The organism is Pontivivens nitratireducens, assembly GCF_014235845.1.
GTDB classification, from domain to species: domain Bacteria; phylum Pseudomonadota; class Alphaproteobacteria; order Rhodobacterales; family Rhodobacteraceae; genus Pontivivens; species Pontivivens nitratireducens.
Genome location: NZ_JACJUQ010000006.1, coordinates 57,151 through 114,584 on the forward strand (window position 1 = coordinate 57,151; position 57,434 = coordinate 114,584).

The window sequence follows — 57,434 nt, forward strand, 5'->3', positions numbered from 1 at the left end:
TGCCGGGTCGCGGTGCTAGTGGCGGAAGTGGCGCATTCCGGTGAACACCATCGAGAGGCCCGCCTCGTCTGCGGCGGCGATGACTTCCTCGTCCCGCATAGACCCGCCCGGCTGAATGACGGAGGTGGCCCCGGCCTCGGCCGCGGCAAGCAGGCCGTCCGCGAACGGGAAGAACGCGTCGGAGGCCACGACGGACCCCTGCGTCAACGGGGCGGACAGACCCAGTGCCTCGGCCATATCGACGCTCTTGCGTGCGGCGGTACGCGAGGAATCGACGCGGCTCATCTGCCCCGCGCCGATGCCGACGGTTGCGCCGTCCCTGGCATAGACGATGGCGTTGGATTTCACGTGCTTTGCCACCCGCCACGCGAACAGCATGTCGGCTAGCTCCGCCTGCGATGGCTGGCGCCTGGTCACGACCTTCAGGTCGTTCATGTCCAGTCGGCCATTGTCACGGTCCTGCACCAGCCAGCCGCCGGCGACCTGTTTCCAGGTGCGGCCTGCCGTGGCGGGATCGGGCAGACCGTCGATCAGAAGCAGGCGAAGGTTCTTTTTCGCGGCGAAGATGCGTTGGGCGTCGTCATCCGCGCCCGGTGCGATGACGACCTCGGTGAAGATGTTGCTGATCGCCTCCGCCGTGGGGCCGTCCAGCGGCTGGTTCAGCGCGACGATCCCGCCGAAGGCGGAGGTGCGGTCGCAATCGTAGGCGCGCGCGTAAGCCTCGGCCATGGTATCGCCGGTCGCGACGCCGCATGGATTGGCGTGCTTGATGATCGCGACGGTGGGTCTGTCGGCGTCGAACTCGGCCACCAGCTCCACCGCGGCATCGGTATCGTTGATGTTGTTGTAGCTCAGTTCCTTGCCCTGAAGCTGTCGTGCGCTGGCCACGCCGGGGCGCGGATCGCCGGTGACGTAGAACGCCGCGGACTGGTGCGGGTTTTCGCCGTAGCGCAAGGTCTGACGCAATGTGCCGCCGGTGCTGCGCCGTTCCGGAACGGCATCACCGATCGCGTCGGCCATCCACGCCGACACAGCCGTATCGTAGGCGGCGGTGCGCGCATAGGCCCGCGCTGCCATCGCCTGACGGAACGCGCGTGAGGTCGCGCCGCCGTTCGCCTCCAGCTCCGCGACCAGATCCTCATAGGTCTCACTGTCGACGATCACGGTCACGTCGCCGTGGTTCTTGGCCGCTGCGCGGATCATCGCGGGGCCGCCGATGTCGATATTCTCGATGCAGGTGTCATAGTCGCCGCCTGCCGTCACCGTTGCCTCGAACGGGTAGAGGTTGACGACCAGCAGGTCGATGGCGGCGATGTCGTGCTGCTCCATCGCGGCGACATGCGCGGGGTTGGCGCGTTGCGCCAGCAGGCCGCCATGCACACCGGGGTGCAGCGTCTTGACCCGACCGTCCATCATTTCGGGAAAGGAGGTCAGTTCCGATACGTCCCGCACCGCCAGCCCCGCATCGCGCAGCGCCGCCGCCGTGCCCCCGGTCGATACCAGTTCGACCCCCATCGCGGCGAGGGCCTGGCCAAGGCCCAGAAGCCCGGTCTTGTCGGAAACGGAGAGCAATGCGCGCCGGATCGGGGCGAGATCTGTGGTCATGAAAAGCAGCCTCTTACTGGTCGGTCTCGTAATCGCGGACGGCGTGCCTGCGGTCCCCCGCGCGGCCCACAACCCAATTGATGCGGCTCGCATAATCCATCGCGGCGACGGAGACCACGATTTGTTGCGTCAGGCGCGGGTTCAAACGCCGCTGATCCAGATATGTCGAAGGTTCCAGCGCCAGATCTCCACCCGACTGGCGAAAGATCCAGACCTCGCCCGAGCGTAGGGACAGGCTGACGGCATCACCCCCCAGATCCAGCGAGGCCTCGACCTCAGGATGTAGATGAAACCGGGCGCACCATGTGACCACACCGGATTCGCGCATCCGGGCGAACCGGGCCTGTCCCCTGCTGGATTGGGCGCTCAACGTATCCTCGCCGCGCAGTTCGGCCCCGTCGGGGGTCATGAACAGGCGGCGCTCGTGGAACAGGCCATGGCTGGCGGTGTAGCCGTCATGGCTGGCCAGCGCCCAATGCCCGCTGGCATCCACCGCCCGTTCCAGTGCCACCTGTTTCGGCCCATCGACCAATGCTTCGGTATCGGGTCGGCCAAAGACGTGCATCGGCACGAACCGCGCCATGGAGGCACCCGCGACCTCAACCGTGGAATGGGCGTGGGTTTCGCGGGCATGATGCCGCCAGTCCGCCCCGAACGCATCGCCCGCCCCCTGGTTCACGATCACCGGGCGCCGGCCCGCCGACATTTCGAAGGCGAGGGTGCCCGCATGTGCCCGCAGACCGGCATCCCCCTCGGGCGGGGGGGCGGCATCCATGATGACCGTGGTGCGTCCCGCGGACAGGCGGGTATATCCCATCATCGTCTTGCCACGGGTGGCGGAGCGGTTGCCGCTGTCGGCCAGCGCCTGATCGAGCTGACCGTCCCCGCCACGCCCGCCACCGTTGAAGCGGGCCAGCGCCCCGTCGCCCAGCTGCAATCCGCGCAGGGTCGGTGCGATCAGGGCGATGGCGTTCTGCTGCGCCGCATCGGTGGGCTGCCCCGCATCGCGCTGGGCATGATCCGCCCAGACCAACAGGGTAAACAGCTTGAGCAATTCCTCGGGGTTGCGACTGCGCACCGCGCCGTCCTCACCCAGCGCTTCGCAGGATTTGGCCAGACCGCGGCGTGCGCCCTTCAGCAACCCTTCGGCCCCCTCCAGCGACAGCGCGGCATAGAGCAGACCGGTCAGCGCCTCCACCCGTGGCAAGCCCTGCGCCGCGTCGGGCCAGGCGTGGGCCAGATAGTTGGTCTGTCGACCGAGGCTCTTGAAGAACTTGTGGGACACCCGGCTTTCACGTCCCTTCAGAACGAAGGGCGCGTGGCTGATCCACCGGATCAGGCGCCGCCCGGCCAGATCGGGATACCAGCCCGGCCCGCGTGCCGCGCCGTAGCGATCAATCCATTGCCACAGCCAGTCCTGCGCCAGACTGCGCGCCGCCGGATCGCCAGCCGCCGCCAGATCGTCCAGCCACTCGAACCCGTGCAGGGCGAAGGTGAACGCATCGGAGGGTTGCTCGATATCCCAGATCGAGGTGCGCGGGGCCTCCACCAACTCACCGTTGAACAGAAAGTTGCCCGATTGAAGTTGCCGCGCCCGGGCCACCGTGCCGATGGCGCGGGGTTCGGGTTGGGTCGTGATCGCCGTAACCTTGCCCCCCAGCGCGGAACGCCACGCCTGAATACGGTTGTCGGCGCTGCGCGCGCGGCTGCTGAAGTTTGATTTGGCCATGCCGGTCGGGAACTCTCGCTTTTCGCGACTTTATCCACAGGGGGAGGGGGATGTCATGCCTTCTTGCGCAGGCGCGCGATATAGAAGCCGTCCATACCGCCCTGTTCGGCCCAGAAATCGGGGCGCAGGCGCAGCGCGCCGTCCACGGCCCATTCGGCATCGCCGCCCAGAGCCTCGGCGTCGATCGGGTCCAGCGTCCAGTCGGGATGGGTTTCCAGGAAGCGCGCGACCGGCACCTCCCCCTCGGATGGCAGCAGAGAGCAGGTGCAAAACACCAGACGCCCCCCCGGCTTGACCCACTGGGCGGCGCGTTCGAGCAGTTCACGCTGCAACTGCACCAGCGACTTGTTTTCCTCACCCGTCTTGACGAAGGGCAGGTCGGGGTGGCGGCGCAGGGTGCCGGTGGCGGTACAGGGCGCGTCCAGCAGGATCGCGTCGAACGGTGCGTCGGGTGTCCACTTCAGTGCATCCGCGCGCACGATCTGGGCCTTCAGCCGGGTCCGGTCGAGGTTCTGGCGCACCCGCTCCAACCGTTTCGAGGAGATATCCAGCGCCACGACATCCGCACCGACGGCGGCCAGTTGCAAGGTTTTGCCCCCCGGTGCGGCGCAGAGGTCCAGCACCCGTTCGCCGGGTTTCGCATCCAGAACGCGGGCGGGCAGGGCGGCGGCGGCGTCCTGCACCCAGAACGCGCCTTCGTCATAACCGGGCAGGGCACTGACCTGACCGGGGCGATACCGGCGCAGGGTGCCGGTCGGGGCCATCTCCCCCTCCAACCCCTCGGGCAGATCGCCGCGCAGGGTCAGGTCCAGCGGCGCACCGCCTGCGTGAACCCGCTCCATCGCGTCCACCGTATCCTCACCGTAAGCGCGGACCAGCGGCGTGCGCAGCCAGTGCGGCAGACGCTGTGGGTCCATCTGCGCCCAGATGTCGAACCCCTCGCGGCTGATATTGCGCGCGACCGCATTGACCAGACCGCTGAGCCGCGCGGTCTTCGGATCGGTGCGAGCGGCGCGCACGGCGGCGTCCACGGCGGCGTGGGGCGCGACCTCGTCGATCAGCATTTCCGCCGCCGCGATGCGCAGGGCCTGCATGGCGCGGGCCGGGGGCTTACGCGTCAGGAACTGTTCCAAAACGGTGTCGATCGGCTCCAGATTGCGCAGCACCATCGCGGCGAGGCTCTGCGCCCGCGCCCGCGCCGGTGGGGGCAGGTCGTCGGGCAAACGGTCCACCAGATCGCCCAGCATGATGCCGTCGGACAGGACCCCGATCAACAATTCCGCCGCCGCCAGCCGCGCGGGAAGGCCCGGCGCGCTCACCGGTTGCGCCGAATGTTGGGAACGGAGCTGGCCCGCACCTGCGGTCCGCTCATCTGGGGGGAGCCTGCCATCTTCATCAATGCCTCGATCCGGTTGTTCACATCTGGGTGCGTCGAAAACAGATTGTCGGTCCCGCGTCCAGTCAGAGGGTTCACGATAAACATGTGCGCGGTTGCGGGATTGCTCTCGGCGCTGGCCATTTCACGGACCTGCGCGCCGCCCGCGATCTTGCGCAGGGCATTGGCCAGCCCCATGGGATCTCGGGCGATTTCCGCCCCCATCCGGTCGGCGGAATATTCCCGCGTGCGGCTGATCAGCATCTGGATCATCATCGCGGCCAGGGGTGCCAGCAGCACCGCCGCGATCATGCCGATCCCGCTCAACGCCCCACGCTCCCGGTTGCCACCGCCAAAGAACAGCCCGAACTGCGCCAGCATCGAGATCGCCCCCCCGATGGTGGCCGCGATGGTCATGATCAACGTGTCGTGGTTCTTGATATGCGCCAGCTCATGCGCGATGACGCCGCGCACCTCATCGGGGGACAGGCTGCGCAACAGACCCGCCGTCACCGCCACCGCCGCGTTTTCCGGGTTGCGCCCGGTGGCAAAGGCATTCGGCTGCGCCTCGTTGATCAGATAGATCTTGGGCATCGGCAGATCGGCGTTGCGCGACAATTCCTGCACCATCTGGAACACTTCGGGGATCGAGGCGCGGGTGACAGGCTGCGCGCCGTGCATCCTCAGCATCGCCTTGTCGGAATTCCACCATGCGAATGCGTTGGTCGCGACGGCGAAACCCAGCGCGATCAGCATCCCCAACTGCCCGCCGATCAGATAGCCCACACCCATGAACAGGGCCGTCAGCCCCGCCAGCAGCAGACCCGTCTTGAAGTAGTTCATCGCCGTGACCCCTTGCGTCCGAAACTCGGTGGAACATATGCAGTATAGGCACCTCCCGATAGGAGATGTAGGCCCGATAGGAGATGTAGGAATGACCGACGATCCCGAAAAGACCGCCCGCCTGCGCGCCGCCGCGACCCGCGCCCTGGCCGAGGCCGAGGACCGCAAGCGGGCCACGCCGCCGCTGGATCTGCCCGAGGAACTGGGTGGCCGCGACGGGCCCGAGCCGATCCGCTTCGGTGATTGGGAGAAGAAGGGCATCACCTGCGACTTTTGAACCAATGAAACCGACCGCCGGGAGGGCACCATGAAACTCGACAACTCGAAACTGTTCGTCACGAAATCCTATATCGACGGGGCGTGGACCGATGCGGATGGCGGTGCCACCTTCGACGTGACCAACCCGGTGGATGACAGCGTGATCGCGCAGGTTGCCGATCTGGGCCGGACCGAGGTCGCCCGCGCCATCGACGCCGCGGATGCCGCACAGGCCGACTGGGCCGCGAAACTCGCCTCGGAACGCTACTCGATCCTGATGGAATGGTATCGCCTGATCATGGAAAATCAGGAGGATCTGGCCAGGATCATCACCGCCGAGATGGGCAAACCGCTCAAGGAAGCGCGCGGTGAGGTCGCTTACGGCGCGTCCTTCATCCAGTGGTTCGCTGAGGAGGCGAAGCGCATCTACGGCGACACCATCCCGCCGCATCAGGCGGACAAGCGTATCGTGGTCATCAAGCAGCCCGTGGGCGTCGTCGGCTCGATCACGCCGTGGAACTTCCCGCTCGCGATGATCACGCGCAAGCTGGCCCCCGGTCTGGCCGCAGGCTGCACGGTTGTCGCCCGGCCCGCCGAACTGACCCCGCTGACCGCGCTGGCCCTGGCCGAACTGGCCGAACAGGCAGGCTTTCCCAAGGGCGTGTTCAATGTCGTCACCGGGTCCGACAGCTCCGCCATCGGCAAGGAGCTGTGCGAGAACGACAAGGTGCGCAAGATTACCTTCACCGGCTCCACCCGCGTCGGCTCGATCCTGATGGAACAATGCGCCGGCACTATCAAGAAGATGAGCCTTGAGCTGGGCGGCAACGCCCCGTTCCTCGTATTCGACGACGCCGATATCGACGCCGCGATCGAAGGCGCGATGATCTGCAAGTTCCGCAACGCTGGCCAGACCTGCGTCTGCGCGAACCGCATCTATGTGCAGTCGGGCGTCTATGATGAATTCTCGCGCAAGCTGGCCGAACGGGTCGCGGCGATGAAGGTCGGCGACGGCATGCAGGAGGGCACGGATATCGGCCCCCTGATCTCGACCGATGCGGTAAAGAAGGTGCAGACCCACCTGGATGACGCCGTGTCCAAGGGCGCGACAATCATCGAGGGCGGCACGAAAAGCGACAAGGGCGGTACCTTCTTCACCCCCACCGTCGTCACCGGCATGTCGCAGGACATGCAGATCGCGGATGAGGAAACCTTCGGCCCGGTGGCCCCCCTGTTCAAGTTCGAGACGGAGGAAGAGGGCATCGCCCTGGCCAACGACACGGTCTTCGGTCTCGCCGCCTATTACTATACTCGCGACATCGGTCGGGTCTGGCGTGTGGGTGAGGCGCTGGAATACGGCATCGTCGGCCTGAACACCGGCCTGATCTCGACGGAGGTCGCGCCCTTCGGTGGCGTCAAGCAATCCGGCCTCGGCCGCGAGGGCTCGAAATACGGCATCGAGGAATATCTGGAGATCAAGTACATGTGCATGGGCGGCATCTGATCCGTTCACTTTCCTCAAATATCCCCGCCGGAGGCATCGGACCACAAGGGTCGGAACCTCCAGCGGGGATATCGCGGCGAATCCGAAATGGACGCCCCGCGCGCCAGCCTTTAGGCAACGCCCATGACCCTGATCCTTGGCATAGAATCGAGCTGTGACGATACAGCGGCCGCCGTCGTCGGCGCGGATCGCGTGATCCTGTCCAATCGGGTGTTCTCGCAAACCGATCTGCATGCCGATTTCGGCGGCATCGTGCCCGAGATTGCCGCCCGTGCCCATGCCGAACGGCTCGACATCGTGGCGGAGGCAGCGCTGGCAGAGGCGGACGTGACGCTGTCCGACATCGACTTGATTGCCGTCACCGCCGGCCCCGGCCTGATCGGCGGTGTATTGTCGGGCGTGATGTTCGCCAAGGGGCTGGCCGACGGATCGGGCAAGCCGCTGATCGGTGTCAATCACCTGGCCGGACATGCCCTGACACCGCGCCTAACGGACGGGGTGCCGTTTCCCTATCTGATGTTGCTGGTCTCGGGCGGGCATTGCCAGTTCCTCGCCGTGACCGGCCCTGACGATTTCACCCGCATGGGCAGCACCATCGACGATGCCCCCGGTGAGGCATTTGACAAGACGGCCAAGCTGCTGGGCCTGCCGCAGCCCGGCGGCCCGTTGGTGGAGGCGGAGGCCGCCAACGGCGATCCGCGCCGGTTCGCCTTCCCCCGGCCACTGCTGGATCGACCGGGTTGCGACATGAGCTTTTCAGGACTGAAAACCGCTCTGCGCCGCGCCCGCGACATGATCGTCGAGGAAAGGGGCGGTATCACCCGACAGGACCGGGCCGATCTGTGCGCCAGCTTTCAACAGGCCGTGGCGGATGTGCTGGCCAGAAAGACCGCGCGCGCGCTGGCGGCCTTCACCGAACTGCACGGTGCCAGCACCATCGCCGTGGCGGGCGGTGTCGCGGCCAATGCCACGATCCGCGCCGGATTGCAGCGTGCGGCGGATGAGGCGGGCTTTACCTTCATCGCGCCGCCCTTGAAACTGTGCACGGATAATGGCGCCATGATCGCCTGGGCCGGGTGGGAGAGGTTCGACGCCGGTCTGACCGAGGACACCCTGACCGCCCGCCCGCGCTGGCCGCTCGACAAAACCGCCGTACCGATGCTCGGTTCCGGCAAGAAAGGCGCGAAAGCCTGAGAGGAAACACCATGTTCTATGCGATCTTTGCCCATGACAAACCCGGCGCGCTGGAAACGCGCAAGGCCAACCGCGATGCGCACCTCGCCTATATCGCCCAGACAGGGGTTGTGGCACAGGCGGGCCCCTTGCTCGACGCGCAGGGTGATATGGCCGGTTCCCTGGTGATTCTGGACGTTGCCGATATGGATGCGGCGCATGCATGGGCCGATGCCGATCCCTATGCCCGCGCGGGTCTGTTCGCCTCGGTCGATATTCACCCGTGGAAGCGGGTCATTGGGGGCTGACATGGCATATTGGCTGTTCAAATCCGAGCCGAACACATGGGGCTGGGACGATCAGGTCGCCAAGGGCGACGAAGGTGAGGAATGGGACGGTGTGCGCAACTATCAGGCGCGCAACAACATGCGCGCCATGAAGATCGGCGACAGGGGCTTCTTCTACCACTCGATTGATCAGAAGCGTGTCGTCGGCGTGGTCGAGGTCATCGCCGAGGCACATCCCGACAGCAAGGCCGACGACGACCGGTGGGAATGCGTGGACATCAAGGCGATCGCCCCCTTCCCGCGGCCCGTCACGCTTCAGGATTGCAAGGACGATCCGCGGCTGTCCGACATGATCCTCGTGAACAATTCCCGCCTGTCCGTGCAACCCGTCACGGAGGAGGAATGGCGGATCGTTTGCGATCTGGGCGGTTACAAGGATTAAGCGGCGAGGGTCAGGTTAGCAGACGGTTCATCGCGCCGCTGATTGGTCAGAGACCTGCGCGGTCAGGAAGCGCCTGAGCGATTGGCGCAACCTCGCCCTTCTGACTGGGATGAACGGCGCGGGTGCGAACGGGGAAATGTCCGTCTGATGTGGAAGGTGTCGGTTCAGGTCCTGTGGCGCATAGACCCATCGGACAGTACGACACTGTCCATGGGAATGTCCCACGGCATCGGAAAGATCGTGGGGATCACGCAATCCGCAAACCCGACGCCGATCACCCTCGGCGCGGGGTTGAGGTCGCACAGCGTCCGGTCGTAATAGCCGCCACCATTGCCCAGCCTGAAGCATCCCCCGTCGACCCCCAACAGGGGTGAGATCACGACATCCGGCGCCGCCTCCACCCCGTGAGCAGGCACCGGAATACCCCAGATACCACGTGCCATCGCGCAGCCCGGCGACCAGGCCCGGAATACCAGCGGCGCGTCCTTCGCGATTACGACGGGAAGCAGAACCGTCGCACCTGCCTCATGCGCCGCCACCATCCAGTCGCGCAGATCGGGTTCGCCTCGAATGGGCCAGTAGGCGGCGATCCTCATCCCCGGATGCGGCGTCACGATCGTATCGAGGGCGGTGCGCAGATCGCGCGTCACGGCGTCACGATCCGGGCTGCTCACGGCGCGCCGTGCCTGCATCAGACGGGTGCGTTCGGCTTTGCGAAAGCAGGCAACATCGCGCATCGTGCCCGGATCAACCGGTTTTCCCCCGACCAGAAGATGGGCCATGCAGGGGGCCGAACCGCCGGTATCGTCATCCTGCATCCTCGCCTCCTTCGGTTCCACGTGGCCTGTACGAATCACGATACCGCTGGTGTGAAGCTTGTCCAGAACGGCGCGCGGCCCCGTCTCTCGCGGTTGCCTTGGTCAAGGAAAGCCCGCAGGCGCAAGGTCTGCCACCCGCGCGGGGCGATAGGGCCAGCGCCCCCGAAACGGCACGCACATATCCAGAGCGGTATGTTAAACGAATCCAAGGAATGATAAGCAGAACGCCTGCTCGAACGGAGCGGTGGGGTCGGCATCTGATCGGCGTGGGGCGTGAGGCATCTGGGTGCGGCGCAACTTGCCATTTTCGGATGCCGGAATGGGACGGCGCATGCCCGCAAGTCTCTCACCTCAAGGCATATTAGGGAGGATATCATGAAAATCACTGGAAAGTTCGCGGTGCTGCTCGGTTGCGTGGCCTCAATCGCCATCAGCCAGCCCGCCTTCGCAGAGATCGAGGAAACGAACCTGCGCCTGGCGCATGTCGTGAACGAAAACGATGGCTTTCACGCGGCGGCCACGCGGTTTCAGGAGCTTGTCGCGGAACGGTCGGACGGCAAGATCAGCGTCGAGGTGTTTCCGAACGCCACGCTGGGTGACGAGCGCACATTGCTCGAAGGGATGCAGATCGGCACGGTTGACATGGGCGTGATCACGAATGGCCCGGTCTCGAACTTCCTTGAGGATATGGCGGTGTTCGAAATGCCGTTCCTGTTCCCCTCGGCCGCGAAAGCCTACGAGGTTCTGGACGGGCCCATCGGACAGGAGCTTCTCGATCGTCTTTCCGAGGTGAACCTGAAGGGTCTGGCCTATGCGGAGCGTGGTTTTCGCAATCTGACCAACTCCGAACGTCCCATCAACTCGCCCGCCGATGTGCAGGGCCTCAAGGTGCGGGTCATGGAAAATCCGGTCTATATCGACACGTTCCGTGAGCTGGGCGCCGACGCAATCCCGATGGCCTGGACCGAAGCGTTGACGGCCATGCAGCAGGGCACCATTGACGGTCAGGAAAATCCGGTTGGCGTCGTGCACTCGTTCCAGTTGAACGAAACGCAGACGAACATGACCATGACGCGGCACTCCTACGCCCCGGCGATCTTCGTGATGAGCCTTCCTGTCTGGAACAACCTTTCCGAAGAAGCGCAGGAGATCGTTCTTCAGTCTGCTCAGGAAGCAGCCGAGTACGAACGCCAGCTCAACGCCGAGCAGGAGAGCCAGCAACTCGAAGAGCTGCGCGCCTCCGGTATGAACGTGATCGACGACGCGGATCTGTCGGCCTTCTCCGAGGCTGTCGCCCCGGTCTATGTGAAGTATGGTGAGCGGTTCGGCGATTACCTGCCCCGCATTCAGGAGGCGCTCAGATAACATGCTCAAGCTGCTCGGGTGGGTGGATCGGATTGTCGGTGCGATTCTGGGGCCGGTTGTGGTCGCGGGCATGGTCGCGCTGACATTCGTCATATCGCTTCAGATCGTATCGCGTGTGTTCTTCACCTCGGTCACATGGACCGAGGAGGTCGCACGTTTCCTGCTGATCTGGATTACCTTCCTTGGGGCCACCCTGGCGTTTCAACAGGGCAGGCACATCGCGGTGCAACTGGCGCGCGACAGCCTGCCCGCCAACCTGCGCCGAATTGTGATCGGCGCAGGAATTCTGGTTTCGATTGCCTTTCTCGCCACCCTGACCTGGATCGGCTGGCGGTATATGGACCTTCAGAGCTTTCAGCGGTCTCCTTCGCTGCGAATTCCGATGAACAACATCTACCTCGTGATGCCGGTGGCGAGCGGATTGATGGCGGCGATGTCGTGTATCGATCTGGTCAGATTATTGTCCGGCGACACGACGATACGGGATCGAATGCGGGATGTTGTTGAATGAGCCTTGTCCTCGTCCTGCTCTTCGTCCTGTTCCTTCTGATGGGATTGCCGGTCGCGATCGTGATCGGCGCCTCGACCATGGCCGCGCTCAATCTGGGCGATGTGCCCCTGATGGTCGTGCCACAACAGATGTTTGCAGGCATCAACAGCTTTGCGCTGGTCGCGGTGCCGATGTTCGTTCTGGCCGGCGATATCCTCGCTCAGGGTGAGATTTCCAAGCGCCTGATCGCCTTCGCTGACAGCCTGCTTGGTTTTATCAAGGGTGGGCTGTCTGTCGTCTCGGTGCTGGCGGGGGTGTTTTTTGCCGCTATTTCCGGTTCGGGCGCCGCGACCACCGCAGCGGTCGGGGCGAGCCTCGTCCCCGAGCTGAAGCGCAAGGGCTATGACCCGGCCTCCGCCGCATCGCTGATCGCCGCTGCCGGTACCATCGGCGTGGTGATCCCGCCTTCGGTGCCCATGATCATCTACGCGGTGATCGCGCAGGAATCGGTCAAGAGCCTCTTTCTGGCCGGTTTCATCCCCGGTGTCGCAATGGGTCTTGGCCTGATGATCGTGGCCGTGATCCAGGGTTACAGGCGAGCCTATCCACGCGGCACCAGTCTTTCCCTGAAAACCATCGTTCGCACCTTTTTTGCCGCCAGCTGGGGCCTGATGGCGCCCCTGATCATCCTTGGCGGGATCTTCTCGGGCGTTTTCACGCCAAGCGAGGCGGCCGTGGTTGCCGTGAATTACGCGATCCTCGTTTCGCTGTTCATTTACCGGGATCTGACCCTGCGCGGGCTATATCGGATCATCCTGCGGGCGGGCGTTACGACGGCTGTCATACTCTTTGTCATCGCCGCCTCCTCTGTGTTGAGCTGGACATTGGCAAGCTGGCAGGTGCCCAACGCGATTGCCGCGCTTGCGCTGTCTCTCACCGACAATGTGTTCCTGCTGCTGCTGGTGGTTATGGCCCTGATCCTGATTACAGGCGTGTTTCTGGAAACGGCGAGTGCATTGATCATCCTGACACCGATGCTGCTGCCGCTTGCGGCGCAGCTGGGCATCGGGACTGTGCATTTCGGAATTATTATCGTGGTGGGCCTGGCGATCGGGATGGTGACGCCCCCCGTCGCAATCAACCTGTTCGTCGCCTCGTCCACGACGGATCAGCCGGTTGAGCGGATTGCCCGTGCGGTCGTGCCCTACCTGGCCGTGCTGATCGTCGTCTATCTTATGATCGCCTACATCCCGGTGATTTTTGCAAGCTAGCCTGCGATGGGGATGTCAGCGAAGAACAGCTCATCGGGGTATTGAAAGAACATCTGGCGGGGCCTGCGGGTCAGCTCAAGACTTGAGGTTTGCGTTCCACTTCGCTAATAATCTAACAAATGTTAGATTATTAGCGAAGAGCATAGATGACCGGACCCCTTCAGCACCTGAAAATAATCGAACTCGGTCATGTGATTGCCGCACCGCTTTCGACGGCCTTGCTCTCCGACTTCGGCGCAGATGTCATCAAGATCGAGTCGCCCAACCGCACAGACATGATGCGCGAACTTGGACCCAAGGCGGAGGACGGCGTCGGCGTCTGGTGGAAGACGCTGGGCCGTAACAAGAAAATCCTGAGCCTGAACTGGAAGTCGGATGAGGGGCGGGACGTCCTGCGCAGGTTGGTTGAAGAATCAGACGTGCTTGTCGAGAATTTCCGCCCGGGTGTTCTTGAGCGTGCAGGAATCGGACCGGACGTTCTGCATGAGTGGAACCCGGATCTGATGATCCTGCGCGTATCGGGTTACGGGCAGGACGGTCCGATGCGCGACGTACCGGCATTCGGACGCGCGGCAGAGGCCATGAGCGGTCTGGCACATTTGACTGGTTTCACCGACGGGCCGCCGATGCATCCGGGGTTTCCCGCTGCTGACAGCACGACAGGGCTCATGGGCGCGCTGGGCATCATGATCGCGCTTTTTGCCAGGGAGAAGGGGATTGCGCGCGGTCAGGTCGTCGATCTGGCGGTGTTCGAGGCGCTGTTGCGGTTGATGGATTATCCTGTTCCTGCGCTGACGGGGGCAAAGCATTCACCCCGGCGGAACGGTCTGCGACAGCCAATGGACTTCGCGCCCGGGGGCATGTTCCGTACCTCCGACGGGGTATGGCTGACCGTTTCCGCAGGCAGCGCGGAAACAGCGCAACGCTTGCTGAGGGCAGTTGGCGGGGATGATCTGGCCGATGATCCGCGTTTCGCGACCCTGGCGGAGATGTCGCAGCATATGACGGTCGTCTTCGACGCCATCAACGATTTCGTGACGCAGCACACTCTCGCGGAAGTGAAAGCCGAATTCGCCCGTCACGACGCGGTCGCCTCACAAGTGCTGAGCGTTGAGGAGATTACGACCAACGAGCAAATACGCCATCGCGGTGATATCGTGGCGGTCCCGGGCGAGCAGACGCAGGTGATCGGGCCGATTCCGCATTTGAGCGCCACCCCCGGTGAGCTTCGTTGGCTGGGACGCGAACCGGGCGCGGACAGCCGCAGCATTCTGCGTGATCTTGGTTTTGATGACGCCCACATAACCGCTCTGCATGAGGCGGGGCTGGTGGGCCTTAACGTGAAGGATGACATGCCGTGACGTTTCGAATGACAGATGAGCAAAAGGAAATTCGCGAACAGATCCTGCGGATTTGTGCGCAATTCGACGATGATTACTGGCTGGAAAAGGACCGCAACGGCGGTTTCCCCCATGATCTGCACAAGGCCATGGCCGACGGCGGCTGGCTGGGGATTGCGATGCCCGAAGCGGTGGGCGGTGCCGGTCTGGGCATTACCGAAGCGACCATCATGATGCAGGCGATCGCGGAGTCCGGGGGCGGCGCCAGCGGGGCTTCGGCCATTCACATGAATATATTCGGCCTCAACCCGGTGGTGAAATTCGGAACCGATGAGCAGCGCGCGCGCATGTTGAGCCCCCTGATCGCCGGTGATGAAAAGGCGTGCTTCGCCGTGACGGAGCCCACGACGGGCCTGGACACGACAAAGCTGAAAACCCTGGCGGTTCGGCAGGGGGACAAATATGTCGTGCACGGACAGAAGGTCTGGATCTCGACCGCGCAGGTGGCGCACAAGATGTTGCTTCTGGCGCGAACGACCCGGATCGAGGACGTGACCAACCCGACCGAGGGGTTGAGCCTGTTTTATACGGATCTGGATCGGACGTATGTGGATGTGCGTGAGATCGAGAAAATGGGGCGCAAGGCAGTCGATTCCAATGAAATGTTCATCGACGGTCTGCCGATCCCGGCCAGTGATCTGATTGGCGAGGAGGGCCAGGGCTTTCGGCAAATTCTGCACGGCCTGAACCCGGAACGTATCCTCGTGGCAGGGGAATGTATCGGCATTGCACGCAACGCTTTGACCCGCGCGTCGCAATATGCGAAAGAGCGCGTGGTTTTCAACCGCCCGATCGGTCAGAATCAGGGCGTTCAGCATCCGCTGGCGCAGGCTTGGGCGCGGGTGGAGGCGGCCAATTTGATGGTGATGCACGCCGCCGCCCTTTACGATGCGGGTGAGGCGTGCGGTGTGGAGGCGAACGCGGCCAAACTTCTGGCAGCCGATGCCGCGGTGGAGGCGACGGAAGCTGCGCAGATCGCTTTTGGGGGATTCGGTTACGCCAAGGAGTACCATGTAGAGCGTTTGGTCAGAGAGGCATTGCTGTTTCGTATCGTTCCGGTGACGCCGCAAATGCTCTTGTCGTTCATCGCCGAGAAAGCTCTTGGACTTCCAAAGTCTTACTAGGTTTCGGTGCGGATATGACGTAACGAAAATTCTGGTGTTGATTATTTTTCTAACGCGCGTTAGATTATCGAAAAATAACCTCCGAATGGGGGAAAATTACCCCGAACGGGGGATAGGGAGGAAGCGTCATGACTGAGACGCAGTTTGGGTCTTCGCGAGAGGACCTGGCAGCGCGATCTACTGTATATGCCAGCGACTTGTTCGCAGGCAAAACCGTTGTTGTAACCGGCGCAGGTGGTGGATTGGGTTTGGCGATTGCGGCCCTGTTTGCCCGGCTGGGCGCAAATCTTGCCATAAATGGACGCAACGAGGAAAAGCTCGCTTCGGCCAGGGAATTTCTCGAAAGTCTGGGCGCCACGGTCTTTACCCGCGCCATGACAATTCGTGATCCCGAACAGGTCGAGGACTTCGTTCGCGGCGTAAATCAGGAATTCGGTGCGATTGACGTATTGGTCAACAATGCAGGCGGGCAATTTCCGCAGGCCGCACTGGATTTTTCACCGAAGGGCTGGAATGCCGTCATCGACACCAACCTCAACGGCACATGGTGGATGATGCAGGCCACCGCGCGCCATTGGGTGGAAAGCAAGCAGCCGGGCTCAATCGTGAACATCGTGGCCGACATCTGGCGCGGAATGCCCGGTATTGCCCATACATGCGCGGCACGGGCAGGTGTCATATACCTGTCCAAATCGGTCGCGGTGGAATGGGCGCCGCATGATATCCGCGTGAACTGCGTGGCACCGGGCTGCTGTGAGAGTAACGGCTTCGGGAACTATCCCGAGGAAGGCTCGGCAACCTTTCAGGACTCGAACCCGATGCGTCACGCTGGCGATGAATGGGATGTCGCCGAGGGTGTCGTATATATGGCGGCCAGTTCGGGTAAATTCGTAACAGGTGAAGTTCTGAACATCGACGGCGGGCAACAGATGTGGGGTGATCCCTGGCCGACAGGCCGGCCGGATTACTTCCGGATCGCCTGACGCAAGCTATGAACCCAGTGAGGGCAACAGGATTCAGATGACGGATAAAAGAGAAACAAAAAGCCACGCCGACGATGGGGCGATCTTGGCATGTAGTGGAATCGAACGGCGGTTTGGCGGTATCGTCGCCGTCACAGGCGTGGATTTCGTCATTCACCCGAAGGAAATCTTCGGCCTCGTGGGGCCGAACGGCAGCGGGAAGACGACGCTTACCAACGCGATCACCGGCTTTTACCCGCCAAATGTCGGCACTGTCCGGCTGGCCGGTAACGACATCACGGGCACCGCACCGCACAAGGTTGCAAAGCTGGGCGTCGCGCGAACGTTCCAAAACCTGGCGCTGTTCAACGGGATGAGCGTTCTGGATAACATCCTGCTCGGCCGGCACATCCACATGAACCCGGGCGTTCTGCGCACGGCGCTTTACTGGTGGGCCGCGCAGCGCGAGGAAATCGAAAACCGCAAGGTCGTCGAGGAAGTCATCGAGTTCCTGCAGCTTGAAAGCATCCGCCACGAGATGGTCGACGGGCTTCCCATCGGCTTGAAAAAGCGGGTCGAGCTGGCCCGCGCGCTGGTGGCCGAGCCGCAAATGTTGATTCTGGATGAGCCGATGGCCGGCATGAACCAGGAAGAAAAGGGATACATGTCCCGCTTCATTCTGGATGCACGGGCCGAACGGGGCGTCAGTGTCCTGCTGATCGAGCACCATATGGATGTGATCATCGGCATCTGCGATCGCATGCTGGCGCTGAACTACGGCGAGATGATCGCCAGCGGCATTCCGAGAGAAGTTGTAAAGGACCCCAGGGTCATCGAGGCATATGTTGGAGGGGCGCATGACTGAGGGGTCGATGATGCAAAATACCGCCAGCGACACGATCGGCGCATTGCTGGCGCGCAACGCGTCCAGCCATGGGTCGAGCATCGCGGTTCGCGAAAAAGAGCGCGGAATCTGGAAAGAGAGCACCTGGTCTGAATACGTCGAGGAGGTTCTGGCCTGTGCGGCCGGGCTCGAGAAAATTGGCGTGACGCGGGGCAAGGCCGTGCTCATTCTGGGCGACAACCGGGCGCGGCTCTATGGCGGGATGCTGTCCATCGCGCTGCTGGGTGCTTACGCAATGCCGGCCTATCCAGGCGCAACGCTTGAAGAGCTTCAGCATTTCCTGGGTGAGGTCGAGATCGTTGCGGCCATCGCCGAAGATCAGGAGCAGGTCGACAAGATCCTTGAGATACGCGGCGCGGGTGCCAGCGGCATCCAGCACATCATATATGATGAAACCCGCGGGCTCGAAGCCTATGATGAAGATGGTCTCATGTCGTGGGATCACCTGGTGGAGATTGGCAAACACGATCTCAACGAAAAGCCCAACCGGCGTGAGGAGCTTCTGAACAGAACCCAACCCGACGACCCGGCAATTTTCCTGCATTCGTCGGGAACGACGGGCAAGCCGAAGGGTATCGTGCTGAGCCAGAAGAACGTCCTCGCGGCTGCGAAGAATGGCCATGATGCCGGGGCATATGGTGAAGGTGAGGAGATCCTCGCCTATCTGCCGATGGCCTGGGTCGGGGACTACGCGATTACGGTCGCAGCGGCGCTGTTGTACCGGTTTACCGTGAACGTGCCGGAGCGACAGGAAACCGTCGTTCGGGATATGCGCGAAATCGCACCGACATTCTATCTGGCGGCTCCCAGAAGCTGGGATCAGATGCTGACGACGATTCAGGTCGGAATGGAGGATTCAACACGGTTGAAAAAGTGGCTGTACCACTTCTTCATGGACCGTGCGGTCGCCGCCGAAACAGACAAGCTGAACGGCAAGAGCAGCGGTTTGTTCGAGCCATTGGGCCGGCTGTTGGGCGAAGCCCTCGTTTTCGGACCGATCAAGGATCAGTTCGGCATGAGCCGTCTGAAGAATGCCTTTACCGGTGGTGAGGCGATCGGTGAGGACACGTTCGTCTTCTATCGCGCCCTGGGCATCAAACTGCGTCAGTTCTACGGACAGACCGAAATCAGTGCGATCAGCGCGATGCAGGCCCCGAACGAGGTGCGCCTGCATACCGTTGGCAAGCCCGCACCCGGCGTCGAGGTAAAGATCGACGATACCGGTGAGATTCTGCTGCGTTCCGACAGCGTGTTCGCCGGCTATTACAACAAGCCAGAAGCAAGCGCCGAGGCCCTCGAAGACGGATGGCTGCGCACCGGCGATGCCGGCTATCTGGAGGATAACGGTCAACTCGTGGTTCTGGGTCGTGTCTCGGAGGTCATGTATACGGGCGGCGGTGAACGCTACGTTCCGAACTATATCGAGAACCGGTTGAAGTTCAGCCCGTATATCAAGGACGCAGCCGTCCTCGGCGCGGGTCTGGATGAGCTGACGGCAATGGTCTGCGTCGATTTCGAAGCGGTAGGCCATTGGGCGGAGGTGAACGGGGTGCCCTACGTGTCCTATTCCGATCTGTCGCAGCGCGATGAGGTCGCGACGCTTCTGCATGAGGCGTTCCAGCGCGTGAACAAGGCCGTGACGGAGCCGTTGCGCCTGCAACGCTTTGTCAGTCTGCCGAAAGAGTTCGACCCGGACGATGGTGAAATCACGCGGACCCGGAAATTGCGCCGCAAGGTTGTCGAAGAGCGCTACGCCGATGTTATCGCGGCACTCTACGACGGTTCAAAAGAGGTCCATGTAAGCGCTCAGGTGACTTACGAGACCGGGGAAGTAGGGAAGGTCGAAAGAAGCCTTCCCATCAGGGAGGTATGAATGGACTGGATCTTTTTGTCTGAACTAGCGATTAACGGTGCCCTGACGGGACTGCTATATTCGCTCTTCGCTATCGGCCTCGTGCTGATTTACAAGGCCTCCTCAGTGCCCAATCTGGCGCAGGCCGGGCTGACGATGGTCGGTGCCTATGTGGTTCTGGCGCTGGCACGCGATCTGGGTTTGCCGCTCTGGCTGGCCATTCCGATCGGCGCGGTCCTCATGTTCGGTCTGGGATTTGGTATTGAGCGTGTTGCTCTGCGCCGTCTGGCCGGTCGTCCGGTCGTGATGATCCTGATGATGACACTGGGGCTGGATATCTTCCTGCGCGGCACAACGCTTGCCATCTGGGGTGGAACGTCGCGGTCTATGGAACTTGGGGTGAGCTACGAACCGCTGTTCCTGGGCGACATCTTCCTCAGCCGCATTCATGTTGTCGGTGCTGCGGTGGCGATTGCCCTCTTTGTCGCCTTCATGCTGTTTTTCCGCACACGGACCGGCATCAAGTTGCGCGCGATCGCGGATGACTACATGGCCTCATGGTCTGTCGGTATTTCGGTCGAACGTGGCGTCGGGTTGTCCTGGGCGCTGGCCTCGGTCGTTGCGATGGCGGCAGGGGTTATCTGGGGTGAAATCCAGGGTGTCGATCAGGCACTGTCACTGTTGCTTCTCAAGGGTCTGACGGTGGCTGTTCTGGGTGGTCTCGACAGTATTCTGGGCGCAGTGGTCGCCGGAATTCTTCTCGGCATCATCGAGAACGTGGGCGCTGACTTCCTCGATCCGATTGTCGGAGGCGGAAGCCGGGAGCTTATCGTCGCCGCCGTGCTCATTCTTACGGTCATGATCCGTCCGCACGGCCTGTTTGGTCGTCACGACATCGAAAGGGTATAAGGGATGTTCTACCGACTTTCCGGTGTCCACCACGCGAACTATGTTTCCGACAGCCGTATCTTCAAGGTACCTGCTGACCGGAATCTGGCTGTGTTCGTCCTGCTGTTCGGTCTTGCGGCACCATTCATTGTTCCGTCGCTCTACCTCAACAGCTACATGCTGCCATGGCTGATCTGGACGGCCGCCGCACTGGGTCTGAACCTGGTGACAGGTTGGGCCGGCCAGCTTCACCTGGGCTACGCGGCTGTCATGGCTGTGGGTGCATATGCTTCGATCCACGCGGCGCGGTTTGGAATTCCCTGGGAATTCGCCCTCATCATCGGGGGTCTGGCATCCTCGGTGATCGGCAGCCTGTTCGCGTTTGCCGCATTGCGGGTGAAGGGGCTCTATCTCGCGCTCACGACGCTCGCCATGCAGTTCGTGATGGACTGGGTGCTGACCCACTCGCCAGCGATCACGGGCGGTTCGCATGCGTCGCTTCAATCCCCGACCCTGGCCCTGCTGGGGCAGGATATCACCTCTGACACCGGCTATTACTATGTCGCGTTCGGGTGGTGTGTGCTGGTGACGATCTTCATGCTGAATCTCAAACGTACCGGTTTGGGGCGTGCGCTGGTTGCGGTGCGGGAAAAGGATTTTGCCGCGGCAATTCTGGGCGTCAACAGTTTCTACTACAAGATCCTGGCCTTCGCGACGTCGTCCTTCATCGCGGGTGTAAGTGGCGCGCTGCTGGTTGCGACGTTCTTCTTCCTGGCCGCACCGGAGCAATTCTCGGTGGCCGTGTCGATCCAGGTGCTGGCGATGGTGATCGTTGGCGGACTTGGCAGCATTATCGGGTCCTACATGGGCGTTGCCTTGATCCTGCTCGTACCGGGCATCGTCAACGGGCTCGTCTCGGGTAGTAGCCAGTCGCTGGGAATGCAGATCAACGTTGAAACGCTCGCCCATATCCCGAACGCGGTCTATGGAGCGCTGATCGTCATAATCCTTCTGATTGAACCGCTGGGGCTGGGTAAGCTCTACGGCAATATCAGGGATTACCTGATGGTCTGGCCCTTCGATCAGCTCAGAAAGTAAAGGGGAATGCCGATGCAAGACAAGGTCGAAGCCCAGCCCATCCTGTCGATGAACAGCGTCGAGGTGCTGTACGACAACGTGATGCTGGCGATCAAAGGTGTTTCGGTGCAGGTGCCAAAGGGCGAGATGATCGCGCTTCTGGGATCGAACGGAGCGGGAAAAAGCACGACGCTCAAGGCGATCAGCGGTTTGCTGAAAGCTGAGCGCGGGCGTGTCAGCCGCGGTGAGATCAAGTTCGAAGGAACTGATATTACCGATATGCTCGCTCAAAATCGCGTCGCTCAGGGCATCTGTCACGTCATCGAAGGACGACGTGTGTTTGAACATTTGACACCTGAGGAAAACCTGACTGCAGCAGCGCCGAGCGGGATGTCCCGCTCCACACTGAATGTGGAAAAGGAGAAGATCTACAACTACTTCCCCCGGCTGGCCGAGCGCCGCAATTCGCTGTCCGGTTACCTTTCGGGCGGTGAGCAGCAGATGCTGGCCATCGGTCGCGCATTGGTGACCCAGCCGAAACTGCTCATGCTGGATGAACCGAGCCTCGGGCTTGCACCGTTCCTGGTGGCCGAGATCTTCGGCATCCTGCAAAAGATCAACAAGGAGGACGGCATGTCCGTTCTTCTGGTCGAGCAGAACGCGCTGGCCGCCCTGGAAATCGTGTCCGAGGGATATCTGATCGAAAACGGTCGCGTCGTGATGAACGGCACGGCTGCGGCACTCAAGGCGAACTCCGACATCCAGGAATTCTATCTTGGCGCCGGTGAGGGCACGGATTTCCACAACGTCAAGCATTACAGCCGGCGCAAGCGTTGGCTGAGCTGAGGTTCCAATCAGATATCGTTCAGCGAGGAAAGGAAGAAACCATTGCCGTGGCGCCGGTCAGAACCTGAAGAGATGCCGATTGTTCTGACGTCGCAAAATCACGGTGGCGCAGGCGAGACGCGCATCGCACTGTGGAACGCGGACAGACTCGGCGCCACCGAACATGTGCCATGACAGTCCGTTAACGAATGGGTCAGCGTCACCGGGGGTGGCGGCGCGCCCGCAAATCAAAAAGCTACCCTGAACTTAACCAACGGGAGAAAGACCAGATGACACTCAAAAAACATATCACGGCGGTGGCCCTAACCACCGCACTGGCGGCAACCGCCACGGTGGCCTCCGCACAGTCCGAGGAGCCGATCCAGTTCGGCCTCTGCTTCGACCTCAGCAAGTCGTACACGTTCGTCACGCCCCAGGTGGCCCAGGCTGCCCAGGATCTCGCGATGTATGTCAACGATAATGGTGGCATCGAGGGACACCCGATTGAAATCATCGTGCGCGACCACGGCAACGAACCGCAGCGCGGCGTGGAGTGCTATGAGCAGCTCAAGCGCGACGGTGTGTTCATCTTCAACTTCATGTCCACGCCGGTCACGAACGCGGTTCTGCCCCGGGCGATGAACGACGAAAACATCCTGATGCAGTCCTTTGTGGGCCGTGGTGATGCTGTCGACGGTGAAGTCTTCGAATGGGTATTCCCCGTCGGTCCGACCTACTGGCAGCAGGCCGCAAACGACGTGGCCTTCATCAAGGAGCAGCTGGACGGCGATCTGAGCGACGCGAAGATCGGGTTCATCTATCTGGATTATCCGTTCGGTCAGGAGCCGATCGAGATTCTCAGAACCCTCTCCGAGCGGGAAGGATTCGAGCTGGAGCTTTATCCCGTACCGCTGCCGGGGTCGGACCAGTCCGGCGCATGGAGCAGCATCCGCCGCGACCAGCCCGACTACGTGATCAGCTGGCTTCTGGCCAGTGGGCACGTGGTTGCCTCCAAGGAAATGCGCCGGAACCGGTTCCCGATCGACCGCTACATCGCGGTTAACTGGTTCAACGAAGTCGATATCGCAAATATCGGTGCCGAAGAGGCAACGGGCATTCTGCGCGGCACCAACGTGGCCGGTGGCCAGGAAGTGCCGCTCGTGCGTCTGATGCTGGATACCTACTATGCCGACGGCAATGGCAGCGGTCCGGAAAGCCTGGTTCGCGACGTGTACTACAACACCGGCTTGGCGATGTATTCGACTGCTTTCGAAGCTGCACGTATTGCGGTTGCCGAAGATGGCTGGCCGCTGACGCCCGAGAGCATGAAGAATGCCTATGAATCGCTGTCCGGTTTCGATGGCGATGGGGTGATGGCCCCGGTCACTGTGACCCCCGAGGATCACGGTGGCGGTGGCAAGACCCGCATCGAGCAGTGGGATGGCGAGGCCTGGGTCCCGCTGACTGACTGGAGCGCGGACTATCTCGACATCGTTTGGGAAGTCATCAAGGAAAGCTCCGAATCGTTCAGCGTCGAATAAGCATGAACTTCCCCGCGGCGCTCATGCCGCGGGGAAACCCCATACAAGAATTGCACCTAGTATATTCCAAGAAACGAAGCAGATATCATGAGCCCTATCGAAGTGACAGTTGAAGACGGCATCGCAACCGTCTGTATCAATCGGCCCGAGCGCAAGAATGCTCTGTCCGTGGCCGCGACGAACGGGCTGACCGATGCCTGGGAGAGGATCGAGGCGGACGATAGTATCCGCGTCGCGATTCTGACCTCATCCGATTGCGGTGTCTTTTCCGCCGGAATGGATTTGAAGGAAGCCACACAAATCGCGCGGGACGAGGGCGTCGATATCCTGACCAAGATGCGCGACCCGTTCCATGAGACGATGCGCGCCTGCAAAAAGCCCATCATTGCCGCGATGACCGGATCGTTGATGGCCGGCGGCATGATGCTGACGCTGAACTGCGATCTGCGTGTCGGGCTGAAGGGCACGAAGGTCGGCATTACCGAAGTCAAGATCGGTCGTGGATCGCCCTGGGCATCTCCGGCGCTGTCGATGCTGCCGCAGCCCATCCTTATGGAGATCGTTCTGACCGGCGACCTTATGCCGATCGAACGACTGCACAATTACGGGTTCACGAACTACCTCGAAGACACACCTGCGGCCGTCCGCGCCCGCGCGATGGAAATCGCCAAGCGGATCGCCAGCGCGGCCCCGCTGTCGGTGATCGCGGCAAAAGGCGGCGTGCGCGCAACCATGGATCTGGGCTGCGCCGCTGGCCTCGAGGAAGGCAAGCGCCTGCATGAGGTTGTGTATGCCAGCAATGACGCGATCGAAGGTCCGAAGGCTTTTGCCGAGAAGCGAGCGCCCGTCTGGACCGGAACCTGAGGGAACGTGCTATGACCGAACACATTCGTCTGGAACGGAACGGCCCGATCGGCATCCTGCGGTTTGTACAGCCGGGGAAACGCAATCCTTACAGTGTCGAGTTCGTCGATGAGCTGGTGACGCTTCTGAAGGAAGCTGACCGCGACGATACGATCCGTGTCGTGGTCATGACCGGCGGCGATCATTTCAGCAGCGGCGGCGATCTGGTCGGGTTTCAGGATGAAATCGCCAAGGGTGCCAGAGCGACCTCCGAGATGGTCGATAGGGTTCACGATGGCGGGCGGGCGGCGTACTTCTTTCGCAAGCCATTGATTTCCGCCGTCTGCGGCGTCGCCTTTGGCGCGGGTCTGAGCCTTGCCCTGTCGGCGGATATTGTCGTCGCCGCCGAGGATGCGCGACTGTGCGAAGTCTTTGCCCGCGTTGGGGGATGCCCTGATACCGGTTCGAGCTGGCTGCTTCAGCAACGTGCCGGCGCCGGGGTGGCCCGGATGCTTGTCCTTACTGGGCGTGAGATCGACGGGAGCACGGCCAAGGATCTGCGCGTCGTAGAAGAATGCGTACCGGCCGACCGTGTCGAGGAACGCGCGCTTGAGATCGCAAACGAGATCGCCCAGCATCCGATGTTCGGCGTACAGACCGCAAAGCGGGTAATGCGCAGCACCGCCGAGAGCAGCTATCTGGAGGCACTGGACATCGAGCGCGATGCGCAAAGCGTCCTGTTGTGCGCCCATGATTTCCCCGAAGCGATGAAAGCGTTTTCAGGCAAGAGAAAGCCCGAATTCAAAGACCGCTAAGCAATGACCGCCACTATGGTCGAAAAACATCAATAACTTAAGGAGAGTAACGCCCATGAAGGTGCTTGTACCTGTCAAACGCGTTATCGATTACAACGTGAAAGTACGCGTCAAAGCGGACGGCACGGGTGTTGATCTTGCGAACGTAAAGATGTCGATGAACCCGTTCGACGAAATATCGGTCGAGCAGGCGATCCGCTTGAAGGAAGCCGGTCAGGCGGATGAGGTCGTCGTCGTGTCCATCGGTGTCAAGCAATCGCAGGAAACCCTGCGCACGGCCCTGGCCATGGGTGCGGATCGCGCCATTCTGGTTGTCGCTTCCGACGACGTACACAACGATATCGAGCCGCTGGCCGTAGCCAAGATCCTCAAGGCGATTGTCGATGAGGAACAGCCCGGGCTCGTGCTCTGCGGCAAGCAGGCCATCGACAACGACATGAATGCGACGGGCCAGATGCTGGCCGCGCTGATGGGGTGGTCGCAGGCGACATTCGCATCGGAGGTCGAGATCGCGGGCGACAAGGCGAAGGTCACGCGCGAAGTGGACGGCGGATTGCAGACCATCGAGGTGTCCATGCCCACCGTCATCACGGTCGATTTGCGTCTGAACGAGCCGCGCTATGCGTCCCTGCCCAACATCATGAAGGCGAAGAAGAAGCCCTTGGAAGAAAAGTCAGCTTCCGATTACGGCGTCGATGTCGCCAACCGGCTGGAAATCGTGAAGACGGCGGAACCGGCGGAGCGTGTGGCAGGCATCACGGTCGGTTCCGTTGATGAGCTGATCGCGAAACTCAAAGAAGCGGGGGCTGTGTAATGGCTGTTCTACTCCTTGCGGAAGTAACTGACGGCAATCTGGCGATGGACGCCACGGCCAAGGCTGTAGCGGCGTGCGAGAAGCTGGGTGAGGTGACGGTTCTGGTCGCCGGCGCATCTGCTGCTGCTGCGGGCGATGCCGCGGCGAAGATTGACGGTGTGGCCAAGGTTCTGGTGGCCGAAGATGCCTCCCTCGGTCACCGCCTGGCGGAAGCCACGGCCGCGCTGATCGTCAGCCTGGCGGATGATTACGAGCACATCGTTGCCCCAGCCACGACAGATGCGAAAAACGTCATGCCACGCGTGGCGGCCCTGCTGGATGTGATGGTGATTTCCGACGCATCCGGCGTGGTCGATGCCGATACGTTCGAGCGCCCGATCTATGCCGGTAACGCGGTTCAGACCGTGAAGTCCAAGGATGCCAAGAAGGTCATCACCTTCCGGACATCGACCTTTGACGCCGCAGGCGAAGGGGGGTCCGCCCCGGTTGAGACCGTCGGCGTCACCGCTGATCCGGGTCTGTCCTCCTGGGTGGAGGACAAGGTCGCCGAGAGTGATCGCCCCGATCTGACATCGGCTGGAATTGTCGTGTCCGGCGGTCGTGGTGTCGGCTCCGAAGAAGACTTCGCCCTGATCGAGAAGCTGGCCGACAAGCTGGGTGCCGCCGTCGGCGCATCGCGCGCGGCGGTTGACAGTGGCTATGCTCCGAATGACTGGCAGGTCGGACAGACCGGTAAGGTCGTCGCGCCGAACCTCTACATCGCGGCTGGTATCTCGGGCGCGATCCAGCATCTGGCGGGCATGAAGGATTCGAAGATCATCGTCGCGATCAACAAGGACGAAGAGGCCCCGATCTTCCAGGTCGCGGATTACGGTCTGGTCGCGGATCTGTTCCAGGCTCTGCCGGAATTGACTGAGAAACTCTAGGATACGGCGCCGAACAATCACCAAGCATCAGATCAAAGGCCCGCCATATCGGCGGGCCTTTTGCGTTTGGGGGCGCAGTCAGGGCTGAACATGACGCACCGTCACACGGGGTTGTGGGCCGTTGTCAGGAAACAGAACACTTGTTAGATTTCCTGAAATGCGTGCAATGCTCCGTAGGATGGCAACATGTCCCTGATCAAGAATTCCCCCGCCTGGGCCAACGATGAACACAAGATGTTTGCGGAAAGTACCCGTAAGCTCTTCGATGCCGAAATGGCCCCGAATGTCGACAAATGGGCCGAGCAAGGCATCGTCGATCGCGAATTCTGGCGGACGGTCGGCAAACAGGGCGTCATGGGCGGCTCCATCGACGAGGCATATGGCGGATTCGGCGGCGGCATCGGGTTCGATTCGATTACTGTTTACGAGCAGGGCCTTACGGGTGACACCGGCTGGGGCTATGGCATCCAGACCATCGTCATTCACTACATCAACGCCTATGGCAGTGAAGAACAAAAGAAAAAATGGTTGCCGCGACTGATCAGCGGCGACAGCGTGGCGGCAATCGCCATGACCGAGCCGGGAACGGGTTCGGACCTTCAGAACGTCCAGACCCACGCGGAAAAGGACGGCAACCATTACAAGATCAACGGCTCGAAGATCTTCATCACCAACGGTCATACCGCCGATCTCATCGTGGTCGTGGCTAAGACTGATCGGAGCGCGGGTGCCAAGGGCGTTTCGCTCATCGTTCTGGAAACCGAGGATGCCGAGGGTTTCCGTCGCGGACGGAACCTGAAAAAGCTGGGCATGAAGGGTTCGGACACGGCCGAGCTGTTTTTCGAGGACGTGCGCGTCCCGACCGCGAACCTGCTTGGCCCGGAGGAAGGCCAAGGGTTCTATCAGCTGATGAAGCAGTTGCCGTGGGAGCGGCTGATGATCGGCATCACCGCGCTCGGCTTCATCGACTTCGCCATCAACGAGACGGTGAAATACGTCCAGGACCGCAAGGCCTTCGGCAACCGGATCATGGATTTCCAGAACACTCGCTTCAAGCTGGCGGAATGCAAGACCAAGGCCGAGTTGCTGCGCAGCTTCGTCAATGATGGCATCGCGCGGCTGGAGGTGGGTGAGCTGGATGCAGCCACGGCGTCGATGGCGAAATGGTGGGGCAGCCAGACCCAGAACGAGGTCATGCACGAGTGTCTGCAATTGCATGGCGGCTACGGCTTCATGATGGAATTCCCGATTGCCCGCTTGTACGCGGACAGCCGGGTGCAGATGATCTATGGCGGCACCAACGAGATCATGAAGGAACTTATCGCCCGTTCGATGGATGTCTGAGGGGAACGTCCCTAATCATCGACCCTAGTCATCGTCCTTGCCGAGGATTTCTTCGGTATGCTCCCCCAGGCGGGGGGCAGGGCGATGATCGTGGCGGGCCGGGGTCGCGGAAAATCGCACAGGCGGCCGTGTCGTCCAGATCGGCCCTTCGGAGGGATGTTCGATCCGTTGGAAAAAGCCGGTCGCGGCCAGATGCGGGTCGCCGGGCAGATCCGCCAGATTGCGAACCGGCATGGCAGGAATGTCGGCTTCCTCCGTCAGGGTGAGCCATTCTTCGGTTGTTCGTGTCAGCGCCACCTGCGCGACCATATCGTAGACCGCCCCGATGTTGCGGCTGCGCGCGGCCATGTCGGTGACCCATATGTGATCGACCATGTCATCCCGCCCGACCGCCTTGAAGAAGCGCGCCCATTGCAGGTTGGTGTAGGGCAAAATCGTGATATAGCCATCCGCGGTCTGAACCGGGCGCCGGTGTGGAACCAGCATGCGATCATAGCCGAAATCCTGCGGGATTTCTTCGAAGGTGGCGCCATCCAGATGTTCTGCCAGCAGAAACGACGTCAGCGTTTCAAACATCGGAACCTCGACATGCTGGGCCTCACCCGTACGCTGCCGATGAAACAGGGCTGCCATGATCGCATAGGCGGCGGTTACGCCTCCAAGCTTGTCCGCGAGGATGGTCGGCGCATAGGCGGGTGCATCGTCGGGATCGCGCAATGTCGCCAGACTGGCCAGGCCCGAAACTGACTGAACGATGTCGTCGAATGCGGGCTTGGCGGCATAGGGTCCGTCCTGGCCATAGCCGGTCGCGGCCACCGTAATCAGGCCCGGATTTTCCCGTCGCAAGGTTTCCGGATCGAGGGACAATCTGGCGAGCGCGGCGGGCCGGATGCTCGAAATCATCACATCCGCATCGGCCAGCAGCTTGCGCAACTGATCGCGACCGTCCTGCGCCTTCAGGTCGATGACGACACTGCGTTTGTTACGGTTGCTGCCCAGGAAGGCCGCGCCCATCTGCTTGTTCTGCGATGGCTGGACGTTGCGCAGCAGATCGCCCTCGGGGCCTTCGACCTTGATCACATCGGCACCGAGATCGCCCAGCATCTGGGTGGCCAAGGGACCAAAAACCACCGAGGTCAGGTCAATGATCCTGACCCCATCAAGGATCGCGGGCTTTTTCTCGACAGTCATTTACGTACGTGGCCCTTCTTCTGTGCGCGGCGCGAACTCTGCGCGGATGGCTTCACCGTCGGCATCGAGTGCCGGGCAGGGCCCGAGTGAGGTTTCGACCCCGCTGCGCCGAATCGGGGGCGTGGGGACGTTGATCTCACCAGAAGGCGTGGCGACGCTGGATCGGTCAAGTTGCGGATGGCTGGACAGAGATGCGACATCGTTCACCGCCCCGAACGCAATGCCAGCAGCATCGAGCCGCTTCAGCATCTCGGCACGATCATGGGAGGAAAACACCGCGTTGATGAGGGCCTCCAACTCCTGCTTGTGGTGCAGACGTGAGGTATTGTCGTGAAACCGCGGATCCGTGGCCAGATTCGAGTCGCCCAGAATGAGTTTGCAGAACCTTACCCATTCCCCCGAATGCTGCACCGCGATGACGACAAGCTGCCCATCGCGGCATTTGTAGGCGCCATAAGGACAGATGACCGTGTGGTTCAGCCCGACGCGCGGCGTCGGTTTTCCAAGGTAGTCGTGATACAGCAGCGGCACGGCCATCCAATCCGCCATCACGTCGAACATCGCCACCGAAACACCGCGCCCCTTGCCGGTTTGATCGCGCGCGACCAGGGCCTCGCAGATGCCGGCGTGGGCCGTCATGCCGGTGGCGATATCGCAGACTGAAACGCCAACCCGTCCCGGTCCGTCCGGCGTGCCGGTGACCGAGGCCAGCCCGCTCTCGCATTGCACCAACAGGTCATAGGCCTTGGCGTTTTGCATGGGGCCATCCTCACCGTAGCCGGTGATGTCGCAGGTCACGAGGCGGGGAAACTTCTCTCGCAGAGTGGCCGAATCGAGGCCCAGCTTCTTCAACGCGCCGGGCAGCAGGTTCTGGATAAACACATCGGCGGTTTCCAGCATTTTCAACAGAATTGCCTGGTCTTCCTCGGACTTGATATCCAGCGCGATGGATTCCTTGCCCCGGTTCAACCACGTGAAATAGGCACTTTCGCCGTTGGCGGCAGAGTCGTAAGCGCGCGCAAAATCGCCTGCGCCCTTGCGTTCCACCTTGATCACCCGCGCCCCGGCATCGGCCAGCCGTGACGAGCAGAATGGAGCGGCCACCGCCTGTTCGAGCGCGATAACCAGTTTGCCGGAAAGAGGCGATGAATTTGTGTCTGACATGTGTTTCTCGCAGGTGATGCTAAGGACTTGACGAAATCTAACAAATGTTAGAAATTATATCAACACGCTTACCCGGAAATCCGAAGACGCGAAGGAGACCGCAAGTGCCGAACGCCACCGCACCAGACCAGATTTTTCAGCGCGCACTGGCCAACAGTGAAATCCTGCTACCCAAATGCGATGATTGCGGGGCGTTTCATTTCTTTCCCAGGGTTCTGTGCCCGCACTGTCATGGGGCCGCAATCTCGTGGGAACGTGCGAGCGGTAACGGCCGGGTCCATACCACCACTGTCGTGCGGCAAAAACCCGAACGGGGCGGCGACTACAACGTCTGCGTGATCGAGCTTGATGAGGGTGTGCGCATGATGAGCCGGGTGGAAGGCATCGCGCCCGCAGATGTCGTCATCGACATGCCGGTAACCGCTTTCGTGGGCGAGGCCGAGGGGGCCCCGGCCGTGCTGTTCAAACCGGTGGAGGGATAAGCATGACCAGTGAACTTCGGGGAAAATCCGCGATCGTTGGCACCGGCCATGCCGGTTTTGGTGAGGCGCATGGTCTGACGGCCTATGACGTCATGGCGCAATCGGCGCTTGCGGCACTTGGCGATGCCGGGTTGAAGATGTCTGACGTGGACGGGCTGTTCTGCACCATGATGGAAGACAGCATGCCGGCGCTGATGGCGGCCGAGTATCTGGGCATCCAGCCACGCTTCATGGACGGGACCATGACCGGCGGCTCGTCCTTCGTGAACTATCTGACATCTGCGACCATGGCGCTGGAGGCCGGTCTGTGCGATGTCGCGCTGATCGTCTATGGCTCCAACCAACGCACGGCCTCGGGCAAGCTGGTGACGGCCTCGCGCCCGCCGGCCTATGAGGCGCCGTATAATCCGCGCTATCCGATTTCCGCATATGCGATGGCGGCGGCACGGCACATGCATGAATACGGCACAACGCGCGAACAGCTGGCGGACGTGGCGGTTTCTGCCCGGGCCTGGGCGCAGCACAACCCCGAAGCGTTCCAACGCGGCCCGTTGACCCGCGAGGACGTGTTGGGCGCGCGCATGGTCGGGGATCCGCTGACGGTGCGGGATTGCTGCTTGGTGACCGATGGCGGCGGCGCGGTGGTGATGGTGCGGGCCGATCGCGCGCGGGATTTCCCCAAGCCGCCGGTCTATGTGCTGGGCAGCGCTGCCGAAAGCTCTCACAGACAGATTTCGCAGATGAAGGATTTCACCGTGACCGCGGCCCGCGAATCGGGCAAGCGCGCCTTTGCGGCGGCGGGCTTGTCGCCGGAGGATATCCAGGCGGTGGAGCTGTATGACGCCTTCACCATCAACACCATTCTGTTCCTCGAAGACCTTGGTTTTTGTGCCAAGGGTGAGGGCGGTGCCTTTGTCGAAGGTGGACGTATCGCGCCCGGCGGCGTTTTGCCGGTGAATACGAACGGCGGGGGTTTGTCCTGCGTGCACCCCGGCATGTACGGTATCTTCACCATAATCGAGGCGACCCGTCAGATCCGTGGCGACGCGCCCGGTATTCAGTTGAACAATGTCGATCTGGCACTGGCGCATGGAAACGGCGGTGTGCTGTCCAGCCAGGTCACGGCAATTCTGGGATCACAAGCCACGCTCTGACGAGGATCAAGGGAGGAAAGATCATGCCATTGGATTTCGAAGCGCTTTCGGATTGGGATTTCGAGGAAATTCAGCAGACGCTGACTCAGCGGGATACCATCCTGTACGCGCTGGGCCTGGGATTCGGTGAGGATCCGACCGACAAGAAGGAACTCGCCTTTGTCTACGAGGACGGCCTGAAGGCGGTTCCCTCGATGGCGGTCACGCTGGGATATCCGGGGTTCTGGCTGCGCAATCCAAAGACCGGCGTGAACTGGCAGAAAGTCCTGCACGGCGAACAGTGGCTGGATATCTACAAGCCGCTGCCCGTGAACGCCAACATCATCGGCCGCAGCAAGATCGACTTCATCTCGGACAAGGGTGAGGGCAAGGGCGCCGTCATCTATCAAAGCCGCGAGATCATCGACGCGGACAGCGGTGAAAAGCTGGCGCGCGTCGCGATGTCGGCCTTTTGCCGGGGCGATGGCGGGTTCGGCGGTGAAAACAAGGCGGGCCCGGCCCCCGCTGTGCTGCCTGATCGGGCCCCCGACCATGTTTGCGATATCGAGACGCTGCCGCGTCAGGCGCTGATCTATCGCCTCAGCGGTGATTATAACCCGCTTCATGCGGACCCGGATGTCGCCCGTTCCGTCGGGTTCGACCGGCCGATCCTGCACGGTCTGGCGACCTATGGTCTGGCGGCGCGGGCGATCCTCAAGACGTCTCTCGATTATGACGCCGCCCGGCTTGTCGGCTTGGACGTGCGGTTCTCCGCTCCGGTCTATCCGGGGGAAACCGTGCGGTTCGAAATCTGGGAGGAGGGCGGCGAGGCCCGGTTCCGTGCTTCGGTTCCCGACCGCGACGTGGTGGTCCTGAACAACGGGGCGGCGCGCTTTGCTTAGGGCGAAGGTATGACCCAACCCCTCAAGGATATCATGGTGCTGGATTTCAGCACGCTTCTGCCCGGGCCGATGGCGACTCTCATGCTCGCCGAGGCCGGGGCGGAGGTAATCAAGTTCGAGCGCCCCGGAACAGGCGAGGACGCTCGTGCCACAGCCCCCAGGATCGAGGGGGAGAGCATCGGCTTTGCCGTTTTGAACAAGGGCAAACGCTCCGTTGCCATCGACCTCAAATCAAAGGGCGCTGTTGATGCGCTGCGCCCCTTGCTTGAAAAGGCCGATGTTCTGGTGGAGCAGTTCCGCCCCGGCGTGATGAAACGGCTGGGACTGGGATATGAGGCGGTGCGCGCGATCAATCCGCAAATCGTCTATTGTTCGATCACCGGCTACGGCCAGACCGGACCAAAGGCCAGCGTTGCGGGCCATGATATGAACTATGTCGGCGATGCGGGGATTCTGTCGCTGAGCCGGGGGCCTCAGGACCAGCCAACGACACCGTTCGGCCTGGTCGCGGACATTGGCGGGGGCACCTATCCTGCGGTGGTCAACATCCTGCTGGCCCTTATGGCGCGGCAACAGACCAACGAGGGGACTCACCTCGACATTGCGATGTCCGAGGGTGCCTTCGCCTTCGCCTATTGGGCTCATGCGCAAGGCGTTATCGCCGGGCAGGATATCGGCAGTGGCGCCAGCCGTCTGACCGGCGGTCTTGCCCGCTACCGGCTCTATTCCGCTGCGGACGGTCGGCAGATCGCGGTGGGCGCTCTGGAGGAGAAATTCTGGCAGGCCTTCTGCGATGTGATCGAACAACCTGAGGAGCTTCGTGACGACTGGAGCGATCCCGCCGCCTGTTCCGCGGAGGTTGCCCGCCGTCTGGCCAGTCAGCCATCGACGTATTGGGCACCGTTGCTGGCGGCGGCGGATTGTTGTTGTTCGGTGGTGAAAACACCTGCCGAAGCCGCCGCCGATCCGCATTTCAACGCCCGTGGCATATTCGGGCGGAAGCTGAACATTTCCGGTCGGGAGGTTCCCGCCCTTCCGCTGCCGATCGCGCCTTCATTCCGGGCGCCAGCGGGTGCTTCCGAACGGGCCGCCGCCCTGGGGGAAGACAATGCTCGCTACGGGCTGGATTCGGATGGCGCGGAATGAAATTCGTTGACGTACAGGTATTCAATCAGTAATCTAACACTTGTTAGAAAAGGGAGGACCCAATGGCGGATTCGAAAGATGACCTAACGGCAGATGGCGAACGCTATGACATGCCGGCCCGCTTCGTGGAGAGCGACAGCCCCGAAGTGCAGGCTTTCGTGTCTTCCGCATTGCGTGACCTTCCCGAGGACGCATCCAGCCGGGACAAGGCGATTCGCCTGTTCGAGGCGGTCCGCGATAACATTCGTTACGATCCCTATTGCTTCGCACTGGATGAGGATTCCTACCGCGCCAGTCGAATTGCCAAGGCGGAAGCCGCGTTCTGCGTGCCCAAGGCGATCCTCCTCGCGGCCTGTTTGCGCGCTGTCGGCATTCCCGCCGCGCTGGGCTTCGCGGATGTGCGAAACCACCTGAATACGCCCAAGTTGCAGGAGCTTATGGGCACCGACCTGTTTATCTATCACGGCTACGTTCAGCTGTGGCTGGACGGTAAGCCCTACAAGGTCACGCCTGCCTTCAACATGGAGCTGTGCGACCGGTTCGGGGTCAAGCCGCTGGTCTTTGACGGATATAACGATGCCCTGTTCCACGAATTCGACGAACAGGACCATCGCCACATGGAATATGTGAACGACCGGGGGCTGTATGTTGACGCCCCGATGGAGGAGTTCCTGGTGGCCTTCAGGGAAACCTATCCAAAACTGGAGGAGTTCAACCGCGTGCGCATTGCCAAGGATTCGAGCGGATACGATGCTGGCTTCTCCAAGGAGGGAGCATCTTGAAATATCTCGATGATTTCCATCCCGGCCAGGTCTTTCACTTCCGCAGCGATCCGATGAGCGCGGAGGCGATAAAGTCATTCGCGCAGGAGTGGGACCCGCAACGGCTACATACCGATGAGGATTATGCCGCCACCGTTCATGGCGGTCTGATCGCATCGGGCTTTCAGACCATGCTTGTGGTTTTCAAGCCGGTCATGACGGAAATGATGGTCGATGTTGCCAATATCGGGGGCATCGGTTTCGACACCCTGCGCTGGTTGCGGCCCGTTCGGCCGAATGAACCCCTCGACATCGAATTGACCGTGAATTCCGTCACCCCGTCCAAGAGCAAGCCCGACCGTGGTGTTCTGCACTATACGCTCAGCGCGAAAAACCCCGACGGTGAAGTCGTCTTCACGACCGATACTCCCGTCATGATCCGGCGAAAACAAAATGACACAGACTGATATGCTTTCCAGTGACCAAGAAGACCTTCGCCTGCTGCGTGAAAGCGCGCGCATCCTGTTTGAGCGCGCCGGCGGCAGTGGACGATCCAGAAAATTGCGCGATGCCGGTGGCGGCTGGGACGCGGCCATGATCCGTGAACTGGCGGAGGCAGGCGTTTTCGGCGTGACCGTTCCCGAGGAAAACGGCGGCCTGGGCATGGGCCTGGCCGCAGGGGGCGTCATCGCGGAGGAGGTCGGTCGTGTGATTGCCCCCGAACCGGTGGTGGTGACAGTCGGGCTGAGCCTCGGACTTCTGCGCCGCCTGTGCCCCGATCATGAGAAGGTCGGGCAGATTGTCGGCGGCGAAACCGTCCTGGCGGTGGCCTGGCAGGAGCGTGGGCCGAACGGCGGCCCGGCCGAGGCAAGCTGCCGTTATACGGATGGCAAGCTGACCGGCGGCAAGGCCTGGGTGGTCGGCGCGGACGGTGCCGATGGATTTCTGGTTCTGGCCGAAGGGGATTCCGGGCCGGTTCTCGTGCTGGCGGATGCCAAGGCGAACATGCTTTCCATTAAGAAGAAAACGCAGGCCGATGGCAGTGTCATGGGTGAGCTTTCATTCTCCGAAACCCCGGCGGAACAACTGGCCGAGGGTCCAGCGGTTCAGGACGCGCTTACCGAAGCGGTCAACGATGCCACTGCTCTCGCAGCGGCGGAGCTGGTCGGCCTGAGCGATCGCGCCTTTGAAATCACGCTGGACTACATCAAGACGCGGGAGCAATTCGACAAGCCCATCGGCTCGTTCCAGGTCATTCAGCACCGCGCCGTTGACCTTCATGTCATGCGTGAGGTTGCACAGGCGGGCGTGCGCGAAGTCTTGGCCCAGATGGACCACGAAACCGATCCGAAGACACGGGCCCGATTGGCCAGCCGCGCCAAGGCGCGTGCGGTCTCCGCCGCCAAGAAGATCACCCGCGACGCCATCCAGCTGCACGGGGCGGTCGGCTATACCGACGAGTTCGATATCGGACTTTACCTGAACCGGGCGCTGGTGCTCTCGGCCTGGCTGGGCGACGACGCCTATCACCGTCGGGTCTGGTTCGACGCGAGAGAAGAAGAGGGGGCAGCATAATGACCGACTGGAACGCCATGAGCGATGCAGAGTTCCGCAAGGAAGTGCGCCAGTTCTTCGAGGCGGAATACCCCGAAGAGCTGCGCCATCTGCCGCACCGTCCGAAATTTGCCGAAATCGAACATTGGCATCGCAAGCTTCACGCCAAGGGCTGGGTCGCACCGGCATGGCCCGCCGAATATGGCGGTATGGGGTTGAGCGCGGCCAAGCTGCTGATCTTCTATGAAGAACAGCAACGCTGGGGCGTGAACCGCGGGCGCGACATGGGTGTCCAGATGGTCGGCCCGCTGATCATCAAGTTCGGCACCCAGGAACAGAAAGATTATTGGCTTCCGCGTATCCTGAGCTGTGAGGACATCTGGTGTCAGGGCTATTCGGAACCGGGTGCCGGTTCCGATCTGGCCAACCTGCGCACCCGCGCTGAGGCTGACGGCGATGATTTCGTCATCAACGGCCAGAAGATCTGGACGACGATGGCGCATGACGCCACGCATATCTTCATGCTGGTGCGTACCGATCCCGACACGCCCAGAAAGCAGCAGGGCATCAGTTTCCTGCTTGCGCCGATGGATCAGCCCGGCGTTGACGTGCGTACGATCACGACGCTGTCGGGCGAAACCGAGTTTTGCGAGGTCTTCTTCGACAATGCCCGCACACCGCAGAAAAACCTTGTCGGTGAGCTGAACAAGGGCTGGACGATGGCCAAGGCGCTCTTGAGTTTCGAGCGCATTTTCATCGGTTCCCCGAGCCTGGCCCAGAACGCGCTTGGCCAGCTTGAAAGCTTCGCCCGTGGGCGCGGTGCCTTCGACGATCCGGTTTTCCGGGACCGCTTCGCGCAGGCCGCGCTCGACGTTGAGGATCACGCTGCCCTTTATTCCCGTTTCGCGGATCAGCTAAAGCGTGGCGAAACCCTGGGCGCGGATGTCTCGATGCTGAAAATCTGGGTGACCGAGTGCTTTCAGCGGATCACCGAACTGATGATCGAGGCCGCCGGCCCCGATGGCGGTACGATCGGACCGCTTCAGGTCGGCAATGTCGGCGTGGACGTTCTGTCGAGCTTTTACAAAGCACGGCCAACAACGATCTACGGCGGCTCGAACGAGATTCAACGCAACATCCTGTCCAAGGCCGTCCTCGGACTGCCGGGCTGAACCCATAACAAGATCTAGCAGAGGAAAAAAATATGTCTGACCGTTATGCAAAATACGACAAGTTGAAGTTTGACTACCCGGCGGATCGCGTCCTGCGCATCACCTTCGACCGGCCCGAGTCCTTCAACTCCGTCGATGCCGAAACCCACACGCAGATGACCGATATGTGGATCGACATCGACCGCGACCCCGACATCAATTCCGTGATCGTGACCGGAGCGGGCAAAGCATTTTCGGCCGGCGGCGATTTCAGCCTGATCGAAAACATGATCGGCAATTCGCATGAGATCATGAAGACGTGGAAAGAGGCCAAGGATCTCGTCTACAACATCATCAACTGCAACAAACCGATCATTTCGGCCATCAATGGACCGGCTGCGGGTGCGGGCCTCGTGGTGGCCATCCTGGCGGACATCTCGATCGCCGGAAAGCGCGCGAAAATCGTCGATGGCCACCCGCGCCTGGGCGTGGCCGCCGGTGACGTCGCGGCGATCATCTGGCCGCTGCTGACCTCGATGGCGAAGGCGAAATACTATCTGATGACCTGCAAGCCGGTATCCGGTGAGGAAGCAGAGCGTATCGGTCTGGTCTCCATGTGCGTCGAGGATGACGAGCTGCAGCAGATCGCCCTGGATACCGCAGTCGAATTGGCGAACGGCTCGCAAAGCGCGATCCGCTGGACCAAGTACTCGCTGAACAACTGGCTGCGCCAGGCAGGCCCGATCTTCGATGCCTCGACCGCGCTGGAAATGCTCGGCTTCATGAGTGAAGACGTCAAGGAAGGCGTGCTGTCGCACCGCGAGAAGCGCGCGCCGAACTTCCGCAAGGACTGCCCGCTTTAAAACCCGAATGGACTGGGAGGCATAGACATGGCTGATGACATCTACAAAGACATAGCTCAAGCCTATGCCGCCGGGGCTGAAAAAGCTCCGGGTCTGAAATCACGCTTTACGGCGGCCGGATTCGATCCGGCCGCCGTAAGGTCGCTGGAAGATCTGACTCGCCTGCCGGTGATGAAGAAGGAAGAACTGCTGAAGATCCAGCGGGACAATCCGCCCTTCGGCGGGTTCCTCGCCTCTGATCTGAAGGATATCGGGCGCATCTATGTGTCGCCCGGCCCGATCTTCGAGCCGGCCCTTTCGGGCAGCGCCGGGCATGGTCTGGAAATGCTGTTCAAATCGGCCGGTGTGGGCGCGGGGGACATCATCCTGAACACCTGGATGTACCATCTTGTGCCAGCCGGGCTGCTGTTTGACGAGGCGGCACAGGCCGCTGGTGCCACGGTCATTCCGGGAGGTGTGGGCAATACCGAACTGCAGGCCCAGATCATCGTTGAGACTGGCGTCACTGCGATCTGCGCCTCTACGGCCTTCTTCCTGACACTGGCTGACAAGGTGATCGAAACCTATGGTCGCGACGCATGGAAGGTGAAGACAGCCTTCCTCGGCGGCGAAATGGGCGACTGGATGTCCAAGCGGCGTCGGATCGAAGCCGACTATGGCGTGTCCACCTGGGCCGCCTATGCCACTGCCGATCTGGGCCTTGTCGCTTGTGAGGATGGCGGCGAGGGCTATGTGGTCCATCCCGACCGCGTGGTTCAGATCTGCGATCCGGTCAGCGGTGCGATGGTCGCTCACGGTGAACCGGGTGAGGTTGTGGTTACCGCGCGCGACGCCGCATGGCCGATGATCCGGTTTGGCACGGGCGACAGCGCCTTTGCACTGGAAAGCAACGAGGATGGCAGCGTCAGCCGCATCTCTGCCTTGCAGGGTCGGGTCGGTGCGGCCGTCAAGGTGCGTGAGATATTCGTCTATCCACGGGTGGTCGAGGAGGTCGTCATCGCCACGCCGGGGGCCAAGGCTGCGCAGGCCGTGGTGACCCGTGAAAACGATCGGGACATGATCCGCCTCGTCCTGGTGCTGGAGGATGGCGCCGACGCTTCCACCGCGGAAACCGCCGCTGCCGAAGCATTCAAACTGCATGCGAGGATTCGCGCGGACGGCGTGAGCGTGGTTGCCGAATTGCCCGAGAATGCGGAACTGCTCGTCAACAACAAGGACGGGTGACGTCAGTAGGCTCCGAACGTGAGGCTTTCGCGGACGGGCGGCTGGGACGACTTCCAGCCGCAGGCCGCGAGCTTCTATCTTCAGACAAGCCGCCTGAGAATCTCGCCCGTTGCGATTCAATATGCGTTCAGGTCGCTAAAATCGCGGTTGATGAACGGTTCGGATCGACAGCCCTATCGACCTGCGGGCACAGATGATTCCGTATAAACGTCCCGAGGGCTGCTTGGGTGATATGGCATTTCACGTGAAGAGTGCAGTGTGACCTGCGGCCAGATGCTGTGCGACCTGCCCAGTTGGCAGAACATCTTATCTGATCCCGATCCCCTGCAAAGGGATCGAGGCATCAGGATAAGTCTGCTTCTTGTTCCGCGTCAGAACGACCGGGGCATCCCAAGGATGTGCTCTCCGACAAGAGGGGGTGAGGTTGGTCGAAATCGGGGCACCTGAGGCAGCCGCTTGCGCGGAATTTGCGTTCTATACAGTATTCGCGCGCGAAGCCGAAGCCGCCATGGGTCTGGAGGCAGGCATTGCCCGTTTCCCAGTTAGCATCGGCGTCCAGCAGCTTGGCCATATTCGCCTGCGCGTCGGAATTCTGCCCCGCGTCGAAGCGTCTGCAGGCTTCGACGCGCATCAGGGTTGCTGCCTCCACATTCACGAAGGCCTTGGCGATGGGAAACTGCACCCCCTGATTTTGCCCGATGGGGATCATCGCGGCGCGCCAACCCTCGCGGGTCAGTGCATCGACGAACTCTCGGGATAGGTGGCGGCCTCACCGTGCTTGCGATGGTATTCCGGTGGGAACTGCGCGCATAGAGCGCGCATCGCTCAGGCTTTGCCGGGGCCGGAGGTTTCGAGGATTTCCTCCTCCGCACGCTGCCAGATTTCATAGGAAATCGGGTTTTCGCTTTCCTCAAGGATGTGCCCGACCAGCCCGATGGACCGCGCCATGACGCCAAAGCCGCGAACAATCTTCCAAGGGAAGCCGAATTCGCAGCAGATCGCGCCGATGGCGCCTGTGGCGTTGATCGGCAGCATCTTGCCGGCCTTCTCCTCCGCGACGGCCTGAATTTTCTGGATCAGTGCGATGTACTCGCCCGATTTTCCGTTCTCGGCGGCAATCTGGAACAGGCGCGGCGTGCGCGGGTCGATCGGCTTGTGAACCGGATGGCCCAGACCGGGTACGATGGCCTTTCTGGCGCGGAATTTCTCGACCGTTTCCAGCGCGATGGCGTCCAGATCGGCGCCGGTTCCCAGCTTATCCTCGGGCAGCGCCTCGTACAGCATCTTCGACGCGCCCTCCATCGAGCCGACGAAGACCGTGCCCAGTCCACAAAGACCGGCCGCGACCGCTGCCTGAAGCGATTCCGGCGCGCCCATATAGGTCATGCGCGCGGCCAAGGCGGACGGGGTGATGCCGTGTTCCACCAGGGTGATCACGATGGCGTTGAAGACTTTGCTTTCCTCTGGCGTGGCCTTGCGGCCCGTCAGTTGCAGAAAGGCGAGATCGCCCAGGTTCATGTGGCCCAGAATCTCGTTCGGCAGGTCCAGCCCGCGAACGGTGATCTTGTCGGGTGTGCTCCAGCCGATGTCGGAGCTAATCTTATCCTTGCGCTTGGCCATCAGACGGGATCCCATGAGAAGACGTCCGCCGAAACTTCGAGCGGCGTGAATTGCGATTTGAGCGCGGGAATGGCGCGCTCGGCGATTTCATCGGCGGTCCAGCCCTCACCTGAATGGACGGAGCGCACCGGACGGGGCTGGTTGAACAGGAATATCTCGTTCTTGCGCACCGCGAAGATCTGTCCGGAGACGTCCGCTGCACGGTCGCTCATCAGGAAACAGGCCATCGGCGCGACTTTGGCCGGTGTCATTTCCTTGATCTTCGCAACGCGGGCCTGCTGTTCCGGCGTGTCGGTCTTGATCGAGGAGATCATCCGGCTCCACGCGAAGGGCGCGATGCAGTTCGAACGGACGTTCCACCGCTTGAGGTCGAGCGCCACGGATTTCGAGAAGGCGGCGATACCAAGCTTGGCGGCGGAATAGTTCGCCTGAGCCAGATTGCCGATCAAACCCGAGGTGGAGGTCATGTGCACCAGCGCGCCGCCCTCCTGCTCACGGAAATAGTCGGCGGCGGCGCGGCTGGTGTTGAACGCACCGTAAAGATGCACCTTCACCACCGCGTCGAAATCCTCATAGGTCATCTTGTGAAAGAAACCGTCGCGCAGGATGCCGGCATTGTTCACGACAGCGTCGATGCGGCCGAATTCCTTGACGCCTGCCTCGATCATCGCGCGGGCGGCGTCGGGATCGGTGACGTTGCCACCATCGACGATCGCATCGCCGCCAGCGGCCTTGATCTCATCTACCACGTTTTGCGCTGCGGTTTCCGTTTGACCGGTTCCTTTCAGCGACGCGCCCAGGTCGTTGACCACCACGGCCGCGCCTTCGGACGCTGCCATCAGGGCGATATCGCGGCCGATTCCGCCACCCGCTCCGGTGACGAGAACCACCTTTCCGTCAAGTGCCTTAGCCATTTTCATCCTCCCTCAGCTTGCCTTGCGGTACTTGTCCAGACCGCCAGTATGCATGACGCGGCCCATGAGCGGCGCGTCGATAATCTCTTCCGCCTTGACCGCGGCTGCGATCAGCTTGTCCAGGTCGATGCCGGTTTCGATGCCAAGCTCGTGGCACAGGAAAACCGCATCCTCCGTGCAGACATTGCCGGCGGCACGTGCGTGGCCGTGACCCGCGAAAGGACACCCGCCAAGGCCCGCGACCGAGCTTTCGAACATGTCCACACCCATCGACAGGGCAGCATAAACATTGGCGATGCCAAGCCCGCGCGTGTCGTGAATGTGCATGCCGATGCGCGCATCCGGCGCCAGATCACGCAGCGCACCGATCATGCGCTTGACCGCCTCCGGGTTGCCCCAGCCCATTGTATCCGCGACCACCAGGATCGGAACGGGAATCTGCTCCTCCTCGCAAAGCTGCAGGATAAAGCGGAAATCGTCCAGGATGCGCTCCTGCGGCATGGGGCCTTCGAAGTTGCAGCCAAAGGCCGTCATCACATAGGCCGCGTCGACCGTGTAGCCTTCTTCCTTGTAGAGCCGGACCCACTCGCGCTGTTTTTCACGCATTTCCAACGACGAGCAATTATTGTTCGCCTGCGCAAAGGCCTCGGACGGATAGAACAGAAGGCGCGGGTCGATATCGACCTCATGGGCGGTCAGGGCCTTGCGAAAACCCTTGTCGTTCAGCCACAGCGATGTGTAGTTCACGCCGGGCTTGCGCTTGATGCGCTGGAACAGCTCGCCGGTATCCGCCATTTGCGGCACGTATTTCGGGCTGACAAAGCTGCCGACCTGAATACGCTTCAACCCCGTCTCGCTGAGCATGTCGATCAGTTCGATGCGGTCTTCGAGCGGATAGATTTTCTTCTCGATCTGAAAGCCCTCACGCGGGCCTTCTTCGCGAAATTCGACGAATTTTGGAAAGTCACTCATCTTGTTGCTCCTCGGATGGCAGTATCTCGGCAATGATTTGGCCGCGATCGACCATGTCCCCGGTCGAGACGGATATGTTGCTGGCGATCCCGGCTGCGGCAGCGCGGATCGAGATTTCGAGCTTCATGGATTCCATGACTGCGATCACATCGCCCTCTGCCACTTGCTGACCTTCTGCCACCTTGATCTCGACGATCATGCCGGTCAGCGGAGAAGCCACGGCACGATCCGCCGCCGCATCGCCACCTGCGAAGTCCAGAGGTGCGGCAGGGCGGAAGACCAGACGTCCCTCGGGCGTATCCATCTCGATCACCCCGGCCTGAATGCGCGCGTCGATCAGGAAGACGGCATCGCCATGGCCCAGACGCCAGCGACCCGGCACGACCTCACGCATGGTCAGGGTGGCGACATCGTCGTTTTCCGACAGCACGGTGTAGCTGTCACCGGATTTGACGGGTCCGACGCGGAATTCCTGCGAAGCTCCCGAGGCGTCCGTCAGCGTCACGCGCTGCCCTGCCTCCATCGTGTCGCCGCCCAGGCCCAGCCGCCAGCCGGTGAAGGTATCGCGGTTGATCCAGGGATCGGATCCCCCATCCTGCCGCGAGGTGGCCATGAAAAGAACGGCCGCTGCGGCCTTCCACAGCTCGGGGCGGGACAGGACGCTGTCCTTGGTCAGTTCGTCCAGCCTGCCGTCGATCCAGCGGGTGTGAACCTGCATCCGTTCGAATTCCGGATTGCGTGCCAGTGCCGTGAGGAATGCACGGTTTGTCTCCACACCCTCCACCGCGACATGATCCAGCGCCGTCGCCAGCCGCGCCAATGCCGTTTCCCGGTCGGGTGCGTGCACGATCAACTTGGCGATCATCGGGTCATAGTAAGGTGTGACCGTGTCGCCCGCTTCGACGCCGCTGTCGATGCGCAGGCCCTCGGGCAGGCTCAGCGTGGTCAATGTACCTGTCGACGGGGCGAACTGCATCGCCGGATCTTCGGCATAAAGCCGCGCCTCGACCGCATGGCCGTTGATCGCGAGGTCATCCTGAACCAGGCCAAGGCCCGCACCTTCGGCAATGCGCAGATGCAGCGCGACCAGATCCAGCCCGGTAATCGCCTCGGTAACAGGGTGTTCGACCTGGATGCGGGGATTCACCTCAAGAAAGAAGTATTCCTCACCCGCGACCAGAAATTCCACGGTGCCCAGACCGCGATAGGCAAGCGTTTCGCCCAGACGCACCGCGTCCTGCGCGATCCGGTCCAGCAGAGCGCGCGGCAGACCCCAGGCCGGGGCCTCCTCGATGACCTTCTGATGGCGCCGTTGCAAAGTGCAGTCGCGCTCGAACAGGTGCACAACGTGGCCCTTTCCGTCGCCTGCGATCTGCACTTCGACGTGGCGAGCCTCAGGCAGGAAGCGTTCCAGCAACAGCCCTTCGGAGCCAAACGTGGATTTTGCCTCACGCAGCGCGCCTTCGATGTCCTCCTCCAGAGTGGCCTCATCCGTCACAAGCCGTTGGCCGCGACCGCCGCCACCGCCGACGGCCTTGAGCAGGACGGGCAGGCCCATCTCGCGCACTTCCTTGGCAATCTCCTGCGGGTTGGACCGCGCGCCTTGCGCCCCGGAAATCACGGGAACGCTGGCGGCTACCGCGGCATCCTTGGCGCTGGCCTTGTCGCCGAAACGTTCAAGCGTTTCCGGCGTCGGCCCCATGAAGATCATGCCGGCGGCTTCGACCGCACGGGCAAAATCGGGATTCTCCGCCAGAAAGCCATAGCCGGGATGGATCGCATCCGCGCCGACCGACTTCGCGGCGGCAATCACCGCGTCAATCTTCAGATAGCTTTCGGATGCAGGTCCGGCGCCGATGCAGACGGAGTGTCCGATCTCCCGAACGTGAAGGGCATTTGCGTCGGCCTGAGAATGCACGCCGACAGGGGTGATACCGCTGGCCCGCGCGGTGCGCGCGATCCGGCAGGCAATTTCGCCGCGATTGGCGATAAGAAGCGTTTTGATTTTCATGGTTCGCCCCTCACATCCTGAACACGCCGAAATTGGTTTCGACCTTGGGTCTGCGCGATGTCACATCCAGCATCAGCGCCATGACATTTCGGGTTTCACAAGGTTCGATCACGCTGTCGATCCATAGGTTTGAGGCAAAATTGTAGGCACCTTGAAACTCCTCGTATTCCTTGCGGATCGGGGCCTTGAAGGCTTCCTCCTCCTCAGGGGTCCAGCTTTTGCCCTCACGCTCGTTGATCTGGGCGCGGACCTGCGCCAGCACGCTTGCGGCCTGCTCCGGCCCCATGATGGCGGAACGGCCCGTCGGCCAGGCGAACATCGCGTCCGGCTGGAAAGGACGGCCCAGCATGGCCAGATAGCCGGCCCCGTAGGAGCCGCCGGTGATGATGGTAAATTTCGGCACCCGCGCGGAGGACATGGCCGTAATCATTTTCGCGCCGGCCTTGGCAATGCCCATCTGCTCGACCTCGCGACCTACCATGAAGCCATTCACATCGGCCAGGAACAGCAACGGAATATCGCGCTGGACACACAGGTTGATGAAATGGGTGGCCTTCAACGCGGCCTCGACGAACAGCACGCCGGTATTGGCGATAATCCCGACTTCGTGGCCGTGGATCCGGCCCCAGCCGGTCATGATGGTATCGCCGTAGAGCGGCTTGAACTCGTGAAAGTCACTGTCGTCCACCAGCCGGGCGATGATCTCCCGGTTGTCCGTCGGCACCTTGGGATCCCGGCTGACGATGCCGTAGATTTCCTCGGTCGGATAGGCGGGCTCCCGCGGTTCATGGGGTGTCTTGCGGGGCACGGGCTTTTCGCCCAGATGGCTGACGATATCGCGCGTGATGGCCAGCGCGTGCGCGTCATCCTCGGCCAGATGGTCGGTTACGCCCGACACGGAGGAGTGCATCTTGCCACCGCCCAGCGATTCGGCATCGACCTTCTCGCCTGTGGCAGCAAAGGTCAGTTCCGGGCCACCCAGATACATGAAGCCCTGACCGCGCACGATCACGACCTCGTCGCAAAGCGCGGGAATATAGGCGCCGCCTGCGGTGCAGGGGCCCATGACCACGGCGATTTGCGGCACGCCGTCACCCGACATGCCGATCTGCTGATGAAAGATTGAGCCGAACTGGCCCTCATCAGGGAAGAGATTCGCCTGATCGGGAAGGAACGCGCCGCCCGAATCCACAAGCGTGATGACTGGCAGACGGTTTTTCCAGGCGATTTTCTGCGCGCGCACGTGCTTGCGACACGTGATGCCGAAATAGGTGCCGCCCTTCACGGTGGCATCATTGGCGATGATCATGCATTGGCGGCCTTCGATCACACCGATACCGGTGATGATGCCGGCACCGGGCGGCACGCCCTTGTGCATGTTCAGCCCGGCCAGTTCGCCGAGTTCCAGAAAGGGCGTGCCAGGGTCGATCAGGCGTTCGATACGCTCACGCGGCAGAATCTTGCCTTTCGATTCGTGCCGTTCACGTGCCTTTTCAGGACCGCCGACACGCTGCGTCAGCCGAAGAGCATGCAGCTCGTCGATCTTCTGGCGATACTGCGCATCATTTTCCCGGAAGCCTTCGGATCCGGTGTCGAGGAGGGATTTCATTTTTGTCATGGCAGGTCGGGATATTCTCTTAGGACAAAGGCTACCTTCGCAGCGCCGGGCTTTTCAAAGGTGTCGGGCGCGACGAGATGAACGTCGGCCTTGAAGACAAGGGCGTCGCGCAGTCGCTGTTCGATCTTTTTCTTGAGCGCGGCATCGTCCTGGGCGTCACGGCCAGGCCCGCGTTCGACGATCACCGTCAGGGCGCCCTGTGTGGTGTGACCCTTGAAATCAGCCACGATCCGCATGACGCCGTTGGTTTCCGGCACCATTTCGGTGATCACGCTGTTGATCGCCGAGGGAAAGACATTGGCCCCGCGTACGATCAGCATGTCGTCGGTCCGACCGGTGCAGCGAATCTTCGGTCCGGTGCGCCCGCAGGTGCATTCCGTATCGATGACTTCGATGTAGTCGCCGGACCGGAACCGCACCACGGGGCTCGCCTCGCGGCCGATCGCGGTATAGATCATTTCGCCCTCGGCGCCCTTTTCCCAGGGGATGATCTTGCCGCTTTCAGGGTCGAGCAGTTCGGTAATGATATAGTCCATGTTGACCATATGCATCCCTGACTGGGTCTCGCATTCGGCCCAGTAGGTCACACCCAGATCGGTGCCGCCCAGCATTTCGCAGCATTTTGCGCCCCAGGCTTCTTCGATCTTTGCGCGAATTGCCGGAATGCCGCCGCCGGGTTCACCGCCGACGACCACCTGCTCGACACCCAGTTCGCTGGCCTTGCAGCCAAGGACCTCGGGCGCTTTTTCCGCCAGGTGCAGAACGAAATTCGGGGCACCGACGATGCAGCGCGGGCGCGTGTCGGCGCAGGCGCGCAGCAGCCGTTCCACGCCACCATCCGCCCCGACCGGCACGTCGATCGTGCCCATGTATTGCAAGCCCTGCATCACGGGGATACCGCCGACAAAGCCTTTCGCCAACGAAAATGCATGCAACACCATGTCGCCGGGCCGCACACCGTTGGCGAAGAAACAGCGCGCGGTCATTTCGTGCCACATCTCGGTATCGGCCTCGGTCAGCGCGACGTAGGACGGGCTGCCGGTTGTACCTGACGAGGCCTGCATCTGGATGATGTCCGCCATCGGGGCCGCGCGGTGCTTGCCGAAGGGCGGCTCCGCGGCCAGGCTTTCGCGGATCTCGGTCTTGTAGGTGAAGGGCAGCTTTTGCAGATCCTCGATGGTGCGGATGTCGTCGAAATCCACACCCGCCTCGGCCAGCTTCTCCTGATAGAAGGTGGAGTTCGCCTTGAGATAGGCCATCTGCGCGCGCAGACGCTCCTCCTGAATGCTGCGCACCTCGTTGAGGGGCTTGCCCTCGATCTCGTGCCAGAAGCGGTCGTTCACCTTATCGGCGGCGTCTTGCCGCCGGAAGCGCATTCCAAATTGCATGTCGTCCTCCCTTCCGGGCCGCGCGATCAATAGGATCGCGGCAGGCCCATGACCTTTTCACCGATAAAGCTGAGGCATAGTTCGCGGTTCACGGGTGCCGTGCGCAGCAGGCGTACCAGCGGATACATTTCGTACAGTCCGGTATCCTCGGTAAAACCGGATCCGCCATGGGCCTGAAGCGCGGCGTCCACGGCTTCGATCCCGGCCTCGGCCGCTGCGTATTTGGCCATGTTCGATGAGGCACCGGCGGGCAGTTTGTTGTCAAACTCCCACGCCGCGCGACGGGTCATCAGACTGGCCATTTCCACGGCGGTATGCGCCTTGGCCATCGGGTGCTGCACACCCTGATGCGCCCCGATAGGCTGGCCGAAGACATTGCGCTCGGACGCGTAGGCCACGCCCTTGTTCAGCGCGAAACGGCCGATGCCGCAGCACAGCGCGGACAGGATGATGCGCTCGGGGTTGAGGCTGTCGAACAGGATCGAGAAGCCCTCGTCCACTTCGCCCACCACGTCCTCGGGGCCCAGATCGACCTCGTCGAAGAACAGGGTCCACTGTTCCTCGGGCAGGGGGATCGAGATCTTCACCCGCTGCTTGTCGACGCCCTTTTTCTTCAGGTCCACGGCAAACAGGGTGAAGCCGTCCGTCTTGCGGCTGACCTCCGTGTGCGGTTTGGTCCGCGCCACCACCAGGCAATAGTCCGATACCTCGGCACCCGTGATGAAGGTCTTTTCGCCCGACAGGCTGAACCGGTTGCCCCGGCGCTTGGCCAGCGTGGTGGCCTTCATCGTGTTGGAGCCGGCACCCGGTTCCGTGATCGCGAAGCAGAACTGGATATCGCCGCGGCAGGCCGCCGGCAGCAGTTCCTTCTTGTGGAACTCGGACCCGTGACTGGCGAGGTGAGCCAGCGACATGGTCGGCCCGACCACCATCATGAGAAGCGGAATGCCGTTATTGGCGGTGCCTTCCATGAACAGCGACATTTCTGTCATGCCCAGTCCGGCGCCGCCGTATTCCTCGGGCACCATGATGCCCAGGAAGCCGTCATCGGCAATTTTCTGAAACATCTCCTTGGGGAATTCGTGCTTGCGCGCGTGCTCCAGCCAATAGGAATTGTCGTATTTCTGTGCCAGCTGATCGCCATATTCGTAGATTTGGCGCTGTTCGTCGTTCAGGGTAAAATCCATGGTTCTTCCTCAGCCCTTGAATTCAGGTTTGCGACGGTTCTCGAAGGCATCGAGCCCTTCGGCAACGTCGTCACTGGGCAGTGCGCGGACGGCTGCGTCGCGCTCAAGCCGCATTTGCTGGTCGATGCCGAGGTCGGCACCCTCCCGCGCCAACCGCTTCATTTCAGCGATACCCGGGCGGGACCGTGTGGCGATCTTCTGGCAATATTCCAGGGCGGCCTCGTGCAGATCCGCGTCCGGTACGATGTAGTTGACCAGACCGCCCTCCTTGGCCTCATCCGCCTTGAGCCAGCGGGCCGAGAACATCAGGTCGAGCGCCCGGCGCTGTCCCATCAGGCGCGTCAGCCGTTGCGAGCCGCCCCAGCCTGGGATCAGCCCGAACTGCGCGTGCTGATCGCCAAATTGGGCGGTTTCGGCCGCGAAACATACATCACATGCCAGCATCAGTTCGATCCCGCCGGCCAGACACAACCCCTGTACGGCCACTACGACAGGAAGAGGGGAGACTTCGAGCGCACGGAGGTTTTTCATGCCAAAGGCGATGAAATGGTCCAGCTCGACGGGATCGTTCAATTTACCTTTCACTTCAGTCAGATCGGCACCGGTGCAAAAGTGCTTGCCCTGCGCGCGGATAAGGATCGCCCGGATATCCGGGTTCGCCTCGAATTCCGCCCGCGCGGCAGTTATGCGCTGGTGCACGTCCAGTGACAGGCAATTGAATTTCTCGGGGCGGGCCAGATCGATGATACCGGTGGTACCCTCGATGCTGGCGATGACAGGGTCGCTCATTTCGAACCTCCCTTCGCCCGCTTGTCGTATTGCAGCGCCATCCGGCCTACTTTTTCACGCGCGATCACCAGTTTCTGGATTTGCGCGGTGCCGTCCCCGATTTGCAGGCCGAGTACATCGTTGTAGCGCTGGTGATGCGGCAGGTCGGTGGTATAGCCGTAGTGCCCGTGCAGGATCAGACACTGGTGCAAAATCTCGCACGCGGTCTTGGGCAGATACCATTTGCACATCGCCGCTTGCGAGGTGTGGGGCAGGCCCTGGTCGCGCAGATCCAGCGTATAGTAGCAAAGCTGACGCATCATGGTCAGTTGGGTTTCCGCCTCGGCCAGCGGGAAGCTGACGCCCTGATACTGGACGATGGGCGCGCCGAATGCCTCACGCTCCTGAACATAGGCCCAGGTCTCATCCACCGATGCCTGCGCGGCGCCCAGGCATTCCAGCCCGATCAGCGCGCGTGAATAGTCAAAGCCCGCCATGATCGTGCCAAAGGCGCGATCCTGTTCGGCCATCATGTTTTCGGCCGGCACGAAAACGTCGTCGAAAAACACCGATCCGCGCCCGACCGGCTTGGTGCCGATGTCGTCGAAATGGGTGCGCTTGACGCCCTCCTGATTCAGATCGACGAAAAAGGCGCTGACCCCGCGCGCGCCGCCGTCCTGATCGCCGGTGCGGGCGAAGACCACGGTCGCATCGGCCTGGCTGGCAAAGCTCATGGAGGTCTTCTCACCGTTCAGCCGCCATCCGTTGCCGGATTTCTCGGCCTTCAGGATCAGGTTCGCGGCATCCGATCCGCCGCGCGGTTCGGTCAGGCCCAGCCCGATAACGGCGTCGCCGGAAACAACCTTGGGCACCCATTCCGAAGCGATGTCCTTCGACGCGTGCTTGGCCACCATACCCCCCATGAGGGAGCCGAGAAGCTGCACATAGCTTGCGTTGAAATCGGCATAGGCGATCTCCTCGACGATCAGCCCGGACGTGACCGAGCTTTCGCCAAGCCCGCCGAATTCCTCGGGCAGATCGGCGCCGATCAGGCCAAGTGCGCCCATTTCCTTGATCAGCGCGCGGTCAAAGACGTGCCCGCTGGCGCGTTTGAGATAGCTGGACGCCAATTTTTCCGTGGCGAATCGCTTCGCGGTTTCGCGGAACGCCTTTTGATCTTCTGTTGCCTGGAATTGCATCGGTGCTACTCCCCATGACCGAAATTATCTTCTTCCCTAAAATCTAACAAATGTTAGAATACAGATCAAGGGAAGTTTTGAGGAGGATGACCAGAATGAAAAACACGCAGAAGGACAACTTCGCGACCATGCTTTCGCCGATCCGCGCGGGGCAGCACACGCTACGAAACCGTGTCATCATGGGGTCGATGCACACCCGGTTGGAAACCGAGCCCGACGGCATCGCCAAACAGATCGCCTTCTACGCGGAAAGGGCGCGGGGGGAGGCGGCGATTCTGGTCACCGGCGGGTTCTCACCCAATGCGGAGGGCGTATTCGACCCCGAAGGCCCGCGTATCGACGACGCGGCGGAGGCGGAAAGCCTGCGCCCGATCTGCGAGGCGGTTCAGGCCGAGGGTAGCCTGCTTTGCGCGCAGCTTCTGCATGCCGGGCGCTACGCAAAGATCGAGGGATGCGTCGCGCCAAGCCCGATCCGCGCGCCGATCAACCGCTTCATTCCGCGCGAAATGACCGACGCTGATATTCGCCGCACCATCGAGGATTTTGCCAAGGCTGCCGAAAATGCGCAGGCCGCAGGCTTCGATGGCGTGGAGATCATGGGCTCCGAGGGATATCTTCTCAACGAATTCACCGTCGTTCACACTAACAAGCGTGAAGACGAATGGGGGGGCAGCGCCGAGAATCGCCACCGTTTCCCGGTTGAGATCGTGCGCGCCGTGCGTGAGCGGTGCGGGCCTGATTTCCTCGCCATCTATCGGATTTCCGCCGCCGATCTGGTTGAGGGGGGCGCACCCACCGCTGAAATCACCGATCTGGCGCGCAAGATCGAGGCCGCAGGTGCCGATATCCTCAACACCGGCATCGGCTGGCATGAGGCCCGCGTGCCGACCATCGCCTATACGGTGCCCCGTGGCGCCTGGCGACAGGCTGCGGCGAATGTGAAGGCCGCCGTCTCGATCCCGGTGGTGGCTTCCAACCGAATCAACACGCCCCAGCTGGCGGAGGATATCCTGTCTTCCGGCGAGGCGGACATGATCTCAATGGCGCGGCCCTTTCTGGCGGATCCGCATTTCGTGAAGAAGGCGCGTGAGGGCCATGCCGACGAAATCAATACCTGCATTGCCTGCAACCAGGCCTGCCTCGATTTCATCTTTTCCGACCGTCCCGTCGGGTGCTTGGTCAACCCACGGGCCGGGCGCGAAACCGAGTTCCGCGACACGCCCACGGACTCACCTCGGAAGGTGGCCGTAATCGGCGGCGGCGCAGCAGGAATGGCCACGGCTGCCGAGGCGGCGCGTCTGGGCCATGACGTCACCTTGTTCGAGGCACAGGAAAAGCTGGGCGGTCAGTTGAATCTGGCGCGCGCGGCACCGGGCAAGGACGAGTTCGACGAGACCATCCGGTATTATTCCGGGCAGTTGGAAAAGCATGGCGTCAAGCTGCATCTGGGGAAGCGGGCCGGGCTGGACGATCTGAACGGTTTTGACCATGTGGTGATCTCCACCGGAGTGACGCCGCGCATTCCCGATCTGCCGGGCATCGACCATCCCAGTGTCGCGACCTACGCCGAGGTCCTCTCGGGTGAGCGAGTGGCGGGTGACACCGTTGTGGTGATGGGGGCCGGAGGAATCGGTCATGACGTGGCCGAGTTCCTGGTGACCGAACCGGCGGAGGCCCAGAACGCCGATGCGTTCTGTCAGACTTGGGGCGTGGACCCGGAATTCGCAATGTCCGGCGCGCTGGCGGGCGATCCGCTGGCACCGAAATCATCGCCGCGCAAGGTGATCATGCTTCAGCGGAAAACCTCGAAACCGGGTGCGGGGCTTGGCGTCTCGACAGGTTGGATCCTGCGCAATGCCCTGCGAAAGCACGGTGTCGAGGTCATGGGCGGCGTGGCTTATGATCGTATCGACGACGCGGGACTGCATATTTTCATGGATGGAAAGCCCAGTGTGATCGCCGCCGATACGATCGTGCTTTGTACCGGTCAGGAACCGGAACGCGACCTGGCGCGGGAGCTGACCGCGCGCAACGTCACCGTCACCATGATCGGCGGCGCGAAGGAAGCCGCCGAGCTCGACGCGCTGCGTGCGATTGATGAGGGGGTCCGGCTGGCGCAGAGTCTCTGATAGGGGACAGTCGATCTGAGCAAGGTGCAGGCAGTTCGCCATATGGCCTGCCTGCACCGCCGACCCGTCGCGCAAAATCGGCAGGCGCGCGTACCCTGTCAGTCGGTAACGCCTGCCCGGCCCACCAGCGCCATCAGCGTTGCGGTCATCGTGGCGATCAGCTTTTCTTTCTGACCCTTCACCGCATAGGCACGCGCCTCGCAAATGGTCAGTGTTCTACCGGGTTTCACCACGTCGGCGACGAAACGAAACCGCTCACCATCGGCGGGGTTCAGCAGGTTGATCTTGAATTCCGCCGTCAGAACCGCCGCTTCGGGGGGCATCAGGGAAAAGCCTGCATATCCGCAGGCACTGTCCAGCGCGGTGGATACGATCCCGGCATGCAGGAAACCATGCTGCTGGGTCAGCGCGTCATTGTGCGCCATCTCCAGAACGATATGGCCGGGCGACAGGTCGGCAATGCTGATCCCCATCGTGCGCATGACGTTCTGGCGATCGAAACTGCTGCGCACACGCGCGTCAAAGTCAGGGTTCTTCGGCTCGAATTGCACCATGGTGTGATTTTACTCCTGTTTTTCATTCATGATGACCAAGCTTACCCGGTCCCTGAAATGCGTATCTTGTAACGAAAGGTCAAAAGGGCGTCTTTCCGCCTGTGAGCGGAGGGCCCCGGGCGAACTGCCAGCGAAGGATCGGCAGAACGCCGACATATGCGCTTGATCGTAATATCCGGCGTCCAGCGCAAGATCGCTCAATGACAGGGTGTTCCGGCTCGCCAGTCGCTTGAGCATCTGGCGAAAGCGCCGAATGGCGGCGAGCCGTCGTCTCGACACACCGGTGTCGGCCCGCGCCCTGCGACGCCCAGTTCGGTCGCTGACGGCATGTGGCGAAGCGGCGAAGCTCAACCCCCGGCCCAGATTGTCCAGCGCGGCCACCAGAGCGGGCAAATCGTCGTCGAACCGTTGTGCCCGCCGAAGTGCCACGGCCAACTGCTCCACCGCCGCGCGGGCGGGCAAACTCTCCGGTCGCGCCGCCAGCCGCAGACCGGCGACGATGCCGCAAAACGGCGCGCGACGGTGAGCGAAGCCCGCGCGGGGCAGCGTGAGCGAGATATGCGGATCGCCGCCACCGTCCGTGCGCCCGCCCGGTGCCACCGAAAGGGTGAACAGATCGGTGGCGAAACGACCGCTGCCGCCACCGCTCAACGTACCCGTGTCGCGGAACACGAAAAGATGGTCGATCTGCGCCACAGCATCCGCAGCCGGTGCCAGCTCAAGATAAAGCGGCGCGACCGTCCGCTCACTGGACGAAAGCATCCCGATTCTCGACTACGAAATCACGGAACCGCCGCGCCGGGCGGCCCAGAACGTCACTGACCGTGGTCTCGATACCCCCCAGGTAGCCCTTGGGCGCGATGGAGGCCAGTTCCACCATCGCTGCGGCGACCTCGCTCTGCATTCCGCCGGAGATCATGGCCGCCTTTGCCTCATCCGCCGAGAGGTGCACGCAGGTGACGGCACGGCCGGTTTCCTCGGACAGGACAGCGGCGATCTCTTCTCCGGTCAGGGCCTCGGGGCCGGTCACGCCATATCCCTTGCCCGCATGGCCCGAACCGGTCAGGGCCTCCGCTGCGACATCGGCAATGTCGCGGGCGTCGATCCATGAGACGGGACCGCCCATGTCGTCATAATAGACCCCGTCCTTGGCGATGCTGTCAGCCTGCCACAGCAGGTTTTGCATGAAATAGGTCGGCTGAACGAAGGTCCAGTCGAGGCCGCTTTCCTTCAGCAATTCCTGACTTTCGGAATGCCATTTTCCGAAGGTCAGCCCCGCCTTTGGCGACGCGCCAAGCCCGGTGGCCAGAACGACATGCTGCACGCCCGTCTTCTTGGCCGCCGCGATCGCGTTGGCCTTCCACTGACGCATGTCCAGATGCGCGGGTGTCACCAGATAGATCCTGTCCGCCCCGGAACAGGCCTGTTCCAGTGCGGACTGATCGTCGAAACGCGCGGTGACAGCCTCGCATCCCTTGGCCTTTAGGCCGTCGAGCTTGGCTGGATCGCTGGTAACGGCGCGCACCTTGGCGCCCTTGGCCAGAAGAGTATCGACAAGAGGTGCACCGGTGGTTCCGGTGGCTCCGAAGACGGTGATCATGACGTTTCCTTTCTCAGCAGTGCGATGGGCTGGATGGTTTCGGGATTGCTGACCGATGCCAGGTCGCCGGGGTCTTCATCGAGGAAGGCCGCGCGCACGATCCGGCGCATTGTCTTCATGCTGCGGGTCTTGGGCAGGGCCTCGACAAAGTGAATCTCACGCGGGCGGAAGGGTTTCGAGACGACTTCACCCACACGGTTCTTGAGCCGCTCGACCAGATCCGCGTCGGGCACCACACCCGGTGCCGCGACGCATACGCAGACCACGGCCACGCCCTTGATATCATCGGGTGCTGCAATGGCGGCGGCGTCCACGACTTCCCCGGTTTCGGTCAGAGCGCCCTCGATCTCGGGCGGGCCGATGCGTTTGCCGGCGATGTTGAGCGTGTCGTCCGAACGACCGAGGATATACCACGTGCCGTCAGGATCGCAGCGCACCCAGTCGCCATGCCGCCAGATGCCGGGATAGGTGGACCAGTAGGTTTCAAGATAGCGTTCACGGTCGCCGCGGATGGCCGGGGTCAGGCCCAGGGGCGGTTGGGTGACGACCAGTTCACCCACCTCGCCGGGCGCGGCCTCGCTGCCGTCCTGACGCAGGACCTTGGCCCCGACACCCAGCGCCTGTGCGGAAAATCCGCCGGGACGAACCTCGTGGAGCACGGTCGAGGTCAGGATCGCGCCGAAAAGCTCGGTTCCGCCGGAGATGTTGAGCGGCACCGCGCGGCGGCGGCAGATATGGTCGAGCTGCCAGATCCAGGCGTCGTCGGTCCAGGGCTCTCCGGTCGAGGCGACGATGCGAAGGGGCGAAAGATCGTAGCTTGAAAGAGGGGCCGGATCCTGCGTCATGAACTGCCGCACCAGGGTTGGCGCGACGCCCATGTGGGTCACCTTCATCTCCGCGGCGATGCGCAGCAGCCTGAAGGGATCGCCGGGCATCGACGGCGCACCCTCCGCCAGAACCAGCGTAGCCCCCGACAGCAATACCGACAAAAGCGTGAGCGGGCCCATGACCCAGCCCATATCGGTCATCCACAGATGCCGGTCGTCATGCTTCATGTCGAGGCCCAGCAGGAAATCCGACGCGGCCTTGGCCTGCACGCCCAGATGGGTGTGCACAACACCCTTGGGCCGTCCGGTCGTGCCCGAGGTATAGGCGATCATCAGCGCGGCGTCCGCGTCCACGGGATGGGCGGGATAGGTCGGATCCGCCTTTCCGATGCTTTGCTGCCAATCCAGATCGCGGGCCGGATCGGCCACTTCGCCGCCGAAGCGTCGCAGGCTGATGACGGTATGGACCGAAGGCACGTCCTGAAGGGCCTCGGCCAGTTTGGCCTCCATCCAGACGGGCGTGCCGCGCCGGGGCGTGGCATCCGCCGTCAGCACCGCCACGGCATCTGAATCGTTCAGTCGGGAGACGATGGCCGGTGGC

General features: G+C 61.9%; 53 protein-coding genes and 1 pseudogene (1 of these 54 running past the window's edge). 33 read left to right on the forward strand and 21 right to left on the reverse strand.

Annotated elements, in window-relative coordinates; genetic code table 11:
- Positions 1-15: 15 nt before the first annotated feature.
- From purH to htpX, 4 genes are read right to left on the reverse strand one after another with little or no spacing between them, the layout of a single operon-like run.
- Positions 16-1,605 (reverse strand): bifunctional phosphoribosylaminoimidazolecarboxamide formyltransferase/IMP cyclohydrolase, encoded by a 1,590-nt coding sequence (gene purH, locus H1S03_RS08690; protein ID WP_185804083.1) that lies wholly within the window; start codon positions 1,603-1,605, stop codon positions 16-18.
- Positions 1,606-1,618: 13 nt separating this feature from the next.
- Positions 1,619-3,334 (reverse strand): heparinase II/III family protein, encoded by a 1,716-nt coding sequence (locus H1S03_RS08695; RefSeq protein ID WP_185804084.1) that lies wholly within the window; start codon positions 3,332-3,334, stop codon positions 1,619-1,621.
- A gap of 53 nt (positions 3,335-3,387) precedes the next feature.
- Positions 3,388-4,653, reverse strand: a complete 1,266-nt coding sequence (locus tag H1S03_RS08700; RefSeq protein ID WP_185804085.1) for a transcription antitermination factor NusB — start codon at positions 4,651-4,653, stop codon at positions 3,388-3,390.
- The gene (htpX, locus tag H1S03_RS08705; protein ID WP_185804086.1) at positions 4,650-5,552 is read right to left on the reverse strand and encodes a zinc metalloprotease HtpX; all 903 of its coding nucleotides are present in this window, start codon (positions 5,550-5,552) and stop codon (positions 4,650-4,652) included. The genes H1S03_RS08700 and htpX overlap by 4 nt, the downstream gene beginning before the upstream one ends.
- Positions 5,553-5,643: 91 nt before the next feature.
- Here htpX and H1S03_RS08710 point away from each other — a divergent pair, with 91 nt between their 5' ends.
- The 5 genes from H1S03_RS08710 (at position 5,644) to H1S03_RS08730 (ending at position 9,216) form a co-directional block, all read left to right on the forward strand.
- Positions 5,644-5,829, forward strand: coding sequence for a DUF1674 domain-containing protein (locus tag H1S03_RS08710; protein WP_166188470.1), 186 nt, complete (start codon positions 5,644-5,646; stop codon positions 5,827-5,829).
- A 30-nt stretch (positions 5,830-5,859) separates the two neighbouring features.
- Entirely contained in the window at positions 5,860-7,314 is a 1,455-nt protein-coding gene (locus tag H1S03_RS08715; RefSeq protein ID WP_185804087.1) for an NAD-dependent succinate-semialdehyde dehydrogenase, read from the forward strand.
- Positions 7,315-7,437: 123 nt separating this feature from the next.
- A complete protein-coding gene (gene tsaD, locus H1S03_RS08720; RefSeq protein WP_185804088.1) occupies positions 7,438-8,508 on the forward strand; it encodes a tRNA (adenosine(37)-N6)-threonylcarbamoyltransferase complex transferase subunit TsaD in 1,071 nt (356 codons plus the stop codon).
- An 11-nt stretch (positions 8,509-8,519) separates the two neighbouring features.
- Positions 8,520-8,795, forward strand: a complete 276-nt coding sequence (locus H1S03_RS08725; protein WP_166188463.1) for a YciI family protein — start codon at positions 8,520-8,522, stop codon at positions 8,793-8,795.
- A gap of 1 nt (position 8,796) precedes the next feature.
- Positions 8,797-9,216, forward strand: a complete 420-nt coding sequence (locus tag H1S03_RS08730; RefSeq protein ID WP_185804089.1) for an EVE domain-containing protein — start codon at positions 8,797-8,799, stop codon at positions 9,214-9,216.
- A gap of 164 nt (positions 9,217-9,380) precedes the next feature.
- Here the strand turns inward: H1S03_RS08730 and H1S03_RS08735 are convergent, their stop codons facing one another.
- Positions 9,381-10,034 (reverse strand): 5-formyltetrahydrofolate cyclo-ligase, encoded by a 654-nt coding sequence (locus H1S03_RS08735; protein WP_185804090.1) that lies wholly within the window; start codon positions 10,032-10,034, stop codon positions 9,381-9,383.
- Between the two features lie 375 nt (positions 10,035-10,409).
- Here H1S03_RS08735 and H1S03_RS08740 point away from each other — a divergent pair, with 375 nt between their 5' ends.
- From H1S03_RS08740 to H1S03_RS08820, 17 genes are all read left to right on the forward strand, one after another.
- A complete protein-coding gene (locus H1S03_RS08740; RefSeq protein ID WP_185804091.1) occupies positions 10,410-11,399 on the forward strand; it encodes a TRAP transporter substrate-binding protein in 990 nt (329 codons plus the stop codon).
- A gap of 1 nt (position 11,400) precedes the next feature.
- The gene (locus H1S03_RS08745; RefSeq protein WP_185804092.1) at positions 11,401-11,910 is read left to right on the forward strand and encodes a TRAP transporter small permease; all 510 of its coding nucleotides are present in this window, start codon (positions 11,401-11,403) and stop codon (positions 11,908-11,910) included.
- A complete protein-coding gene (locus H1S03_RS08750) occupies positions 11,907-13,160 on the forward strand; it encodes a TRAP transporter large permease (protein WP_185804093.1) in 1,254 nt (417 codons plus the stop codon). Before H1S03_RS08745 ends, H1S03_RS08750 begins: the two co-directional genes overlap by 4 nt.
- Before the next feature lie 146 nt (positions 13,161-13,306).
- Positions 13,307-14,521 (forward strand): CaiB/BaiF CoA transferase family protein, encoded by a 1,215-nt coding sequence (locus H1S03_RS08755; protein WP_185804094.1) that lies wholly within the window; start codon positions 13,307-13,309, stop codon positions 14,519-14,521.
- Between the two features lie 8 nt (positions 14,522-14,529).
- On the forward strand, positions 14,530-15,684 hold the full coding sequence (locus H1S03_RS08760) for an acyl-CoA dehydrogenase family protein (RefSeq protein ID WP_166188420.1): 1,155 nt from the start codon (positions 14,530-14,532) through the stop codon (positions 15,682-15,684).
- A gap of 128 nt (positions 15,685-15,812) precedes the next feature.
- Complete coding sequence (locus H1S03_RS08765; protein ID WP_185804096.1) at positions 15,813-16,667, forward strand: SDR family oxidoreductase; 855 nt, start codon at positions 15,813-15,815, stop codon at positions 16,665-16,667.
- A 37-nt stretch (positions 16,668-16,704) separates the two neighbouring features.
- A complete protein-coding gene (locus tag H1S03_RS08770; protein ID WP_166188416.1) occupies positions 16,705-17,511 on the forward strand; it encodes an ABC transporter ATP-binding protein in 807 nt (268 codons plus the stop codon).
- A gap of 10 nt (positions 17,512-17,521) precedes the next feature.
- Positions 17,522-19,423 carry an AMP-dependent synthetase/ligase gene (locus H1S03_RS08775; RefSeq protein WP_249777864.1) on the forward strand — a complete coding sequence of 634 codons (1,902 nt, stop codon included), beginning with the start codon at positions 17,522-17,524 and terminating at the stop codon, positions 19,421-19,423.
- On the forward strand, positions 19,424-20,311 hold the full coding sequence (locus tag H1S03_RS08780) for a branched-chain amino acid ABC transporter permease (RefSeq protein WP_185804098.1): 888 nt from the start codon (positions 19,424-19,426) through the stop codon (positions 20,309-20,311).
- A gap of 3 nt (positions 20,312-20,314) precedes the next feature.
- Positions 20,315-21,388 (forward strand): branched-chain amino acid ABC transporter permease, encoded by a 1,074-nt coding sequence (locus tag H1S03_RS08785; RefSeq protein WP_185804099.1) that lies wholly within the window; start codon positions 20,315-20,317, stop codon positions 21,386-21,388.
- Between the two features lie 12 nt (positions 21,389-21,400).
- On the forward strand, positions 21,401-22,213 hold the full coding sequence (locus H1S03_RS08790) for an ABC transporter ATP-binding protein (RefSeq protein ID WP_185804100.1): 813 nt from the start codon (positions 21,401-21,403) through the stop codon (positions 22,211-22,213).
- Between the two features lie 269 nt (positions 22,214-22,482).
- Positions 22,483-23,733 (forward strand): ABC transporter substrate-binding protein, encoded by a 1,251-nt coding sequence (locus tag H1S03_RS08795; protein WP_185804101.1) that lies wholly within the window; start codon positions 22,483-22,485, stop codon positions 23,731-23,733.
- An 87-nt stretch (positions 23,734-23,820) separates the two neighbouring features.
- Positions 23,821-24,597, forward strand: a complete 777-nt coding sequence (locus H1S03_RS08800) for an enoyl-CoA hydratase/isomerase family protein (RefSeq protein ID WP_166188402.1) — start codon at positions 23,821-23,823, stop codon at positions 24,595-24,597.
- A gap of 11 nt (positions 24,598-24,608) precedes the next feature.
- Positions 24,609-25,391 (forward strand): enoyl-CoA hydratase/isomerase family protein, encoded by a 783-nt coding sequence (locus tag H1S03_RS08805; protein WP_185804102.1) that lies wholly within the window; start codon positions 24,609-24,611, stop codon positions 25,389-25,391.
- Between the two features lie 55 nt (positions 25,392-25,446).
- The gene (locus tag H1S03_RS08810) at positions 25,447-26,205 is read left to right on the forward strand and encodes an electron transfer flavoprotein subunit beta/FixA family protein (protein WP_166188398.1); all 759 of its coding nucleotides are present in this window, start codon (positions 25,447-25,449) and stop codon (positions 26,203-26,205) included.
- Positions 26,205-27,131 (forward strand): electron transfer flavoprotein subunit alpha/FixB family protein, encoded by a 927-nt coding sequence (locus H1S03_RS08815; RefSeq protein ID WP_185804103.1) that lies wholly within the window; start codon positions 26,205-26,207, stop codon positions 27,129-27,131. The genes H1S03_RS08810 and H1S03_RS08815 overlap by 1 nt, the downstream gene beginning before the upstream one ends.
- 186 nt (positions 27,132-27,317) lie before the next feature.
- Positions 27,318-28,475: an acyl-CoA dehydrogenase family protein gene (locus H1S03_RS08820; RefSeq protein ID WP_185804104.1), complete on the forward strand. Its 1,158-nt coding sequence runs from the start codon at positions 27,318-27,320 to the stop codon at positions 28,473-28,475.
- A gap of 24 nt (positions 28,476-28,499) precedes the next feature.
- Here the strand turns inward: H1S03_RS08820 and H1S03_RS08825 are convergent, their stop codons facing one another.
- Positions 28,500-29,666, reverse strand: coding sequence for a CaiB/BaiF CoA transferase family protein (locus tag H1S03_RS08825; protein WP_185804105.1), 1,167 nt, complete (start codon positions 29,664-29,666; stop codon positions 28,500-28,502).
- Complete coding sequence (locus H1S03_RS08830) at positions 29,667-30,830, reverse strand: CaiB/BaiF CoA transferase family protein (protein WP_185804106.1); 1,164 nt, start codon at positions 30,828-30,830, stop codon at positions 29,667-29,669. It lies immediately after the preceding gene.
- 104 nt (positions 30,831-30,934) lie between these two features.
- Between H1S03_RS08830 and H1S03_RS08835 the strand changes: the two genes are divergently transcribed.
- The 10 genes from H1S03_RS08835 to H1S03_RS08880 all read left to right on the forward strand — a co-directional run bounded on the left by H1S03_RS08835 (position 30,935) and on the right by H1S03_RS08880 (position 40,046).
- Complete coding sequence (locus H1S03_RS08835; protein WP_347339219.1) at positions 30,935-31,312, forward strand: Zn-ribbon domain-containing OB-fold protein; 378 nt, start codon at positions 30,935-30,937, stop codon at positions 31,310-31,312.
- A gap of 2 nt (positions 31,313-31,314) precedes the next feature.
- A complete protein-coding gene (locus H1S03_RS08840) occupies positions 31,315-32,466 on the forward strand; it encodes a thiolase (RefSeq protein WP_185804108.1) in 1,152 nt (383 codons plus the stop codon).
- 23 nt (positions 32,467-32,489) lie between these two features.
- Complete coding sequence (locus H1S03_RS08845; protein ID WP_185804109.1) at positions 32,490-33,347, forward strand: MaoC/PaaZ C-terminal domain-containing protein; 858 nt, start codon at positions 32,490-32,492, stop codon at positions 33,345-33,347.
- A 9-nt stretch (positions 33,348-33,356) separates the two neighbouring features.
- Positions 33,357-34,493, forward strand: a complete 1,137-nt coding sequence (locus tag H1S03_RS08850; RefSeq protein WP_185804110.1) for a CaiB/BaiF CoA transferase family protein — start codon at positions 33,357-33,359, stop codon at positions 34,491-34,493.
- A gap of 62 nt (positions 34,494-34,555) precedes the next feature.
- Complete coding sequence (locus H1S03_RS08855) at positions 34,556-35,275, forward strand: transglutaminase-like domain-containing protein (protein ID WP_185804111.1); 720 nt, start codon at positions 34,556-34,558, stop codon at positions 35,273-35,275.
- Entirely contained in the window at positions 35,272-35,721 is a 450-nt protein-coding gene (locus H1S03_RS08860) for a MaoC family dehydratase (protein WP_185804112.1), read from the forward strand. The genes H1S03_RS08855 and H1S03_RS08860 overlap by 4 nt, the downstream gene beginning before the upstream one ends.
- Position 35,722: 1 nt before the next feature.
- On the forward strand, positions 35,723-36,829 hold the full coding sequence (locus H1S03_RS08865; RefSeq protein WP_249777865.1) for an acyl-CoA dehydrogenase family protein: 1,107 nt from the start codon (positions 35,723-35,725) through the stop codon (positions 36,827-36,829).
- Positions 36,829-37,980, forward strand: coding sequence for an acyl-CoA dehydrogenase family protein (locus H1S03_RS08870; protein ID WP_166188373.1), 1,152 nt, complete (start codon positions 36,829-36,831; stop codon positions 37,978-37,980). Before H1S03_RS08865 ends, H1S03_RS08870 begins: the two co-directional genes overlap by 1 nt.
- A gap of 32 nt (positions 37,981-38,012) precedes the next feature.
- Positions 38,013-38,822 (forward strand): enoyl-CoA hydratase/isomerase family protein, encoded by an 810-nt coding sequence (locus H1S03_RS08875; RefSeq protein ID WP_185804114.1) that lies wholly within the window; start codon positions 38,013-38,015, stop codon positions 38,820-38,822.
- A gap of 27 nt (positions 38,823-38,849) precedes the next feature.
- Positions 38,850-40,046 carry a phenylacetate--CoA ligase family protein gene (locus H1S03_RS08880; protein WP_221892649.1) on the forward strand — a complete coding sequence of 399 codons (1,197 nt, stop codon included), beginning with the start codon at positions 38,850-38,852 and terminating at the stop codon, positions 40,044-40,046.
- 371 nt (positions 40,047-40,417) lie between these two features.
- Here H1S03_RS08880 and H1S03_RS08885 read toward each other — a convergent pair.
- The 10 genes and pseudogenes from H1S03_RS08885 to H1S03_RS08930 form a co-directional block, all read right to left on the reverse strand.
- Positions 40,418-40,749, reverse strand: a pseudogene (locus H1S03_RS08885) (acyl-CoA dehydrogenase family protein); the annotation flags it as partial.
- A 122-nt stretch (positions 40,750-40,871) separates the two neighbouring features.
- Positions 40,872-41,666 (reverse strand): citryl-CoA lyase, encoded by a 795-nt coding sequence (locus H1S03_RS08890; protein ID WP_166188301.1) that lies wholly within the window; start codon positions 41,664-41,666, stop codon positions 40,872-40,874.
- Positions 41,666-42,580, reverse strand: coding sequence for an SDR family NAD(P)-dependent oxidoreductase (locus H1S03_RS08895; protein WP_166188299.1), 915 nt, complete (start codon positions 42,578-42,580; stop codon positions 41,666-41,668). Before H1S03_RS08895 ends, H1S03_RS08890 begins: the two co-directional genes overlap by 1 nt.
- Before the next feature lie 12 nt (positions 42,581-42,592).
- Positions 42,593-43,552, reverse strand: a complete 960-nt coding sequence (locus tag H1S03_RS08900) for a hydroxymethylglutaryl-CoA lyase (RefSeq protein ID WP_185804115.1) — start codon at positions 43,550-43,552, stop codon at positions 42,593-42,595.
- On the reverse strand, positions 43,545-45,563 hold the full coding sequence (locus H1S03_RS08905) for an acetyl/propionyl/methylcrotonyl-CoA carboxylase subunit alpha (protein WP_185804116.1): 2,019 nt from the start codon (positions 45,561-45,563) through the stop codon (positions 43,545-43,547). Before H1S03_RS08905 ends, H1S03_RS08900 begins: the two co-directional genes overlap by 8 nt.
- A 10-nt stretch (positions 45,564-45,573) precedes the next feature.
- Positions 45,574-47,181, reverse strand: a complete 1,608-nt coding sequence (locus tag H1S03_RS08910; RefSeq protein ID WP_185804117.1) for an acyl-CoA carboxylase subunit beta — start codon at positions 47,179-47,181, stop codon at positions 45,574-45,576.
- Positions 47,178-48,569 carry a phenylacetate--CoA ligase family protein gene (locus H1S03_RS08915; RefSeq protein WP_185804118.1) on the reverse strand — a complete coding sequence of 464 codons (1,392 nt, stop codon included), beginning with the start codon at positions 48,567-48,569 and terminating at the stop codon, positions 47,178-47,180. The genes H1S03_RS08910 and H1S03_RS08915 overlap by 4 nt, the downstream gene beginning before the upstream one ends.
- Before the next feature lie 26 nt (positions 48,570-48,595).
- A complete protein-coding gene (locus H1S03_RS08920; RefSeq protein ID WP_166188264.1) occupies positions 48,596-49,756 on the reverse strand; it encodes an acyl-CoA dehydrogenase family protein in 1,161 nt (386 codons plus the stop codon).
- Positions 49,757-49,765: 9 nt separating this feature from the next.
- A complete protein-coding gene (locus tag H1S03_RS08925; RefSeq protein WP_185804119.1) occupies positions 49,766-50,545 on the reverse strand; it encodes an enoyl-CoA hydratase/isomerase family protein in 780 nt (259 codons plus the stop codon).
- Positions 50,542-51,723 carry an acyl-CoA dehydrogenase family protein gene (locus H1S03_RS08930; RefSeq protein WP_185804120.1) on the reverse strand — a complete coding sequence of 394 codons (1,182 nt, stop codon included), beginning with the start codon at positions 51,721-51,723 and terminating at the stop codon, positions 50,542-50,544. Before H1S03_RS08930 ends, H1S03_RS08925 begins: the two co-directional genes overlap by 4 nt.
- A gap of 95 nt (positions 51,724-51,818) precedes the next feature.
- On the opposite strand from H1S03_RS08930, the gene H1S03_RS08935 reads away from it, so the two are divergent.
- Positions 51,819-53,852 (forward strand): NADPH-dependent 2,4-dienoyl-CoA reductase, encoded by a 2,034-nt coding sequence (locus H1S03_RS08935; protein ID WP_185804121.1) that lies wholly within the window; start codon positions 51,819-51,821, stop codon positions 53,850-53,852.
- Positions 53,853-53,950: 98 nt separating this feature from the next.
- Here H1S03_RS08935 and H1S03_RS08940 read toward each other — a convergent pair whose 3' ends face one another.
- The 4 genes in view from H1S03_RS08940 to H1S03_RS08955 are tightly spaced (at most 9 nt apart) and all read right to left on the reverse strand, a layout consistent with a single transcriptional unit that may run on beyond the window.
- Positions 53,951-54,406 carry a PaaI family thioesterase gene (locus H1S03_RS08940; RefSeq protein ID WP_185804122.1) on the reverse strand — a complete coding sequence of 152 codons (456 nt, stop codon included), beginning with the start codon at positions 54,404-54,406 and terminating at the stop codon, positions 53,951-53,953.
- Between the two features lie 9 nt (positions 54,407-54,415).
- Entirely contained in the window at positions 54,416-55,168 is a 753-nt protein-coding gene (locus H1S03_RS08945) for an AraC family transcriptional regulator (protein ID WP_185804123.1), read from the reverse strand.
- Positions 55,152-56,006: an SDR family oxidoreductase gene (locus tag H1S03_RS08950; RefSeq protein ID WP_185804124.1), complete on the reverse strand. Its 855-nt coding sequence runs from the start codon at positions 56,004-56,006 to the stop codon at positions 55,152-55,154. The genes H1S03_RS08945 and H1S03_RS08950 overlap by 17 nt, the downstream gene beginning before the upstream one ends.
- Positions 56,003-57,434: the 3' portion of an AMP-binding protein gene (locus H1S03_RS08955; protein WP_185804125.1), read on the reverse strand. It continues 506 nt past the right edge of the window; the window shows 1,432 of its 1,938 coding nt (coding positions 507-1,938); the start codon falls outside the window, past its right edge — the gene reads right to left on this strand; it ends in the stop codon at positions 56,003-56,005. Before H1S03_RS08955 ends, H1S03_RS08950 begins: the two co-directional genes overlap by 4 nt.

Coding starts and splice junctions, on each gene's coding strand:
- purH (WP_185804083.1), bottom strand. CDS start 1,605: ATGACCACAGATCTCGCCCCGATCCGGCGCGCATTGCTCTCCGTTTCC.
- H1S03_RS08695 (WP_185804084.1), bottom strand. CDS start 3,334: ATGGCCAAATCAAACTTCAGCAGCCGCGCGCGCAGCGCCGACAACCGT.
- htpX (WP_185804086.1), bottom strand. CDS start 5,552: ATGAACTACTTCAAGACGGGTCTGCTGCTGGCGGGGCTGACGGCCCTG.
- H1S03_RS08710 (WP_166188470.1), top strand. CDS start 5,644: ATGACCGACGATCCCGAAAAGACCGCCCGCCTGCGCGCCGCCGCGACC.
- H1S03_RS08715 (WP_185804087.1), top strand. CDS start 5,860: ATGAAACTCGACAACTCGAAACTGTTCGTCACGAAATCCTATATCGAC.
- tsaD (WP_185804088.1), top strand. CDS start 7,438: ATGACCCTGATCCTTGGCATAGAATCGAGCTGTGACGATACAGCGGCC.
- H1S03_RS08725 (WP_166188463.1), top strand. CDS start 8,520: ATGTTCTATGCGATCTTTGCCCATGACAAACCCGGCGCGCTGGAAACG.
- H1S03_RS08730 (WP_185804089.1), top strand. CDS start 8,797: ATGGCATATTGGCTGTTCAAATCCGAGCCGAACACATGGGGCTGGGAC.
- H1S03_RS08735 (WP_185804090.1), bottom strand. CDS start 10,034: ATGCAGGATGACGATACCGGCGGTTCGGCCCCCTGCATGGCCCATCTT.
- H1S03_RS08740 (WP_185804091.1), top strand. CDS start 10,410: ATGAAAATCACTGGAAAGTTCGCGGTGCTGCTCGGTTGCGTGGCCTCA.
- H1S03_RS08745 (WP_185804092.1), top strand. CDS start 11,401: ATGCTCAAGCTGCTCGGGTGGGTGGATCGGATTGTCGGTGCGATTCTG.
- H1S03_RS08750 (WP_185804093.1), top strand. CDS start 11,907: ATGAGCCTTGTCCTCGTCCTGCTCTTCGTCCTGTTCCTTCTGATGGGA.
- H1S03_RS08755 (WP_185804094.1), top strand. CDS start 13,307: ATGACCGGACCCCTTCAGCACCTGAAAATAATCGAACTCGGTCATGTG.
- H1S03_RS08760 (WP_166188420.1), top strand. CDS start 14,530: ATGACAGATGAGCAAAAGGAAATTCGCGAACAGATCCTGCGGATTTGT.
- H1S03_RS08765 (WP_185804096.1), top strand. CDS start 15,813: ATGACTGAGACGCAGTTTGGGTCTTCGCGAGAGGACCTGGCAGCGCGA.
- H1S03_RS08770 (WP_166188416.1), top strand. CDS start 16,705: ATGACGGATAAAAGAGAAACAAAAAGCCACGCCGACGATGGGGCGATC.
- H1S03_RS08775 (WP_249777864.1), top strand. CDS start 17,522: ATGCAAAATACCGCCAGCGACACGATCGGCGCATTGCTGGCGCGCAAC.
- H1S03_RS08780 (WP_185804098.1), top strand. CDS start 19,424: ATGGACTGGATCTTTTTGTCTGAACTAGCGATTAACGGTGCCCTGACG.
- H1S03_RS08785 (WP_185804099.1), top strand. CDS start 20,315: ATGTTCTACCGACTTTCCGGTGTCCACCACGCGAACTATGTTTCCGAC.
- H1S03_RS08790 (WP_185804100.1), top strand. CDS start 21,401: ATGCAAGACAAGGTCGAAGCCCAGCCCATCCTGTCGATGAACAGCGTC.
- H1S03_RS08795 (WP_185804101.1), top strand. CDS start 22,483: ATGACACTCAAAAAACATATCACGGCGGTGGCCCTAACCACCGCACTG.
- H1S03_RS08800 (WP_166188402.1), top strand. CDS start 23,821: ATGAGCCCTATCGAAGTGACAGTTGAAGACGGCATCGCAACCGTCTGT.
- H1S03_RS08805 (WP_185804102.1), top strand. CDS start 24,609: ATGACCGAACACATTCGTCTGGAACGGAACGGCCCGATCGGCATCCTG.
- H1S03_RS08810 (WP_166188398.1), top strand. CDS start 25,447: ATGAAGGTGCTTGTACCTGTCAAACGCGTTATCGATTACAACGTGAAA.
- H1S03_RS08815 (WP_185804103.1), top strand. CDS start 26,205: ATGGCTGTTCTACTCCTTGCGGAAGTAACTGACGGCAATCTGGCGATG.
- H1S03_RS08820 (WP_185804104.1), top strand. CDS start 27,318: ATGTCCCTGATCAAGAATTCCCCCGCCTGGGCCAACGATGAACACAAG.
- H1S03_RS08825 (WP_185804105.1), bottom strand. CDS start 29,666: ATGACTGTCGAGAAAAAGCCCGCGATCCTTGATGGGGTCAGGATCATT.
- H1S03_RS08830 (WP_185804106.1), bottom strand. CDS start 30,830: ATGTCAGACACAAATTCATCGCCTCTTTCCGGCAAACTGGTTATCGCG.
- H1S03_RS08840 (WP_185804108.1), top strand. CDS start 31,315: ATGACCAGTGAACTTCGGGGAAAATCCGCGATCGTTGGCACCGGCCAT.
- H1S03_RS08845 (WP_185804109.1), top strand. CDS start 32,490: ATGCCATTGGATTTCGAAGCGCTTTCGGATTGGGATTTCGAGGAAATT.
- H1S03_RS08850 (WP_185804110.1), top strand. CDS start 33,357: ATGACCCAACCCCTCAAGGATATCATGGTGCTGGATTTCAGCACGCTT.
- H1S03_RS08855 (WP_185804111.1), top strand. CDS start 34,556: ATGGCGGATTCGAAAGATGACCTAACGGCAGATGGCGAACGCTATGAC.
- H1S03_RS08865 (WP_249777865.1), top strand. CDS start 35,723: ATGCTTTCCAGTGACCAAGAAGACCTTCGCCTGCTGCGTGAAAGCGCG.
- H1S03_RS08870 (WP_166188373.1), top strand. CDS start 36,829: ATGACCGACTGGAACGCCATGAGCGATGCAGAGTTCCGCAAGGAAGTG.
- H1S03_RS08875 (WP_185804114.1), top strand. CDS start 38,013: ATGTCTGACCGTTATGCAAAATACGACAAGTTGAAGTTTGACTACCCG.
- H1S03_RS08880 (WP_221892649.1), top strand. CDS start 38,850: ATGGCTGATGACATCTACAAAGACATAGCTCAAGCCTATGCCGCCGGG.
- H1S03_RS08890 (WP_166188301.1), bottom strand. CDS start 41,666: ATGGCCAAGCGCAAGGATAAGATTAGCTCCGACATCGGCTGGAGCACA.
- H1S03_RS08895 (WP_166188299.1), bottom strand. CDS start 42,580: ATGGCTAAGGCACTTGACGGAAAGGTGGTTCTCGTCACCGGAGCGGGT.
- H1S03_RS08900 (WP_185804115.1), bottom strand. CDS start 43,552: ATGAGTGACTTTCCAAAATTCGTCGAATTTCGCGAAGAAGGCCCGCGT.
- H1S03_RS08905 (WP_185804116.1), bottom strand. CDS start 45,563: ATGAAAATCAAAACGCTTCTTATCGCCAATCGCGGCGAAATTGCCTGC.
- H1S03_RS08910 (WP_185804117.1), bottom strand. CDS start 47,181: ATGACAAAAATGAAATCCCTCCTCGACACCGGATCCGAAGGCTTCCGG.
- H1S03_RS08915 (WP_185804118.1), bottom strand. CDS start 48,569: ATGCAATTTGGAATGCGCTTCCGGCGGCAAGACGCCGCCGATAAGGTG.
- H1S03_RS08920 (WP_166188264.1), bottom strand. CDS start 49,756: ATGGATTTTACCCTGAACGACGAACAGCGCCAAATCTACGAATATGGC.
- H1S03_RS08925 (WP_185804119.1), bottom strand. CDS start 50,545: ATGAGCGACCCTGTCATCGCCAGCATCGAGGGTACCACCGGTATCATC.
- H1S03_RS08930 (WP_185804120.1), bottom strand. CDS start 51,723: ATGCAATTCCAGGCAACAGAAGATCAAAAGGCGTTCCGCGAAACCGCG.
- H1S03_RS08935 (WP_185804121.1), top strand. CDS start 51,819: ATGAAAAACACGCAGAAGGACAACTTCGCGACCATGCTTTCGCCGATC.
- H1S03_RS08940 (WP_185804122.1), bottom strand. CDS start 54,406: ATGGTGCAATTCGAGCCGAAGAACCCTGACTTTGACGCGCGTGTGCGC.
- H1S03_RS08945 (WP_185804123.1), bottom strand. CDS start 55,168: ATGCTTTCGTCCAGTGAGCGGACGGTCGCGCCGCTTTATCTTGAGCTG.
- H1S03_RS08950 (WP_185804124.1), bottom strand. CDS start 56,006: ATGATCACCGTCTTCGGAGCCACCGGAACCACCGGTGCACCTCTTGTC.